The organism is Xenophilus azovorans DSM 13620 (assembly GCF_000745855.1).
In the GTDB taxonomy this organism is placed as follows: domain Bacteria; phylum Pseudomonadota; class Gammaproteobacteria; order Burkholderiales; family Burkholderiaceae_C; genus Xenophilus; species Xenophilus azovorans.
In genome coordinates this window covers 1-54,389 of the sequence record NZ_JQKD01000035.1, presented here as the reverse complement: position 1 = coordinate 54,389, position 54,389 = coordinate 1, and the positions used below count along the sequence as shown (strand labels likewise).

Here is a 54,389-nt window from a genome sequence, read left to right as displayed (position 1 = left end):
TTGCTGGCCTGCATGCAGCCGGTGCCGATGGTCCAGTAGCCCACCGCCGCGTTGTGCACCGAGTTGTGGAACTTGATCGGCGAGAGCTGCGTCGGCGTGGCGGCCAGCGTGCTGCACATGTAGTCGTTGATCGCCAGGTCGCCGTGCGCGGAGGCGAACACGCAGGGCAGGTCGGCCGCCTGCCGGCCGCTGGCGGCCACCGCCGCGCCGGCCACTTCCAGCGCCAGCGCGACCGAGTCGGGCGCGCGGCGGCGCTCGGCCGGCGCCAGCACCTGGGGCGAGGGCCGGCGCGCGGGCGGGTCGGCCGGCGCGCCTTCGCCGCGGAAGGCGGCGCGGGCGACGTCCCAGCCGGGCAGGGTGGGCGCCCAGAAGGCCAGGCCCTCGATGTACAGCGTTGGTGTCTTTGCGCTCATGCCGCGGCGCCCTTTCCGAAGATGAGCGCGCAGTTGTTGCCGCCGAAGCCGAAGGAATTGGAGAGCGCGTGCCGCACCTCGCCGTGCGCCGGCGCCAGGCGGATCTGCGGGCCGCATACCGGGTCCAGCGCGGTGCTGTTGACGGTGCCCGGCATCAGGCCGGTGTCCAGCGCCAGCAGGCTGATCACCGCCTCCACGATGCCGGCGGCGCCCAGGGTGTGGCCGGTGAAGCCCTTGGTCGAGCTGGCATGCGTGCGCGCCGGGAAGCGGCGCGCCACCAGCGCGGCCTCCACCTCGTCGTTCTTGGCGCTGGCGGTGCCGTGCAGGTTGATGTAGTCGATCGCGTCGGGCGCCAGGCCGGCGCGCGCCAGGGCGTCGTTCAGCGCCCGCTCGGCGCCGGCGCCCTCGGGGTGCGGAGTGGACATGTGGTGCGCGTCGCTGGCCTCGCCGTAGCCCAGCAGGCGCGGCGCGGCGGCGCTCGCGCCCGAGCCGCCGCCGGGCCGCCCCAAGGCGGCGAGCGTGGGGGCAGTGGAAACGCGCTCCAGCAAGGCGAAGCCGGCTGCCTCGCCCAGGCTGATGCCGCCGCGCGCCACGTCGAAGGGCCGGCAGGGCTGGTCGGACACCAGTTCCAGCGAGTTGAAGCCGAACAGCACGCTGCCGCACAGCGTGTCCACGCCGCCGACCACCGCCGCGTCGGCCAGGCCCAGGCGGATCAGCCGCTCGGCCGAGGCGAACACCTTGGCGCTGGAGGAGCAGGCGGTGGACAGCGTCTCGTTCGGCCCGGCCAGGCCCAGCGCCTTCTGCACGAACAGGCCCAGCGAGTGGGTGGTGTGGATCTCGCTCCTGCGCATGGGCGCGGGCATGCGGCCCTCGGCGTCGAGCAGCGTGTAGGCCAGTTCCGTGTCGCCGATGCTGGAGGTGGAGGTGCCCATGATCACAGCCACCCGGCCGGCGCCGTAGCGCTCGCGCGCGGCCAGTGCCGCCTCCAGGAAGCCGTCGGCCCCCAGGCCGAGCCAGGCCAGGCGGTTGTTGCGGCAGTCCAGGTCGGCCAGCGCGGCCGGCAGCTGCACCGCCTCCACGCCGTCGACGCGGCCGATCCAGGTGGCCAGGCGCTGGCCGGCGGGTTCGCCGAAGTCGTTGGCGCGCAGGCCGCTGCGCGAGGCTTCGAGGCCCGAGCGCAGCGCGGCCTTGCCGACGCCCAGGGCGGTGGTGGCCGTGTAGGCCGTGACGGAAAGCGGGGGAATGGGCTGGGGCACGGTCGGAGTCCAGGGGTGGCGCGCGGGCTGGGAAAGTGCGGGCGTCCAAGCGTACCAGCCCCCGGCAGGCATGGTTTCAGGGTGATTCGCCGCCGTCCGCCGGCCCGGTGCGGGCCTTCATCCGCGACGCCAGCGCCACCAGCACCAGCACCGGCACGCCCAGCGCGGCGGTGCTGGTGAAGAAGCTGCCGTAGCCGTGGGCGTCGACGAAGGCGCCCGAGTAGCCGGCCACGAACTTGGGCAGCAGCAGCATCATCGAGCTGAACAGGGCGTACTGCGTGGCCGAGTAGCTGATGTTGGTGAGGCTGGACAGGTAGGCGATGAAGGCCGCCGAGGCGATGCCGCCGGCCAGGTTGTCGGCCGAGACCACCGCCACCAGCGCCGTCAGGTCGTGCCCGCGGGTGCCCAGCCAGGCGAACAGCAGGTTGCTCGCGGCGCTGAGCACCGCGCCCAGCATCAGCACGCGCATCACGCCCAGGCGCATCGACAGCACGCCGCCGACGAAGGCGCCGGCCAGCGTCATCACCACGCCGTAGACCTTGCTCACGGTGGCGACCTCGTCCTTGGTGAAGCCCATGTCCACGTAGAAGGGGTTGGCCATGATGCCCATCACCACGTCGCTGATGCGGTAGACGGCGATCAGCGCCAGGATCAGCGCGGCCTGCCAGCGGTAGCGGCGGATGAAGTCGGCGAAGGGCTCGACGAGGGCGCTGCGCAGCCAGTCGGCCGGGCCCTTGGCGGGCGGCAGCGCGCGCCGCGCCGGCTCGGGCGAGAAGAGCACCGTCAGCACGCCCACTGCCATCGAGGCCGCCATCACCAGGTAGGCGGTGCGCCAGCCGATGTTCTGGTAGCTGCCGGTGGTGGCGCCCTCGGCCCAGGCCGCCACCCACAGCACGCCGGCGCCGGCCCAGATCATCGCCAGGCGGTAGCCCGTCTGGTAGGCCGCGGCCAGCGCCGCCTGCTTGCGCGCCTCGGCCGATTCGATGCGGAAGGCGTCCAGCGCGATGTCCTGCGTGGCCGAGCCGAAGGCGACCAGCAGCGCGCACCAGACCATGGGCTCGAGCCCGGCGCGCGGGTCGTTCACCGCCATGCCGGCCAGCCCGGCGATCACCATCGCCTGCGCCGCCAGCAGCCAGCCGCGCCGGCGGCCCAGCAGCGAGGTGAGCGGCGGCAGCGGGAGGCGGTCCACCAGCGGCGCCCAGACCCACTTGAAGCCGTAGGCCAGGCCGACCCAGCTCAGGTAGCCGATGGTGGCGCGGTCGATGCCGGCCTCGCGCAGGCGGAAGCTCAGCGTGCCCAGCACCAGCAGCAGCGGCAGGCCGGCCGAGAAGCCGAGCGCGAACATGCGCAGCGTCGCGGGTTCGAGGTAGACCTTCAGCGTTTCGCGCCAGGGCAGCGCGGCCGCCGCCGCATCCGGGTCGGCGCGGCGGTCGGCCGCCGTGTCGGCGGCAGGGCGGGAAGAAGCGGGCATGGGCGGCCATTCTCCCCGAGCGGGCGCCGGCCTTTGGCGGCCGCGCCTTGGGTTTTCGCATCCGCGGCCCTATCTTGCGCGCATGTGCCTGCGCTGTACCTCGTCCCGGGGCGCCTCTTCGCGCGCCGCCCCCGCCTCGCCCTGGCAGGCGCGGCGCGCCTTCCTGCTCGCCGCGGCGGCAGCGGCGGCCACGCCCGCGCTGGCGCAGGTGGATGTCGGCAAGCCCTCGGCGACGCGCACCCTGGTGCCGGCCGAGACGCTGGAGCAGGCGGCCGTGCAGCAGTATGGCCAGTTGCTGCAGCAGGCCCGGGCCAAGCGCGCCCTGGTGGCCGACAGCGACCCGCGGCTGCAGAAGCTGCGCGGCATCGCCAGGAAGATGATCCCCTTCGCCGGCAAGTGGAACGAGCGCGCCGCCGGCTGGACGTGGGAGGTCAACCTCATCGGCAGCCAGCAGGTCAACGCCTTCTGCATGCCGGGCGGCAAGATCGCCTTCTTCACCGGCATCCTCGACACGCTGAAACTCGGCGACGACGAGATCGCGATGGTCATGGGCCACGAGATGGCCCACGCCCTGCGCGAGCATGCGCGCGAGCGCCTCGCCAAGACGACCGGGACCAGCGCCGCGCTGCGCATCGGCGCCTCGCTGCTGGGGCTGGGCGACTGGGGCGACCTGGCCGCGCGCGGCGGCGCGCAGGCGCTGGCGCTCAAGTTCAGCCGCGACGACGAAAGGGAGGCCGACCTGGTCGGGCTGGAACTGGCCGCCCGCGCCGGCTATGACCCCAGGGCCTCCATCAGCCTGTGGACCAAGATGGGCCAGGTAGGCAACGCCCGCGGCACGCCCGGCGCGCTGAGCTTCCTGTCCACCCACCCCACGGGGCCGGACCGCATCAAGCGGCTCGAAGCCAACGTGCCCAAGGTCGAGGGCCTGTACCGCGCCGCCACGGGCCGCGGCTGACGAGCACCCGCGCGCGCCGCGGGATTGCCGCAGTGCCGTCATGCCCGGCGGCTAGGATGAGCTCCTTCTCCTGCGCTGCGGCCGTCGGGCACCATGGCCCGCGTGCGGCCCGCGGCGTGCCGATTGCAGTCGGCGCACCCTTGTTCGTCTTCCTGTCATGGCCGCCCTCATCCGCGAACAGACCCTCGGCGAAGAGATCGCCAACGCCATCAGCCACGGGCTGGGCTGCCTGCTGGCGATCGCGTCGCTGCCCATCCTGGTGCACCATGCCGCTCTGCGCGGCGACCCGACGCAGGTCGTGGCGGCCAGCGTGTTCGCGGGCACGGCCATCCTGCTGTACCTCGTCTCCACGCTGTACCACGCGCTGCCGGCCGGCCGCGCCAAGGTCTGGTTCAACCGGCTCGACCATGCGTCGATCTACCTCTTCATCGCCGGCAGCTACATGCCCTTCGTGCTGGGCGTGCTCAAGGGCGCCTGGGGCTGGTCGCTGTTCGCCGTCGTCTGGGCCGCCGCGGCGCTGGGCGTGGGCGCCAAGCTGCTCGACCGGCTGCAGCACCCGCTGTGGTCCACCGGCCTGTACGTGGCCATGGGCTGGGTGGCGGTGGTGGCGGCGGTGCCGCTGGTCGAGCGCATGTCCGCGGCGGGGCTGTGGTGGCTGCTGGCCGGCGGCATCGCCTACACGATCGGCGCGATCGTGTTCCTGCTCGATTCGCGGGTGCGCTACGCCCACTTCGTGTGGCACCTGTTCGTGCTGGGCGGGAGCACCTGCCACTTCTTCGCGGCGCTGTGGCATGCGGGGGCGTGAGGCGACCCGGCAGGCTTCTCAGCGCTGCTGCCCCCAGCGCCGCACCGTCAGCCGCTCCAGCGTCGCGAAGCCCAGGCTCTCGACCAGCAGGCCGATGATGACCACCAGCGCGAGACCGGCGAACACGCGGTCCGTGTAGAGCTCGTTGCGGTTCTGGAAGATGAACCAGCCCAGGCCGCCCTTGCCGGAGCTGGCGCCGAACACCAGCTCGGCCGCGATCAGGGTGCGCCAGGCGAAGGCCCAGCCGATCTTCAGCCCCGACAGGATGGCCGGCAGCGCCGCCGGCACCAGGATCTGCAGCACGTAGCGCAGGCCGGTCAGGCCGTAGTTGCGGCCGGCCATGCGCAGCGTCTCGGGCACCGCCTGGAAGCCGGCGTAGGTGTTCAGCGCCAGCGGCCACAGCACCGAGTGCACCAGCACGAAGACCAGGCTGCCCTGGCCCAGGCCGAACCACAGCAGTGCCAGCGGCAGCAGCGCGATGGCCGGCAGCGGGTTGAACATCGAGGTCAAGGTGCCCAGCAGGTCACGGCCGAGCTGCGTGGAGACGGCCAGCGAGGTGAGCCCGAAGGCCAGCGCCACGCCCAGCGCGTAGCCCTGCACCAGCACGCCGAGCGAGATGGCGGTCTTGGCGAGCAGCTCGCCGCTGGCCAGCCCCTCGGCCAGCGCCCGCGCGGTGGCGGCGAAGGTGGGCAGCAGCAGGTCGTTGTCCTGCCAGCGCGCCAGCAGCTCCCACAGCAGCGCCAGCACGGCCAGGATCAGGCCCTTGCGGAGCCACGCATGGCCCCACAGGCGGGTGAGCAGGAGTAGCGGGCGTTCCACCGCAGCGGCGGTGAAGGGTTCCAGCGGCCGTTCGTACTCGGCGCGCACGGGCGGCAGCGGCGGCAGCAGGCTGCTCATGCGGCGGTCTCCGTGGCCTGCGGCTCGTGCTCGAACAGCAGGCGGTGGATGCGCTGCGCCGCGGCCTGGAAGTCGGTGCCGCCCTGGCTGGCCAGGCCGAATGCGTGGCTGTTGATCTCGGCGCGCATGCGCCCGGGGTGCGGCGAGAGCAGGGCGATGCGGCTGCCGACCACCAGCGCCTCCTCGATCGAATGGGTGACGAACAGCAGCGTGAAGCGCACCTCCTCCCACAGCGCCAGCAGCTCTTCCTGCATGCGGCGGCGGGTCAGCGCGTCCAGCGCGGCGAAGGGCTCGTCCATCAGCAGCACGCGCGGCTGCATGGCCAGCGCGCGGGCGATGGCCACGCGCTGCTTCATGCCGCCCGAGAGCTGGTGCGGATGCACGCCGGCGAACTTGGCCAGGCCCACTCGGTCCAGCCAGTGCAGGGCGCGCGCCTCGGCCTCCTTGCGGCCCAGGCTGCGCGAGGCCAGCAGCGGAAACATCACGTTCTGCTTGACCGTCTTCCACGGCGGCAACTGGTCGAACTCCTGGAAGACGACGATGCGGTCCGGCCCCGGGCCGCGCACCGCCCGGCCGTCCAGGCGCACCTCGCCCTCCACCGGCGGGATGAAGCCGGCCACCGCCTTGAGCAGCGTGCTCTTGCCGCAGCCCGACGGGCCGAGCAGCACGAAGCGCTCGGCCGCATGCACGTCGAAGCTCACGCGATGGGTGGCGCGCACCACGCGCTCGGGCGTGCGGTATTCCAGGCTGACGCCCTCCACCTGCAGCAGCGGCGCGGGGCCGGCGGCCGCGACCGGTACGGCTGCGGCCGCCGATGCGGCAACGGACGCGAAGGGCGGAGCGGTGCGCAGGGCAGCGGTGGCGGCGGTCATGGGCTCAGTTGGCAGCGGCGCCCAGCACGTCGTCGAAGAAGTAGTCCTTGACCGATTGCGGCGCGTTCCTGATGGCGCCCACGCGGTGCATGAACCGGCCCAGCACCAGCGTGTTCTGCGGCTCGGTCTTGAATTGCACCTCGGGGTTCCTGATGATGTTCAGCAGCAGCGCGCGGTCGGTCTTCGCCCCCGTCACCTTCAGGTAGATGTCGGCGGCCTGCTCCGGCTGGGCTCGGATGAACGCCGCCGCCTCGTCCAGCGCGGCGACGAAGGCCTTGTAGGTCTTCGGGTTCTCGGCGCGGAACTTCTCGGTGGCGTACAGCACGGTGGCCGACGAGGGGCCGCCCAGCACGTCGTAGGACTTCAGCACGATGCGCGCGTTGGGGTTGCCCGCCAGTTCCTGCTCCTGGAAGGGCGGGTTGCCGAAGTGGGCCGTGATCTCGGTGCCGCCCTTGATGATGGCGGCCGCCGCGTCGGGGTGCGGCAGGGCCACGCTGATCCTGTCGAGCTTCGCGTATTCCTTGTCGCCCCAGAGCTTGGCCGAGGCCAGCTGCAGCACGCGCGACTGCACCGACACGCCCACGGCGGGCAGCGCGATGCGGTCCTTGTCGGTGAAGTCGGCGATGGACTTGACCTGCGGGTTGTTGGTGACGAGGTAGTAGGGGAAGTTGCCCAGCGAGGCCACGCCCTTGACGTTCTGGCGGCCCTTGGTGCGGTCCCACAGCGTGAACAGCGGCCCGACGCCGGCGCCGGCGATGTCGATGCTGCCCGACAGCAGCGCGTCGTTCACCGCGGCGCCGCCCGAGAGCTGCACGAACTCCACCTTGGCGTCCACGCCGGCGGCCCTGGCGTGCTTCTCGATCAGCTTCTGTTCCTGCGCCACGTTGAGCAGCAGGTAGACGATGCCGAACTGCTGGGCGATGCGGATCTGTCCTTCGGCATGGGCGGCGAGCGAGGCGGTGGCGAGGCCGAAGGTGGCGGCGAGGGCCGCGGCGCGGCGGGTGATGGATTTCATGGCGAAGGTCTTGGGGTGGAAATGAGAAGTGAAGGGCGCTTCATGCGGAGAGACGTTTGATCCTCAAACACCGTTCGGGCTGAGCTTGTCGAAGCCTCGCGCCGCGCTTCGGCAGGCTCAGCGTGAACGGGGCATCGCGGTGGAACGCACGGCCTTTTCAGAACGGCGCATCGCCCTCGATGGTCGTGCGGTACAGCTTGCGCGGCAGGTGGTCGGGCGTGCCGGCCGCCAGGTGCATCACCGAGCGGTTGTCCCAGAACACCAGGTCGTGCGGCTGCCATCGATGGCGATAGAGAAATTCCGGTCTCGTGCTCGCGGCGAACAGCTCGTCCAGCACCGCCCGGCTCTCGTCCTCGGGCAGGCCGACGATGCGCGTCGTGAAGTGCTCGCTGACGAACAGCGCCTTGCGGCCCGTCTCGGGGTGCGTGCGCACCACGGGATGCACGGTGGGCTTCACTTCCTCCAGCTGCGCCGGCGTGAGCGCGGGCCGCCACGGGCTGCGCGCGCGCAGCTCCTCGTACTTCGCCAGGTAGCTGTGCTCGGCGCGAAGCCCGGCGATCGCCGTCTTCAGCGCCTCGGGCAGCGCGTCGTAGGCGGCATGCTGGTCGGCGAACAGCGTGTCGCCGCCCTCGGCGGGCAGGGTCTGCGCATGCAGCAGCGAGCCGAGGCTGGGCCTGTCCTTGTACGAGAGGTCCGAGTGCCAGAAGTGGCCGGCATCGCCCAGGCCGATGGGCTCGCCGTTCTCCTTGATGTTCGAGACGATCAGCACCTCCGGGTGGCCGGCGAGCTGGAACTTCTTCTGCACGTGGATCTGCAGCGGGCCGAAGCGGCGGCTGAAGGCCACCTGCTGCGCGGGCGTGATGCGCTGGCCGCGGAACACGACGACGTGATGCGCCAGGTGCGCGCGGTGCAGGCGATCGATGTCTTGCTGCGCGAGCGGGCGGGACAGGTCCAGCCCCAACACCTCGGCCGCGAAGCTGCCGGGCAGGGGACGGATCTCGAAGTCCTGCGTGCCGGAGGGGGCGGCCGGGGCCGTGGGGAGAGCGGACATGCAGTGCGTGAATCGGGTCGAAGCATCGCACTCTAGGCAAGGCGCCGCGGCAAGGGAACGAACGATTCGTCGGGTGCAAACAACCAAATCATCTAAGGCGGCGAGCGCCGTTGCTCATGCGGATTCGTTCCAACGCGGCGGGCCGCGGCTGCCTAGCATCGGCCTGCCTTCTTTCCTTCATGCATCCCGAGGAGCCCGACGTGTCCGCCCCATTCCATCCCGACAGCATCGACACCCGTTTCGGCGAGCTGCGCATCCGCCGCGTCGCCGGGCACATCGGCGGCGAAGTGCTCGACCTGAAGCTCGGGCCGGACCTTTCGCCGGAGCTGTTCGCGCACCTGAACGCGGCGCTGCTGGCGCACAAGGTGCTGTTCTTCCGCGGCCAGTCGCAGCTGGACGACGCCGCCCACCAGGCTTTCGGCGAGCGCTTCGGCCGCATCGTCGCGCACCCCACGGTGCCGGCGCCCGGCGGCACCAAGCTGTTCGAGCTGGACGCCTCCAGGGGCGGCGGCCGTGCCGACTCCTGGCACACCGACGTGACCTTCGTCGATGCCTTTCCCAAGATATCGATCCTGCGCGGCGTGACCATCCCGGCCTACGGCGGCGACACCGTGTGGGCCAACACCGCCCGCGCCTACGAGCGCCTGCCCGAGCCGCTCAAGCGCCTGGCGGAGCAGCTGTGGGCGGTGCACAGCAACGACTACGACTACGGCGCCGACCGCACCGAGATCTCGAAGGAGCGCCTGCGCCACCACAACGAGGTGTTCGTCTCCGCCGTGTACGAGGCCGAGCACCCGCTGGTGCACGTGCATCCCGAGACGGGCGAGCGCGCGCTGCTGCTGGGCCACTTCATCCAGAAGATCGTCGGCCTGGCGAGCACCGAGTCGCAGCGCCTGTTCGAACTGCTGCAGGCGCGCGCCATCCGGCTGGAGAACACCGTGCGCTGGCAGTGGCGGCAGGACGACGTGGCGATCTGGGACAACCGCGCCACGCAGCACTACGCGGTGAACGACTACGGCGACCAGCCGCGCGTGGTGCGCCGCGTGACGGTGCACGGCGAGCCTGCCGTGTCGGTGGACGGCCGGCGCAGCCGCACGCGCCGCCGGCCCGAGGCCAGCAACGACGCGCAGATCGACGCGCTCATCGCCACCACGGCATGAGGACACCGCACGCCATGACTGCTTCCCAACCCACCCGCCGCCACCTGCTGGCCGCCGGCGCCGCCGTCGGCGCCTCCGCCCTGCTGCCGCGCCAGGCGCCCGCGCAGGGCGGCGCGAAGAAGTTCCAGGGCGTGACGCTGAACGTCTCCACCTTCAGCGCTGCCTACCCCAAGCTGTTGCAGCAGTGGCTGCCCGAGTTCGAGGCCGCCACCGGCGCCAGGGTGAACTACGACGCGCCCAGTTTCCCGGTCTACAACCAGCGCGCCGACCTGGAGCTGTCCACCCGCGGCGCCGCATACGACGTGGTCAACGTCACCTTCATCTACTCCAGCCGCTGGATCAACTCCGGCTGGCTCACGCCGCTGGACGACTACATCCGGAACCCCAACCTCACCGCCGCCGACTTCGACATCGACGACTTCCTGGCCGGCGCACGCGCGCCGGAGACCGGGCGCGACGGCAAGCTCTACGGCGTGCCGTGGACGGCCGAGGCGCTGCTTACCGCGTCGTCGCGCTTCGATCTCGTGCAGCAGGCCGGCCTTCAGTTTCCCGACACCACCGACGACCTGGTGAAGGTGCTGCGCGCCGTGAACAAGAAAGAGCGCGTGGCCGGCTTCGTGGCCGACAACCACTACGGCTGGACCTTCGTGCCCTACCTGCACGCCTTCGGCGGCGACGTCTTCCGCAAGGCGCCCGACGACTTGTTCCCCACGCTGGACACGCCCGAGGCGGTGGCCGCGGCCGACTACTACGCCCACCTGCTCAAGGAGTTCGGCCCCGACGGCGCCATCACCTACCAGCCCGACCAGGTGACGCAGGCGCTCAAGCAGGGCCGCGTGAACTTCACCGACTCGGGCCAGCTCCACCTGGCGCAGCTCGGCGACCCGGCCACCAGCAAGACGGTGAAGACCGTGAAGTTCGGCCTCGTGCCCAAGGGGCCGGCCGGGCGCTTCCCGGGCACGGCGGTGCACGGGCTGGGCATTCCCGCCGGGTCGAAGAACAAGGAGGCGGCCTGGGCCTTCATCCAGTGGGCGTTGTCGAAGCAGACCACCCGCCGTGCGGTGGCCGCGGGCTACGGCTCGCCGGCACGGCGCAGCGACATCGACTCCAGGGTCTTCCGCGACAAGCAGGTCATCAACGGCAGCGACCTGGCGCAGCTCGCGCTGGACTCGATCGAGCTGGCCTCGCGCACCGGGCACATGAAGTACCGCACCGTGGCCGTCTACCCGCAGGTGGACCAGCAGCTCAACAAGGCCATCGCCCTCATCGCCAGCGGGCAGGCCAGCGCGAAGCAGGCGATGCAGCAGGCGCAGGCCCAGTCCATCGCCGAGCTCAAGCGCGCCGGCCTGAGCCTGTAGCCCGATGGCATCCCTCATCGCCGCGCCGGCGGGCGGCTGGCAGGCCGAGCGGCGCCGCGCCTTCGCCCTCGGGCTGGCGCCGGCGCTGGCCGTGCTGCTGGTCATCACGCTGCTGCCGGCCGCCGCGCTGCTGGTGGGCAGCCTCACGCCGCTGTCGCTCACCGATCCGGCAGGCACCTTCCGCTTCGACGACCCGCTGGTCAACTACCGCCACCTGCTGGAGGACGAGCGCTTCCTCGGCTCCATCGGCACGCAGCTCCAACTGTCGGTGGCCAGCGTGGCGCTGCAGCTCGGCGTCGGCCTGGGCCTGGCGCTGCTGCTGGACGGCCGCTCGGCCGTGCTGCGCGCCACGCGCACCGCGTTCCTCATCCCGATGGTGCTGCCGCCCATCGTGGTGGCGCTGATCTGGAAGATCATCTACACGCCCGACGTCAGCCCCGTGCACCGCGCGCTCGAGGCCGCCGGCTGGCCGGTGCGCTCGCTCATCGCCAACCCCGACACGGCCCTGTGGGCCATCGCCTTCGCCGACACCTGGCAGTGGTTCCCCTTCACGCTGCTGATGGTGCTGGCCGCGCTGCAGACGCTGCCGGCCGACCCGGTGGAGGCGGCCAGCCTGGACGGCGCCAACCGCTGGCAGCTGTTCCGCTACATCGTCTTCCCGCACATCCGGCCGGTGCTGGTGGTGTGCGGCCTGTTCCGGCTGATCGACAGCTTCAAGGCCTTCCCGCTGATCTACGTGCTGACCGACGGCGGGCCGGGCAACGTGACCGAGGTCACCAACTACTACGGCTTCATCCAGGCCTTCAACTTCTCGTACTGGGGCTACGGCAGCGCGATCGCGATGGTGATCCTGGCCGGCGTGTTCCTGCTGAGCTGGGGCATCGGGAAGCTGGGATGGAACACCCATGAGCACCCTGACCGCTGAAGCCCCCGTCGTCCTGCCCGCGCCGGCGGAAGCCGTCGCCGAGCGCCGCCGGCGCCCGGGCTGGCTGCGCCGGCACGGCCGCGCGCTGGCGGCGCTGGCCGTGCTGGCGGGGGTGATGTTCCCCTTCCTCTGGCTGGTGCAGCTGGCCTTTCGCCCTGCGGCCGGGATCTTCGACGACGCGCTGCTGTTCACGCCCACGCTGGAGGGCTTCGCCAGCCTGCTCCAGGGCAACTTCCTGCGCTCGTTCTGGAACAGCCTGGCGGTGAGCACCCTGTCCACCGCGCTGTCGCTGGCCATCGGCGTACCGGCGGCCTACGCGCTCACGCGCTGGCGCTTCCGCGGCCGGCGCCAGGTGGCACTGTGGATCCTGGTCACACGCATGGCGCCGCCGATCGCCTTCACCATCCCCTTCTTCCTGGCCTTCCGCTGGCTCGGCCTGCAGGACACGCTCGTCGGCCTGGCGCTGGTGTACCTCACCTTCAACCTCGCCATCGTCATCTGGCTGATGCAGACCTTCTTCGAGGCGGTGCCGCCTGCCCTGGAAGAAGCGGCCTACATCGACGGCTGTGGCGTGTGGCAGGCCTTCTGGCGCATCGCGCTGCCGCTGACGGCGCCGGGCCTGGCGGCCACGGCGGTGCTGTGCTTCATCTTCTCCTGGAACGACTTCTTCTACGCCCTCATCCTCACCCGCACCCAGGCCGTCACCGCGCCGGTGGCGATCGTCAACTTCCTCCAGTACGAGGGCTGGGAGTGGGCCAAGATCGCCGCCGCCGGCACGCTGGTGGCGCTGCCGGTGGTGGTGTTCACGGTGCTGGTGCGCAGCTACCTCGTGCGCGGCCTGACGGCCGGCGGCGTGAAAGATTGAAATGAAGCACCCCCCAAGCCGCTTCGCGGCTCCCCCCTCTCTCGCCTCCGGCGGGAGGGGGGCGCACCCAGAGGCCTGGCCAAGCCAGTTCCTCGGGTGCCCTGGCATGGCCTGCTCCGCGGCCTTCGGATCAGGGAAGGCCGTTGTGTTTCATCGGCTGCGGGTGGCGCGCAACATCATGGATCACTGATATGTCTTCGTTGCAACTGCACCAGATCGTCAAGCACTACGGCGCCGCGCCGGTCATCCACGGCGTGGACATCGACATCGCCGACGGCGAGTTCGTCGCGCTGGTCGGGCCCTCGGGCTGCGGCAAGAGCACGCTGCTGCGCGCCATCGCCGGGCTGGAGGACATCAGCGGCGGCGAGATCCGCCTGGGCGGCCGCGTCATCAACGACGTGGCGCCGCGCGAGCGCAACATCGCGATGGTGTTCCAGAACTACGCGCTCTACCCGCACATGACGGTGCGCGACAACCTGGCCTTCGCCCTGAAACTGCAGGGCGTGGACAAGGCGCAGATCGCGCGCCGGGTGGAGGAGGCGGCCGAGGTGCTGGGCCTGGCCGCGCTGCTGGGGCGCCTGCCGCGCCAGCTCTCGGGCGGCCAGCGCCAGCGCGTGGCGATGGGCCGCGCCATCGTGCGCCGGCCCGAGGCCTTCCTGTTCGACGAGCCGCTGTCCAACCTGGACGCCAAGCTGCGCGTGCAGATGCGCACCGAGATCCGCGCGCTGCACCAGCGCCTGGGCACCACCACCGTCTACGTCACGCACGACCAGGTGGAGGCGATGACCATGGCCGACCGCATCGTGGTGCTCAAGGACGGGCACGTGGAGCAGGTCGGCACGCCGCTGGATCTGTACGACCGGCCGCGCAACGCCTTCGTCGCCGGCTTCATCGGCTCGCCGGCGATGAACTTCATCCCCGGCCGGCTGGCGCTGGCGGACGGCGCACGCGTGGTGCTGACCGACGACGGGCTGGCGCTCCCCCTGCCGCAGCCGCCGGCCGCGCCGGAGGGCACGCGCGTGCTCTACGGCGCGCGGCCCGAGCACTTCGCGCTCGACGGCGGCGAGGGCCTGCCGGCCGAGGTGGTGGTGGTCGAGCCCACCGGCGCCGAGACGCAGGTGGCGCTGCGGCTCGGGCACGCCGGCGGGCAGCCCATCGTGGCGGCGTTCCGCGAGCGCCTGGCGCTGCGCCCCGGCGAACGGCTGTCGCTGCGCCCGCAGGCGGCCCATGCGCACCTGTTCGACGCCGACAGCGGCGCCCGCCTGAACTGACGGGCGTCGCCTCGCTTCAGGCGATGGCGGCGTCCACTGCCTCGCGCGTGAGCGTAGGCGCGAAGGCCTCGATGAAGGCGTACACGTAGTTGCGCAGGAAGCTGCCGCGCCGCACCGCCAGCCGCGTGTGGTTGATGCCGAACAGCGCGCCGGCGTCCACGGCGCGCAGCCGCGTGTCGCGCTCGGCCTCGAAGGCCACGCCGGCGACGATGCCCACGCCCATGCCCAGCTCCACGTAGGTCTTGATGACGTCGGCGTCCATCGCCGCCAGCGCGATGTCGGCCGCCAGGCCGGCGCGGGCGAAGGCCTCGTCGATGCGGGTGCGGCCGGTGAAGCCGGCGTCGTAGGTGATGAGCGGGTGGCGCGCCAGCGCCTCCAGGCTCAGCGGGGCGCGCAGCACCGGATGGTCGGGCGGCGCGATCACCGCGTGCGTCCAGCGGTAGCAGGGCAGGGCCGCCAGCTGCGGGTAGTCGGCCAGCGCCTCGGTGGCGATGCCCACGTCGGCCTCGCCCTCGATCAGCATCTGCGCGACCTGCCGCGGCGAGCCCTGGTGCAGGTGCAGCCGCACGCCCGGGAACTGGCGGCGGAAGTCCTGCACCGCCTCGGGCAGCGCGTAGCGCGCCTGCGTGTGCGTGGCCGCGATGGACAGCCGCCCGCTGTGCTGCGCCGCGAACTCCTCGCCGGCCAGCCGCAGGTTGCGGCTTTCCATCAGCACCCGCTCGACGATGGGCAGCACGTGGCGGCCCGGCTCCGTCAGCCCGGTCAGCCGCTTGCCGGCGCGCACGAACAGCGCGATGCCCAGCTCGTCCTCCAGTTCGCGGATCTGCCGGCTCACGCCGGGCTGGGAGGTGTGCAGCACCTGGGCCGCCTCGGTGAGGTTGAAGCCGCAGCGCGCGGCCTCGCGCACCGAGCGAAGCTGTTGGAAATTCATGGGCGCGCCATTGTGCGGAGGCGCCCGGCGCAAGGGAACGATCGTTTCGTTGGTTCCTTATGAGCCGGACATCTTTGGCGCCGGCCGGCCCGGCGCCTCAGGTGCCGCCCACGTAGGGGTTGCCCTGCCGCTCCCGTCCGAAGGTGCTTTCCGGCCCGTGGCCGGGGATGAACACCGTCTCGCCGCCCATCGGCCACAGCCGCTGCACGATGCTGTCGATCAGCTGCTGGTGGTTGCCGCCGGGGAAGTCCGTGCGGCCGATGCTGCCGGCGAACAGCACGTCGCCGACGAAGGCGCGCTGCGCGCCGGGCGAGTGGAAGACCACGTGCCCCGGCGTGTGGCCCGGGCAGTGGCGCACCGCCAGCGTCTCCTCGCCCAGCGTGACGGTGTCGCCGTCGTGCAGCCAGCGCGCGGGCGTGAAGGGCTCGGCCGGCGCGAAGCCGAACATGCGGCTCTGCTCGGCGAGGCCGTCGATCCAGAACTGGTCGCCCGGGTGCGGGCCGACGATCGGCAGCGCCAGCCGCCGCGCCAGCTCGCCGGCACCGCCGGCGTGGTCGATGTGGGCATGGGTGAGCCAGATCGCCTCCAGCGTCACGCCCAGCACGCGGGCCGCCTCCACGATGCGGTCCAGCTCGCCGCCGGGATCGATCACCGCGCCCTTCATCGTCCGGTCGCACCAGACGATGGAGCAGTTCTGCTGGAAAGGGGTGACGGGCAGGGTGCGGTAGCGCAGCATGTCTTCAGGTGGTCGGAGGCATCGGGGATGCCTTGAAATGTATCTCATAGTGGACATTTCAGATGAAATGAACATAATGAGAAACACAATGCCTGCCCCCAGCCCGCCCCTGACGCCTGATTCGGCCCGCTCGCTGCAGCAGCTCGGCCATGCCTTGCGCAGCCGCCGCAAGGCCTTGCGGGTCAATGCCGTCTCGGCGGCCGAGGCCGCGCACCTGTCCCGCGTCACCCTGCACCGCATCGAAAAGGGCGAGGCTTCCGTCACCGCGGGGGCGTATGCGCAGGCCGGGTCGGCGCTCGGGCTGGCGCTGGCCTGGGTGCCGGCCGCCGGCGAGGCGGCCGCTGCGCCGGCACCCCGGCGCAAGGGCTGGCTGCCCGCCCGCGTGTCGCTGGCCGACTATCCGGTTCTGCGGCAGCTCGCGTGGCACGTCACGGGCGACCGACCGTTGACGCCGCGCGAGGCCCTGGCCATCTACGAACGCCATGCGCACCATCCGTGGCCCGAAGACATGACGCCCGAGGAGCAGGACCTCCTCGACGCCCTGCGCCTGGCCCTGGCCGATCCTTCCTCGGCCCTCGATGTTTGAGCGGCCCCACCACCGGCGCATCGGCCGCGTGCTGCAGTCGCTGGATGGCGCCGTGCTCCGCGCGCATGCCTGCCTGTTCGGCGGCGGCACCGCCATCGCGCTGCGCTTCGGCGAGTACCGGGAATCGGTCGACATGGACTTCCTCGTTTCCGACCTCGCGGCCTACCAGCAACTGCGGCTGGCGCTCACCGGCGCCCACGGGCTGGCGGTCCTCCAGCGGTCGGGCGCCACGCCCCTCGAGCGCGCCGGCGACATCCGTGCCGACCGGTACGGCATCCGCGCGCGCATCCTGGTGGACGGCCAGCCCATCAAGTTCGAGATCGTCCACGAAGGGCGCATCCTCCTGGCGCCGCCGGGCGCCGCGGACGACCTGTGCGGCGTGCCCATGCTCACCGTGCTCGACATGGCGGCGAGCAAGCTGCTGGCCAACTCCGACCGCTGGGCCGACGACGGCGTGTTCAGCCGCGACCTGATCGACCTCGCCATGATGCAGCCGCCCCTGCGCCTGCTGCGGCAGGCGCTGGCCAAGGCCGAGGCCGCCTATGGCGAGGCCGTGCCGCGCGACCTCGCGCGCGCCATCGACGGCATGCGCCAGCGTCCGGGCTGGCTGGTCCGCTGCATGCAGATGATGGACGTGCGCCGTACGCCGTCCGAGCTGTGGCAGCGCATCCGCGCGCTGCGCCGCGTCCTCGTCAGACCGTGAAGTCGTAGTCCACCGTGATCGGCGCGTGGTCGCTGAACTTGATGGTCTTGAAGATGTGCTCGCTGCGCGCCAGCTCGGCCAGCGCCGGGGTGGCCAGGTGGTAGTCCAGGCGCCAGCCCACGTTCTTGGCGTAGGCCTGGCCGCGGTTGCTCCACCACGTGTAGCAGGCGTCGGTGGTGTCGGGCTGCAGCCGGCGGTACACATCCACCAGGCCCGCGCCCTCGGCGCCGGCGTCGAGCAGGCGCGTCATCCAGGCGCGCTCCTCGGGCAGGAAGCCGCTGTTCTTCTGGTTGCTCTTCCAGTTCTTCAGGTCCGCTTCCCTGTGGGCGATGTTGATGTCGCCGCACAGGATGAACTCGCGCTCCTTCTTCAGCTGCACCAGGTGCGGGAAGAAGCCCGCCAGGAAGCGGTACTTGGCCGCCTGCCGCTCCTCGCCCGAGCTGCCGCTGGGGAAGTAGCAGCTGATGATCGAGAGCTTGCGCGCCGGCGTGTCGAAGCGCAGCTCCAGGTAGCGGCCCTCGGCGTCGAACTCCCGGTCGCCCCAGCCCACCACCACCTCGCTGGGCGCGTGCCGCGTGTAGACGGCGGTGCCGGCGTAGCCCTTCTTCTCGGCGAAGTGGAAATGGCCCGTGAGGCCCGCCATCTCCTCGAAGCGGCCCTGCACGTCGCTGGCCGAGACGCGGATCTCCTGCATGCAAATACAATCCGGCGCCGTTTCGGCGACCCAGTCGGCCACCCCCTTGGTGGCCGCCGAGCGCAGGCCGTTGAGATTGAGGCTGGTGAGTTTGAACACGTGCGAGGAATTCCGATGGCTGGTGCGGTGACGACAGGCGAGAACGGCGGCGGCGCGCTGGCCCAGGACTTCGTGCAGTTCGCGATCGAGTCGGGCGTTCTGCGCTTCGGCCAGTTCAAGACCAAGGCCGGCCGCATGAGCCCGTATTTCTTCAATGCCGGGCTGTTCGACGACGGCGCGCGCATCGCGCGGCTGGCGGAATTCTATGCAGCGCGCATCCTCGCCTCGGGCGTCGAGTTCGACATGATCTTCGGCCCCGCGTACAAGGGCATCCCGCTGGGCGCCACCGTGGCGGCCGAGCTGGCGCGGCGCGGCCGCAACGTGCCCTTCGCCTACAACCGCAAGGAGGCGAAAGACCACGGCGAGGGCGGCTCGCTGGTCGGCGCGCCGCTGAAGGGCCGGGTGCTGATCGTGGACGACGTGATGTCCGCCGGCACCGCGGTGCGCGAGTCCATCGCCCTCATCCGCGCGGCCGGTGCCACGCCGCATGCCGTCGCCATCGCGCTGGACCGGCAGGAGAAGGCCACCGAGAACGGCGCCGACGTGCCCTACAGCGCCGTGCAGTACGTGCGCAGCCAGCTCGGCATGGAGGTTGTCGCCATTGCCACCCTGGCCGACTTGCTGGACTATCTGGGCCAGCGTGCCAGCGACGAGCTGCGCACGCACCGCGAGGGAGTCCTGGCCTACCGCGCGCGCTACGGCGCCGGCTGAGGCCCGCCGAAGGCATCGAAGGAGTCGATACGCCGTGCTGTCACCTGCCGTCATCCATCATGTGCGCCCGCTGGCCAGGCTGCTGGCCGCGGCGGCCTGCCTCGCCGCCTCCGGCGCGGCGCTTGCGCAGTCCGACGGCAAGGGCGGCGTGTCCAACACCGGCAGCATCTTCAGCTGCGTCGACGCCGGCGGCCGCACCATCACCTCCGACCGGCCCATCCCGGCCTGCTTCGACCGCGAGCAGGTCGAGCTGAACTCGTCCGGCACGGTCAAGCGCCGCATCGAGCCGCGCTACACCGCCAGGGAGCGCGCCGAGATCGAGGCGCGCGCGCGCGAGGCCGAACAGGCCGCGCTGCGCCAGCGCGAGGAGCGCCGCCGCGAGCGCGCGCTGCTGGTGCGCTACCCCAGCGCCGCCACCCACGACCGCGAGCGCGCCGAGGCCCTCAAGCAGGTGGACGCCGTCATCGAGGCGGCCCGCAAGCGCCTGTCGGAACTGGGCGAGGAGCGCCGCCGCATCGACGGCGAGATGGAGTTCTACGCCGGCGACCCGGGCAAGGCCCCCGCCTCGCTGCGCCGGCAGGTCGAGGACAACGACCAGGCTGTGAAGGTGCAGAAGCGCTTCATCGGCGAGCAGGAAGAGGAAAAGCGCCGCATCGCCAGCCGCTTCGACGAGGAGCGGACCCGGCTGGTGCAGCTCTGGTCGCCCGAGAACGGCGGCCGGGCGCGGCGGCCCGCGCCCTAGCCCAGCTTCGCCTTCAGCAGTGCATTGACCTGCGCCGGGTTGGCCTTGCCCTGGCTGGCCTTCATCACCTGGCCGACCAGCGCGTTGAAGGCCTTGTCCTTGCCGGCGCGGTACTCGGCGATGTTCTTCTCGTTCTTCGCCAGCACCTCGTCGACGATCTTTTCCAGCGCGCCGGCGTCGCTCATCTGCTTGAGGCCCTTGGCCTCGATGAGCGCGTCCACGTCGCTGCCTTCGCCACTCCACAGCGCCTCGAACACCTGGCGCGCGGCGGCGTTGGAGATCGTGCCGTCGCCGATGCGGCCGATGAGCTGCGCGAGCTGGGCCGGCTTCACCGGCGCGGCCTCGATGCCGATCTCCTGCGCGTTCAGCCGCTTGGAGATCTCGCCCTGCAGCCAGTTGCTGGCGAGCTTGGGCGCGGCGCCTGCCCCCACCACCGCGTCGAAGTACGCGGCGTGGGCGGGGCTCTGCGTGAGCTGCGTGGCGTCGTAGTCCGTCAGGCCGTGCTCGCGCACGTAGCGCTCGGCCATGGCGCGCGGCAGCTCGGGCATCTCGCCCTTCACGCGCTCGATCCATTCGGCGGCGATGGCCAGCGGCGGCAGGTCCGGGTCGGGGAAGTAGCGGTAGTCGGCCGCATCCTCCTTGGTGCGCATGGCGCGCGTCTCGCCGGTGTCGGGATCGAACAGCACGGTGGCCTGCTGGATCGCGTGGCCGTCCTCCAACTGCTCGATCTGCCAGCGGATCTCGTAGTCGATCGCCTGCTGCATGAAGCGGAAGCTGTTGAGGTTCTTGATCTCGCGCCGCGTGCCGAGCGGCTGGCCCGGCCGGCGCACCGACACGTTGGCGTCGCAGCGGAAGCTGCCCTCCTGCATGTTGCCGTCGCAGATGCCGATCCAGGTGACGATCTTGTGCAGCTCCTTGGCATAGGCCACCGCCTCGGCGGTGGAGCGCATGTCGGGCTCGGTCACGATCTCCAGCAGCGGCGTGCCGGCGCGGTTGAGGTCGATGCCGCTCATGCCGACGAAGTCCTCGTGCAGCGACTTGCCGGCGTCTTCCTCCAGGTGCGCGCGCACCAGGCGCACCGTCTTCAGCTCGCCGTCGAGGTAGAAGCTCACCGAGCCGCCCTGCACCACCGGGATCTCGTACTGGCTGATCTGGTAGCCCTTGGGCAGGTCGGGGTAGAAGTAGTTCTTGCGCGCGAAGACGCTGCGCGGCGCGATGGTGCTGCCCAGCGCCAGGCCCAGCCGGATCGCGCGCTCGACGGCGCCCCTGTTCATCACCGGCAGCGTGCCGGGCAGGGCCAGGTCCACCGCGCAGGCCTGGGTGTTCGGCTCGGCGCCGAAGGCCGTGCTGGCGCGGCTGAAGATCTTGCTGGCGGTGGACAGCTGCGCGTGGGTCTCGAAGCCGATGATGACTTCGTAGCCCTGCACCAGCGGGCCGGTGGGGCGGCCCTGCTGCTGCGCCTCGAAGGTGTTCACGGTGTCGTTCATGTCAGAAGCCCTCCGGCGTCTTCCGGTGCCAGTCGGTCGCCTGCTGGAAGCGGTGCGCGGCGTTCAGCAGCTTCGCCTCGCCGAAGTAGTTGCCGATCAGCTGCAGGCCCACGGGCATGCTGCCGTCGAAGCCGCAGGGCACGCTCATGCCCGGCAGGCCGGCCAGCGAGGCCGGCAGGGTGAACACGTCGGCCAGGTAGTCGGCCACCGGGTCGCCGCCGTGCTCGCCGATCTTCCAGGCCACGGTGGGCGCGGCGGGGCCGGCGATGACGTCGCAGTCCCTGAAGGCCTGCTGGAAGTCGTCGGCGATCATGCGGCGCACCTTCTGCGCCTGCAGGTAGTAGGCGTCGTAGTAGCCGTGCGAGAGGACGTAGGTGCCGATCATGATGCGGCGCTTGACCTCGTCGCCGAAGCCCTCGGCGCGCGTCTTCGCGTACATCTCGGCCAGGTCCTTGTACTGCGCGGCGCGGTGGCCGAACTTCACGCCGTCGAAGCGGCTGAGGTTGGAGCTGGCCTCGGCCGCGGCCAGGATGTAGTAGACGGGGATCGACAGCTCGGTGCGCGGCAGGCTCACCTCCACGCGCCTGGCGCCCAGCTTCTCGTACTCGGCCAGCGCCGCCTCGATGGCGGCGCGCACGCCGGGCGCCACGCCCTCGCCGACGAACTCCTTCGGCACACCGATGCGCAGGCCCTCCAGCGAGGCATGGAGCTGGCGCGAGAAGTCCTCGGCCGGCACGTCCAGCGAGGTGGAGTCGCGGTCCGGGTCGGGCCCGCACATCGCGGACAGCAGCAGGGCGCAGTCCTCGGCCGAGCGGGCCATCGGGCCGGCCTGATCCAGGCTGGACGCGAAGGCGATCATCCCGTAGCGCGAGGCGCGGCCGTAGGTCGGCTTGATGCCGGTGATGCCGCAGAAGGAGGCCGGCTGGCGGATCGAGCCGCCCGTGTCGGTGCCGGTGGCGGCCGGCGCCAGGGCGGCGGCCACGGCCACCGCGCTGCCGCCGGAGGAGCCGCCGGGCACGCGCTCGCGGTCCCAGGGGTTGCGCACGGGCGAGACGGCGTCCAGGCCGGCCGCCGGCACGGCGACGTTCTCGTTGGCCGAGCCCATCGCGAACTCGTCGCAGCTCAGCTTGCCCAGCGTGACCATGCCGGCCCCGGCCAGCTTGCGCACCACCGTGGCGTCGAAGGGCGAGCGGTAGTCCGCCAGCATGCGCGAGCCGGCGGTGCTGGGCCAGCCGGTGGTGACGAAGATGTCCTTGTGGGCGATCGGCACGCCCGCCAGCGGACCCGCCTTGCCGGCGGCCAGGGCGGCGTCGGCGGCCCGGGCCTGGGCCAGGGTGGCCTCTTCGTCGACGGACACGAAGGCGGCCAGGTCCTGGTGCGCCTTCATGCGGCCCAGGAAGTGGCGCGCCGCTTCCTCGGCCGAGACCTCGCGCGCCGCCAGCGCACGGGCCAGGGCCGCCACACCCCGGTGGTGCAGGGGCGCACTCATTCGATCACCTTCGGCACGAGGAACAGGCCGTTCTCCACCGCCGGCGCGCTGCGCTGGTTGGCGGCGCGGTCGTCCGGCCCGCTGACCGCGTCCTCGCGCAGGCGCAGCGTCACGTCCTGGAAGGCGGCCACGGGGTGGGCCAGGGGCTCGGTGCCGGCGGTGTCCACCGCCTGCATGCGCTCGACCAGGCCGAAGAAGCCGTTGATCTGAGTGAGCATGCGCTCGCTTTCGTCGGAATTCAGTTGCAGCTTCGCCAGCGAGGCGATGCGCGCGATATCGGAGGAGTTCAGGGCCATCGGGATGGGCGCGTCGTCGGGGACGCCGAAAAGTGCCGCTCCGGCGCGTCGAACGGGGGGCGCCGATGGCCGGGAGCAAGGGGGAATCAGGTATTATCCGGCCTTTGCCGCAACATGCGCGAACTGGTGCCCTGACTGGCCCTGTCTTGCCGCAAGCGCAGTCAACTTCCCCCATCCAACAACAAGGGGCGACGCCCGGCCGAAGCGCCTGCCGTGCCCCCAAGGATCTGTCGCCATGTTTGGAGCCTTCCGTCGGTACTTCTCGACCGACCTCGCGATCGACCTCGGCACCGCCAACACCCTCATCTTCGCCCGCAACAAGGGCATCGTGCTCGACGAGCCCTCGGTCGTCGCCATCCGCCACGAGGGCGGCCCGCACGGCAAGAAGGTGATCCAGGCCGTGGGCCACGAGGCCAAGGCCATGCTGGGCAAGGTGCCCGGCAACATCGAGGCGATCCGCCCGATGAAGGACGGCGTGATCGCCGACTTCGTGATCACCGAGCAGATGATCAAGCAGTTCATCAAGATGGTGCACCCGCGCTCGCTGTTCACGCCCAGCCCGCGCATCATCATCTGCGTGCCCTGCGGCTCCACCCAGGTCGAGCGCCGCGCCATCAAGGACGCGGCCGAGGCGGCGGGCGCCACGTCGGTGTACCTGATCGAGGAGCCCATGGCCGCGGCCATCGGTGCCGGCCTGCCGGTCAGCGAGGCCAGCGGCTCGATGGTGGTGGACATCGGCGGCGGCACCACCGAGGTGGGCATCATCTCGCTCGGCGGCATGGTCTACAAGGGCAGCGTGCGCGTCGGCGGCGACCGCTTCGACGACTCCATCATCAACTACATCCGCCGCAACTACGGCATGCTGATCGGCGAGCCCACCGCCGAGATCATCAAGAAGAGCATCGGCTCGGCCTTCCCCGGCTCCGAGGTCAAGGAGATGGAGGTCAAGGGCCGCAACCTCAGCGAAGGCGTGCCGCGCAGCTTCACCATCAGCTCCAACGAGGTGCTGGAGGCGCTGACCGACCCGCTCAACCACATCGTCTCGGCCGTCAAGAACGCGCTGGAGCAGACCCCGCCCGAGCTGGGCGCCGACATCGCCGAGCGCGGCATGATGCTCACCGGCGGCGGCGCGCTGCTGCGCGACCTGGACCGCCTGCTGGCCGAGGAGACCGGCCTGCCCGTGCTGGTGGCCGAAGACCCGCTGCAGTGCGTGGTCAAGGGCTGCGGCATGGCGCTCGAGCGCATGGACCGGCTGGGCAGCATCTTCACGAGCGAGTAAATTTGCGCGCTGTCGCGAGCAGGCCGGACTGTGGTGGCACAGGCCGGCTTTTTGTCATCTGACTGAGCCTCTGGCGCTGCACCTCTTCTTCATCCGTCCATGCCGCTCGGCACGCTCGACAGAACCGCCCCGCCCCTGTTCAACCAGGGTCCCTCGGCCCTGTCGCGGCTGGTCTTCTTCAGCGCGCTGGCGCTGCTGCTGATGGTGGCGGACGCCCGCTTCGACATGGTCAGCCCCGTGCGCAAGGCGGTGGGCGCGGTGCTCTACCCGCTGCAGTGGCTGGCGCTCAAGCCGGTGCAGGGCGTGGTGGCGGCGGGACGCTACTTCGAGGACCTGCAGGGCGCCCAGCGCGGCGAGGCCGAGGCGCGCCGCGCCATGGTGCTGCAGGCCGAGCGCGCCAGCCAGGCCGACGCGCTGGCCGCCGACAACGCCCGGCTGCGCGCCCTGCTGGAGCTGCGCCAGAACACGACGGTGCCGGGCCGCGCCGCCGAGGTGCTGTACGACGCGGCCGACCCCTACACCCGCAAGATCGTCATCGACCAGGGGCTCACCCAGGGCATCCAGCCCGGCTCCCCGGTGATCGACGAGCAGGGCGTGCTCGGCCAGGTGACCCTGGTGCAGCCCTTCGGCAGCGAGGTGACGCTGGTGGTGGACCGCAACCTGTCCATCCCCGTGCAGAACGCGCGCACCGGCGTGCGCAGCGTGGCCTTCGGCGACGCCTCGGCCGGCGGCGCCGGGATGGAACTGCGCTTCACCTCCGCCAATGCCGACGTGCAGGAGGGCGACCTGCTCGTCACCAGCGGCGTGGACGGCGTCTACCCCGCCGGCCTGCCCGTGGCCCGGGTGGAGCGCATCGAGAAGCGCGCCGACACCCCCTTCGCCCGCATCCACTGCGTGCCGATGGCGCGCGTGGGCGCGGTGCGCTACGTGATGGTGCTCGCGCCGGTGGGCGCGGCGGCGGCCCCGGCCCCGGCCTCCGAGCCGGCGGCGCCGGAGGCCGCCTCGTCCAAGAAGCAGCCCGAAGGCCGCGCCGCCGCCCGCAAGCCCGGCCCGGGCCGCCCCGGCGAAGGGCAGTCCCCGGCCGCGGGAGGCCGCCGATGATCATGCGCCCTGGCCAGGAGCAGCTGCTGCTGCCCGTGCGGCCCACCTTCATCTGGAGCAGCCTGGCGGTGGCGCTGCTGCTGAACCTGCTGCCGCTGGGCCGCCTGGCCTGGATGCCCGACCTGCTGGCGCTGGCGCTCGTGTTCTGGAGCGTGCACCAGCCCGCGCGCATCGGCCTGGGCGCGGCCTTCGTCTTCGGGCTGGTGATGGATGTGCACCAGTCTGCGCTGCTGGGGCAGCACGCGCTGTCCTATGCCACGTTGTGCTTCTTCGCCATCACGCTGCACCGGCGGCTGCTGTGGTATCCGGTGCTGTCGCAGGCGCTGCAGCTCGTGCCGCTGTTCGCGGTGTCGCACCTGATCGAGTTGGGCATCCGCATGGTCGGCAGCGGGTTCTTCCCCGGCTGGCAGGTGATGATCGCGCCGGTGGTGGAGGCCGCGCTGTGGCCGCTGGCCACCTGGCTGCTGCTGGCGCCGCAGCGCCGCGCGCCCGAGCCCGACGACAACCGCCCCCTGTAGCAGCGCCGCGTGCATGACCGAGATCCGCAACGTCGCCGCCGACCTCGCCCGCTTCCGGCGGCGCGTGCTGGTCATCTCGCTGGCGGTGCTGGCGGCGTTCTCGCTGCTGGGGATGCGCCTGTTCTACCTGCAGGTCACCCGCCACGACGACCTGGCCGCGCAGGCCGAAAGCAACCGCACGGCGGTGGTGCCGGTGGTGCCCAACCGCGGCCTCATCCTCGACCGCAACGGCATCGTGCTGGCCTCCAACTATTCGGCCTACACCCTGGAGATCACGCCGTCGAAGGTGGGAGACCTGGAGGACACCCTCGACGAGCTGGCGCAGATCGTCGACATCCAGCCGCGCGACCGGCGCCGCTTCAAGCGCCTGCGCGAGGACTCGCGCAGCTTCGACTCCATCCCCATCCGCACCCGCCTGACCGACGAGGAGGTGGCCCGCTTCGCCGCCCAGCGCTACCGCTTCCCCGGCGTGGAGATCAAGGCGCGCCTGTTCCGCAACTACCCGAACGGCGAGCTGGCCAGCCACGTGCTGGGCTACATCGGCCGCATCAACCAGCGCGAGAAGGCCGCCATGGAGGACTGGCCCGAGGAGGACCAGGCCAACTACAAGGGCACCGACTACATCGGCAAGCTGGGCGTCGAGCAGAGCTACGAGAAGGTGCTGCACGGCCAGACCGGGGTGGAGCAGATGGAGACCTCCGCCGGCGGGCGCGCCGTGCGCCGCCTCGCCAGCCACCCCGCCACGCCCGGCGACACCGTCATGCTCACGCTCGACATCAAGCTGCAGAAGCTGGTGGAGGACATGTTCGGCGAGCGCCGTGGCGCGCTGGTGGCGCTGGACCCGCGCACGGGCGAGGTGCTGGCCTTCGTCTCCAAGCCCACCTTCGACCCCAACCTCTTCGTCGAGGGCATCGACACCGAGAGCTGGCAGGCGCTCAACGAGTCGATCGACAAGCCGCTGCTCAACCGCGCGCTGCGCGGCACCTACCCGCCCGGCTCCACCTACAAGCCCTTCATGGCGCTGGCCGCGCTGCAGCTGGGCAAGCGCGCGCCCAACGTGGTGGTGAACGACCCCGGCTACTTCACCTACGGCGGCCACACCTTCCGCAGCCACGAGGGCGGGCTGGGCGGCGTGGACATGGTCCGCGCCATCCAGTATTCGAGCAACACCTACTTCTATTCGCTGGCGGTGGAGATGGGCGTGGACGCGATCCACGACTTCATGAAGCCGCTGGGCTTCGGGCAGGTCACCGGCATCGACCTGGGCGGCGAGGTGCGCGGCGTGCTGCCCAGCACCGAGTGGAAGCGCAACAACTACAAGCGCCCCGAGCTGAAGAAGTGGTACGCGGGCGAGACCGTGTCGCTGGGCATCGGCCAGGGCTACAACAACTTCACCATGCTGCAGCTCGCGCTGGCCGAGGCCACGCTGGCCAACGGCGGCACCCGCTACCGGCCGCACCTGGTGCGGGCCATCAAGAACACCGTCACCGGCCAGGTCGACCTGGTGCCGCAGCCGCCCGGCGAGGACCTGGGCTACCAGAAGAAGAACGTGGATGTCGTGCGCGCCGGCCTGGTGGCGGTGAACAAGGGCGGCACCGGCACGCGCGTGTTCGCCGGCGCCGCCTACACCTCGGCCGGCAAGACCGGCACGGCGCAGGCCGTCTCGCTGGGCCAGGGCGTGAGGTACAACGCCAAGGCGCTGGAGGAGCACCAGCGCGACCACTCGCTGTTCGCCGCCTTCGCGCCGGCCGAGGACCCGCGCATCGCCGTCGCGGTGATCGTGGAGAACGCCGGCTTCGGCGCCGCCCATGCGGCGCCCATCGTGCGGCGGGTGTTCGACTACTGGCTGGCCGACCAGTACCCCAATGAGCAGGACATGGCTGCCGTGCGCATCGGCAAGGCCTCCGCGCCCATCGGCAAGCCGCTGGTGGCCAGCCAGATGCCCTGGCCGCCGACCGCCGGCGGCGCCAGCACCGCGCCCTGACAGGCCCTAGCCGCGCAGGAAGGCGTCGTAGCCGGTGCGCAGGATCAGCGCGCCCACCACCCCGATGAACACCTTGCGCACGAAGCCCGCGCCGTGGCGCAGCGCGACCCGCGCGCCCAGGATGCTGCCGGCCACGTTGGCCACGGCCATCAGCAGGCCGTAGTGCCACCACACGTGCCCCTTCAGGGCGAACAGCAGCAGCGCGCCGGCGTTGGTGGTCGTGTTCAGCAGCTTGGCCGAGGCCGAGGCGTTCAGGAAGTCGTAGCCCAGCCAGCGCACGAACAGGAAGATGAAGAAGCTGCCGGTGCCGGGGCCGAAGAAGCCGTCGTAGAAGCCGATCAGCGCGCCGATGGCGGCGGTGGCCCCGATCTCCGCCCGGCCGGCCAGGCGCGGCGCATGCTCGCGCCCCAGGTCCTTGCGCGCCAGCGTGTACAGCAGCAGCCCCAGCAGGATGAAGGGCAGCAGCTTGCGCAGCGCCGCCGGCGAGACCAGCGACACCGTCCAGGCTCCGGCCAGCGCGCCGGCGAAGGCGGCCCCGATGCCCGCCCCCAGCGCCGGCCAGCGCAGGTGCACGCGCCGCGCGAACTGGGCGCCGGCCGCCGCCGTGCCCCAGACCGAGGCGCTCTTGTTGGTGCCCAGCAGGGTCGCTGCCGGTGCACCCGGAAAGGTGGCGAACAGCACCGGCACCAGCACGAGGCCGCCGCCGCCCACGATCGAATCCACGAAGCCCGCGAACAGCGAGGCCAGCCCCAGCCACCATCCTTCCATCCGGGCATTGTCTCCGGCGGTGCATCCCGTTGCGGGTGCGGAAAAAAGAAAAGCGCCGACCGGCGGCGCTTTGAAAAACGATGGGTGCCTCATGGGCGGGCACCTTGAATGATCTTGTTCTGGGGTCGGGCGGTTTGTCTCCTCGGTCCCTCGCAGAGCAACGAGGCAGGGCCCGTTGGCGAGTGCGGCGACTTTAGGGGGTGCACCGTCCCAGTGCATCGGGAATAACCCGCTGCAGAAATGTGACCGGATGTGAGCGGCCCTCCCCGGAAGGGTGCGAGTCAGCCGCCGGCGGCGTCGGCCCGTACCCAGGCGGCGGCCTTCTCGGCCATCATCAGCGTGGGGCTGTTGGTGTTGCCGCTGGTGATGGTGGGCATGGCGCTGGCGTCCACCACGCGCAGGCCCTGCACGCCGCGCACGCGCAGGCGGGCGTCGAGCACGGCCATCGGGTCGTCGGCCGCACCCATCTTCGCCGTGCCCACCGGATGGAAGATGGTGGTGGCGATGTCGCCGGCCAGGCGCGCCAGGTCCTCGTCGCTCTCGTACTGCGGGCCGGGCTTCCACTCCTGCGGCCGGTATTTCGCCAGCGCGGGCTGGGCCGCGATGCGGCGCGTCACGCGCAGCGAGTCGGCCGCCACCTTGCGGTCCGCGTCGGTGGAGAGATAGCACGGCGCGATGGCCGGGGCGTCCTCGAAGCGCGGGCTCTTGATGCGCACCGAGCCGCGGCTGGTCGGGTTGAGGTTGCACACGCTGGCGGTGAAGGCCGGGAAGCTGTGCAGCGGGTCGCCGAAGGCATCGAGCGAGAGCGGCTGCACGTGGTACTGGATGTTGGGCCAGGCGTGCCCGGGCGCGCTGCGGGTGAAGGCGCCGAGCTGCGAGGGCGCCATGCTCATCGGCCCGCTGCGGCGCAGGACGTACTCCAGCCCGATGCGCGCCTTGCCGAAGAGCGAGGAAGCCAGCACGTTGAGCGTGGGCGCGCCGTCGATCTTGAACACGGCGCGGATCTGCAGGTGGTCCTGCAGGTTGGCGCCCACGCCGGGCAGGTCGGCCACCACCGGGATGCCGTGCTGCTGCAGCAGATCGCCCGGCCCGATGCCCGAGAGCTGCAGCAGCTGCGGCGAGCCGATGCTGCCTGCGCACAGCAGCACCTCGCGCGTGGCGCTGGCCGTGACCAGCTCGCTGCCGTTCCACACCTGCACGCCGGTGCAGCGCGGCGGGCCGTCGGGCTGCGCCTCGACCACCAGCCGTGTGACCTGCGCGCCCGTCCACAGCTCGAAGTTCGGCCGTCCGTAGCAGATGGGCCGCAGGAAGGCCTTGGCCGTGTTCCAGCGCCAGCCGGCCTTCTGGTTGACCTGGAAGTAGCCCACGCCCTCGTTGCTGCCGCGGTTGAAGTCGGCGGTGTGCGGGATGCCGGCCTGCACCGCCGCCTCGGCGAAGGCGTCGAGGATGTCCCAGCGCAGCCGCTGGCGCTCCACGCGCCACTCGCCGCCGTGGCCGTGGAAGCGATCGAAGTCCGCGTCGCGCCGCGCGGCCTCGGCGGCGTCGCCCAGGTAGTGGTCCTCGTGCTGCCTGAAGGCGGGCAGCACGTTCTCCCAGCGCCAGGCGTCGTCGCCGGTGAGTTGCGCCCAGCCGTCGTAGTCGCGCGACTGGCCGCGCATGTAGATCATGCCGTTGATGCTGGAGCAGCCGCCCAGCGTCTTGCCGCGCGGGTAGCGCAGCACGCGGCCGTTCAGGCCGGCGTCGGGCTCGGTCTGGTAGAGCCAGTCGGTGCGCGGGTTGCCGATGCAGTAGAGGTACCCCACCGGGATGTGGATCCAGTGGTAGTCGTCCTTGCGCCCGGCCTCGATGAGCAGCACGCGCCGCCTCTTGTCCGCGCTCAGCCGGTTGGCCATCAGCGCGCCCGCCGTGCCGGCGCCGATGACGATGTAGTCGAAGGTGGTGTCGCTCATGGTGTCGTCTCCGGCGCCTCTTTGCGGGCTCTCTGTTCAGATGTCGTCGTCGTGGTAGCCCGATTCACGCTGGTGACGGATGGCGAGGACTTCGACATCCGACAGGTCCGCGTTCACCCGGTAAAGCGCCAGGTAGCCGGTGCTGCCGCGCTGGATCACCAGTTCGCGCAGACGCCCCGGCGCGGGCCGGCCGACGCGCGGCTGGTGTGTGAGGATGTCCAGCGCCTGGCGAATCACGTTCACGGTATCGGCGGCTGCGATGGGGTCGGTGGGAAGGAGGAAGTCGACCAGCCGCCGCAGGTCCTGGCGCGCCCGCGGACTCAGAACGAGCCGGCTCATGCGGCTTTCTTACGCCTTGTGCCCGGCTTGGCTCCCCGGCCACGCACCGGCGCAGGCTCTGGAATGACCTCGTCCGTGCCGTGCGCGCGGATGCGCGCGTGCAGCCATTCAAAGACATCTTCGGCGGCGTAGACAGGCCCACCCGCGTCGATGTCCGCCGCCGCAGCTTGCGCATCGCTGAGGAACTCCGCACGCTGCCGTCTGCGGCGCACTTCGTCTTCCAGGGCTCGCAACATGAAGGCATGCGCGGAAACGCGGTCCTCTTCGGCGAAGTGCTGGATTGTCTGCTTCAGTTCGTCGGACAGCTTGAGCGAGGTGGTGGACATGGCAACTCCTTGCGGTAACACCATGGTAGCACCCGCCTCGCGCCGCGTCACTTCGCCGTCGGCATCACGAATTCGGCCCCCTTGCCGATGCTCTCGGGCCAGCGCTGCATGATCGACTTCTGCTTGGTGTAGAAGCGCACGCCTTCCTCGCCGTAGGCGTGCATGTCGCCGAACAGGCTGCGCTTCCAGCCGCCGAAGCCGTGCCAGGCCATCGGCACCGGGATCGGCACGTTGATGCCGACCATGCCCACCTGGATGCGGCGGCCGAACTCGCGCGCCACGTTGCCGTCGCGGGTGAAGCAGGCCACGCCGTTGCCGAACTCGTGGGCGTTGATGAGGTCTACAGCCTCCTTCAGGTCCTTCACGCGCACGCAGCCGAGCACGGGGCCGAAGATCTCTTCCTTGTAGATGCGCATCTCGGGCGTGACGTGGTCGAACAGCGTGCCGCCCATCCAGAAGCCCCCGTCGCAGCCCTCGCCGGCGCGGCTGCCGTCGAAGCCGCGGCCGTCGACCAGCAGCTTCGCGCCTTCCTGCTCGCCCAGCGCGATGTAGCCGCCGATGCGCTCGTGCGCGGCCTTCGTCACGATCGGGCCCATCTCCGCCGCCAGGTTCTCGCCGTCGAGCACCTTCAGCGTCTTCGCGCGCTCGACCAGCTTGGGAATGATCCGGTCGGCCGCGTCGCCCACCAGCACCGCCACGCTGATCGCCATGCAGCGCTCGCCGGCCGAGCCGTAGCCGGCGCCGATCAGCGCATCGACCGCCTGGTCGATGTCGGCGTCGGGCATCACCACCATGTGGTTCTTGGCGCCGCCCAGGGCCTGCACCCGCTTGCCGTGGCGCGCGCCCGTCTCGTAGATGTAGTTGGCGATGGGCGTGGAGCCGACGAAGCTGACGGCCTTCACGTCGGGGTGCTCCAGCAGCGCGTCGACGGCCGCCTTGTCGCCCTGCACCACGTTGAACACGCCGTCGGGCAGGCCGGCCTCCTTCAGCAGCTCGGCGATGCGCAGCGAGGGGCTGGGGTCGATCGGGCTGGGCTTGAGCACGAAGGTGTTGCCCGCGGCGATGGCCACCGGGAACATCCACATCGGCACCATCACCGGGAAGTTGAAGGGCGTGATACCCGCCACCACGCCCAGCGGCTGGCGGATTGTCCAGTTGTCGATGCCGGTGGAGACCTGCTCGGTGTGGTCGCCCTTCAGCAGTTGCGGGATGCCGCAGGCGAACTCCACCACCTCGATGCCGCGCGTGACCTCGCCCTGCGCGTCGGTGAACACCTTGCCGTGTTCGGCGGTGATCAGGTGGGCCAGCTCGTCGCGGTGCCGGTTCAGCAGCTCGAGGAACCGGAACATCACCCGCGCGCGGCGCACCGGCGGCGTGTCGGCCCAGGCCGGGAAGGCGGCCTGCGCGGCGGCCACGGCGGCGCCCACCTGGTCGGCGCCGGCCAGCCCGGCGCGGCCGGTGACGGCGCCGGTGGCGGGGTTGGTCACGTCCTGTGCGCGGCCCGAGGCGTTGGCCACGAGGCGGCCCTGGATGTAGTGGTCGATGGCGGCGATGCTGTTCTTCACGCGCGGTCTCCGGAAAAGGGGAAGAGGGGGGTCGCGGCCAGTCTAGGACCGCCTCCGGAGCCTGCCTAGCCGCCTGCGCTTGAACTGATTGTTTGCTGTAGTGAACAATCATTCAATGGAATACCAAAAGATCGAGAGCCTGTGGACCCACCTGCACTGGCTGACGGTGCTGGCGCAGCAGGGCAGCTTCACCGCGGCCGCGCGCCGGCTCGGCGTGAGCAAGGCCGGCATGAGCCAGCGCATCGCCGAGCTGGAGCGCGAGGCCGGCGTGCCGCTGGTGCTGCGCACCACCCGCAGCGTGCGGCTCACCGAAGCCGGCCAGCGGCTGGTGGACGGCACGCGCGCCTCCTTCGACGCCATCGCCCAGAGCTTCGCCGGCGTGCGCGACCTGGCCGAGCTGCCGCGCGGCCTGCTGCGGGTGAGCGCGCCGGTGGCCCTGGCGCGCCAGCAACTGGTGCCGCGGCTGCCGGACTTCCTGCGCGCGCACCCCGAGGTGCGGCTGGAGCTGGAGCTGTCGGACCGCCTCGTCTCGCTTGCCACCGAGGGTTTCGACCTGGCCGTGCGCCACACCGCCGCGCCGCCGGACACGCACGTCGCCTGGACGCTGTGCGCCACGCGCAGCGTGCTGGTGGCCAGCCGCGCCTACCTGCGCCGGCGCGGCGCGCCGCAGCGCCCGCAGGAACTGCCGTCGCACGACTGCCTGCACTACCCGCGCGCCCGCGAGACGCCGGCCTGGCATTTCCGCCAGCGCGCCGCGCCGCGCGGGCGCGAAAGGGCCGAGCCGCCGCGCATCACCGTGCCGGTGGCCGGCCCCTTCGCCGCCAACAACAGCGAGGCGCTGCGCGACGCGGCGCTGCGCGGGCTGGGCATCGCACTGCTGCCCGACTTCAGCGCCCAGGCGGCGCTGCAGTCCGGCCGGCTGGTGGAGGTGCTGCCCGGCTGGGAGCCGGTGGGCGCCTTCGGCGAGCACCTGTTCGCCATCCGGCCCTACACGCCGCACGTGCCGCGGGCGGTGAGCGTCTTCGTCGCCTGGCTGCGCGAGGCCTTCGCCGGCGGTTTCGGGCCGCGGGCCGAAGGCGTGCGTCAGTGAAGGGCGCGGCCGCCTGTCGCCCGGCGCCGCGCCCGGCGCGGGCGGCAGGAACCAGCGGTTAGCATCACCGGCTGTTCAGCCTCAGGTCAGACAGCCCGATCCGCGTCCATGTCTTCCACCGCGCTCCGGCGATCTCCCGACGACGCGTCCCCGCGCGTCGAACGCGCCCAGGCCGGAGGCCCGGGCCCGTGGATGCCGCGCGGGCGCTGGACGGCGCTGGCCTTCTCCTCGCGGCGGCAGTGGGAGGCGCTGGAGCGCCAGCTCGACGACGCCGGCGCCGGCGGCGCCTGGGACCTGCGCGGCATCGAGCAGCTCGACCACATCGGCGCCCAGCTGCTGTGGAACCACTGGGGCCGCGCCTGGCCGGCGCAGATCGAACTCACCGAATCGCAGAAGGCGGTGCTCGACCAGGTGGAGCGCTTCGGCGCGCGGCCGCCGGAGGAGCCGGCGCCCGGCTTCTGGGACAGCCTGCGCCGCCACCTGGCCAAGGGGCCGGTGCTGTGGCGCGTGGGCAAGGAAGGCACCGCGCTGCTGGGCCAGCTCGCGCTGGACCTGCTGACGCTGCTGCGCGCGCCGCACCGCGCGCCCTGGCGCGACATCTCCGGCCACCTCTACCAGACCGGCGCCACCGCGCTGCCCATCACCGCGCTGGTGGGAGCGCTCATCGGCGTCGTGCTGGCCTACCTGATCTCCAACCAGCTGCGCAGCTACGGCGCGGAGTCCTTCGTCGTCAACATCCTCGGCCTGTCGCTGATCCGCGAGCTGGGGCCGGTGCTGGCGGCGGTGCTGATCGCAGGGCGGTCGGGCTCGGCCATCACCGCGCAGATCGGCGTGATGCGCGTGACGGAGGAGCTGGACGCCATGCGCGTCATGGGCATCCCGCACGGCTTCCGCCTGGTGATGCCGCGGGTGATCGCGCTGGCCATCGCCATGCCGCTGATCAGCCTGTGGACCTCGATCGCGGCGCTGGCCGGCGGCATGCTGGCGGCGCAGATGTCGCTGGACATCTCGCCCGAGTTCTTCTTCCGGCAACTGCCGCGCGCGGTGCCCTTCAGCAACATCGTGCTGGCCTGCGCCAAGTCGGTGGTGTTCGGCGTGCTCATCGCGCTCATCGCCTGCTACTACGGCATGCGCGTCAAGCCCAACACCGAGAGCCTGGGTCGCGGCACCACCTCCTCCGTCGTCAGCTCGATCACCATGGTGATCCTGGTCGACGCCCTGTTCGCCGTGCTGTTCCGCGGCATCGGCTTCCGTTTCTAGGGCCGGCGATGAGCGTCTCTGCCTGGCAATCCCTCGGCAACGACCATGCCGGCGTGGTCGAGATCCACGGGCTGTGGACGGTGTTCCAGAACGACGGCGGCGAGCAGGTGGTGCACCAGGACCTCGAGCTCACCATCGAGCGCGGCGAGATCCTCTCGCTGGTCGGCGGCTCCGGCACCGGCAAGACGGTGCTGCTGCGCCAGATCCTGGGCCTGCAGAAGCCCACGCGCGGCGAGGTGCGCGTGCTGGGCCGCGCGCCGGCCGAGCTCAGCGCCAAGGGCGCGGCGGTGGTGGGCATGCTGTTCCAGCACGGCGCGCTGTTCTCCGCCTTCAACGTGCTGGACAACATCGCCCTGCCGCTGCGCGAGCTGAAGCTGCTGCCCGAGGAACTGATCCGCGACGCCGCGCTGGTCAAGCTGCAGATGGTGGGCCTGGCGCCCGAGCACGCGAACAAGATGCCCTCGGACCTTTCGGGCGGCATGATCAAGCGCGTGGCCCTGGCGCGCGCCCTCATCATGGACCCGCCCCTCTTGCTGCTGGACGAGCCCACCGCCGGCCTGGACCCGGCCGCCTCGGACAGCTTCTGCGACCTGCTGCGCGGCCTGCACCGCGAGCTGGGCCTGACGGTGGTGATGGTCACGCACGACCTGGACACGCTGCTCGACCTGTCGACCCGCATCGCCGTGCTGGCCGACCGCAAGGTCATCGTCGCCGGCACCGCGCAGGAAGTGATCGCCTTCGACCATCCCTTCATCCACGATTACTTTCTCGGCGGCCGCGGCCGGCGCGCACTGCTCGCGCTGCAGGACCACACCACCGAGACGCCCTGAAAGGAAGCCAAGCCCATGGAAAACAAGTCCCATGCCCTGGCCGCCGGCGCCTTCGTGCTCGGCCTGGTGGCCGTGCTCGTCGCGCTGGTGCTCTGGTTCACGCGCGACGACACCGTGCGCAACACCTACGAGCTGTCCACGCGCGACGCGGTGAGCGGCCTGCAGCCGCAAGCGGCGGTTCGCTACCGCGGCATCGCGGTGGGCAAGGTCACCAGCATCGACTTCGACCCGGAGCACAAGGGCAACGTGCGCGTGCGCATGGCCATCGACGAGCGCGTGCCGCTCACCAAGTCCACCTTCGCCACCCTGAGCTATCAGGGCGTCACCGGCCTGGCCTTCATCGCGCTGGACGACAAGGGCGAATCGCAGGAGCCGCTGGCGCCCGACGAGGACGACCCGCCGCGCATCCCGCTCAAGCCCTCGGTGCTGGCGCAGCTGCAGGACCGCGGCGAAGCGATCCTGGGCCAGGTCGAGGAGGTCTCGCGCCGTGCCAACGCGCTGCTGAACGACCAGAACCAGCAGCGCATCGCCCAGGCGCTGGAGAGCATCGCCCAGGTGGCTGCCAGCGCCAACGAAGTCACGCGCGCCTTCGACCACACGCTGAAGAACCGCATCGACCCGGCCCTGGCCGCCATCCCGCCGCTGGCGCAGAGCGTGCGCGGCACGGCTCAGGACTTCGCGCGCGCGGCGCAGACGCTCAACACCTCGCTGACGCGCCTCAACGCGCAGGGCGGCCCGCTGGAGCGGCTGGGCAGCGGCACGGCGGCGCTGCAGCAGACGCTGGAATCCATCAACGCCACCACGCTGCCGCGCCTGAACCGCGCGGCGGACGACACCTCGCTGGCCGCGCGCCGCGTCGGCCGCATGGCCGACGCCATCGCCGACAGCCCGCAGTCGCTGATCTACGGCAACGGCGTCGCCGCGCCGGGCCCGGGCGAGGCGGGCTTCGTCGCGCCGGCCCCGCGGCAGCCCTGAACGGAGAAAAGGAAGACCATGCCATCGATGTTCCTCGACAGGAAGGTGCGCGTCGCCGCCGGCCTGGCGCTCCTGCTGCTGGCCGGCTGCGGCGCACTGCCCGACAAGCCGGCCCACATCGCGCTGTACGACTTCGGGCCGGGTCCGCTGGCCCCGGCCGCCCCTGCCGTGCAGCCGCTGCCGCCCATCACCCTGGCCGACCTGGACACCAGCGCCTCGCGCCTGGAAGGCACGGCGCTGAACTACCGGCTGGGCTACGACGACCCGCAGATGCTGCGTCCCTACGCGGGCTCGCGCTGGACGCAGCCGCCCCTGCAACTGCTGCGCCAGCGGCTGCGCGATGCGCTCGGGACCCAGCGCACCGTGCTCGGGACGCTGGAAGCAGGCAACCTCGCGCGCGAAGGCCGCGGCATCGACGTGCTGCGCATCTCGCTCGACGAGTTCAGCCACTACTTCGAGTCGCCCGCCGCCAGCACGGGCCTGGTGCGCGTGCGTGCCACGCTCGTGCGCGGCTCGCCCTCCGGTGAACAGGTGCTCGGCCAGCGCGTGTTCGCCGTGCAGCGCCCGGCGCCCAGCGCCGATGCCGCCGGGGGCGCGCGCGCGCTGGCCGCGGCCAGCGAGGCGGCGATCGGCGAGATCGTGCAGTGGGTGAATCAGCAGGGACGTTGACGCTGGCCGACGGCGTTCTCCGAGAGGCCTCGCCGGGCGATGCCGAAGCCCTGGCCCGGCTCTGGCAGCGCGCCTGGCGATCGGCCAATCCGCAGGTGCACGAGGACGCCGTCGCGCCGCATGCGCATTGGCTTGAACGCGCGCGGCATGAGTTCTTCGGCGCCGCGGAATGCTGGATGGCAGGCTGTTCGGATCTGCGCGGCTTCCTGGTGATCGAGCCGGCGACACGCTATGTAGCCCAGTTGCATGTGGACCCCGCCTGGCAAGGCTGCGGCATCGGCCGCCGCCTGTTGGCGCAGGCGTGCGACCGGATGCCGCACGGGTGGAGCCTGCATGCGGCCGAAAACAACCGCAAGGCGCAGCGCTTCTATGCGGCAGCGGGTCTGCGGCCGGCCGGCCGGAGCATCCACCCCGACACCGGCCGCCACCGTGTCGAGTGGCACTGGGCACCGGCGTAACCGCCCGCTCAGCCCGCCCGCTCCAGGATCGGAAACAGCTTGCCCAGCCCGGTGGCCATCACCTCCACGGCCAGCGCGGCGAGGATCAGGCCCATCAGCCGCGTCATGACGTTGATGCCGGTCTTGCCGAGCACGCGCGAGATCGGGTCGGCCAGCGAGAAGGTGAGGGCGCTGATGACGGCGACCACCACGCCGTAGCCGACCAGCAGGCCCAGCTCCCACCAGTGGCGCGACTGGGTGGCGTAGATCACCATGGTCGAGATGGTGGCGGGCCCGGTCAGCAGCGGGATGGTCAGCGGCACCACCGCGATGGAGGCGCCCATCGCCGCCTTGGCCTCGGTGGCGCGCACCTCCTCCGCGCTGCCCTTGGCCTCGGCCGGCTGCGCGTTGAGCATCGACAGCGAGCTGATGAGCAGCAGCAGCCCGCCGCCCACCTGGAAGCTGGCGATGGAGATGCCGAAGAAGTTCAGCAGCTGCTGGCCCAGCAGCGCGCTCAGGCTGATGACCAGGAAGGCGCTGAGGGCCGACACCCGCGCGGTGCGCTGGCGCTGGGCGTGGCTGTAGCCCTGCGTGTAGTGGATGAAGAAGGGCACGATGCCCAGCGGGTTGACGATCGCCACCAGCGTGACCAGCGGCTTGATGAGGTCCATCGAGGTGGCCATCGGGTGCCTTTCAACGGCCGCCAGCCACGTCCAGCAGGGTACCGGTGGTGTAGCCGGCCTCGGGCGAGAGCAGCCACACGATGGCCGCCGCCACCTCCTCGGCCGTGCCCACGCGCTGCATCGGCACCGTCGGCGCCAGGTCGAAGGCGCGCCGCGGCAGGCCGCCGCTGGCGTGGATCTCGGTGTCGATCAGGCCCGGCCGCACCGCGTTGACGCGGATGCCCTCGGCCGCCACCTCCTTGGCCAGGCCGATGGTGAAGGTGTCGACGGCGCCCTTGCTGGCCGCGTAGTCCACGTACTGGCCGGGCGAGCCCAGCCGCGCGGCGGCGCTGCTCAGGTTGACGATGGCGCCGCCCGTCCCGCCGTGCCGGGTGCTCATGCGGCGCACCGCCTCGCGGGCGCACAGGAAGCTGCCGATCACGTTGATGCGCAGCATGCGCTCCAGCCGCTTCGCGTCCATCTCGTCCACGCGGGCGGTCGCGTCCACCACGCCGGCGTTGTTGACCAGCGCCGTCAGGCGGCCCAACTTGGCATCCACCTTGCGGAACATCGCCTCGACCTGCGCCTCGTCGCCCACGTCGGCCTGCACGGTGATCGCGCTGCCGCCCTCGGCGCGGATGCGGCGCACCACCTCGTCGGCCGCCAGCGAATGGCTGGCGTAGTTGACCGCCACCGCACAGCCCTGCCGGGCCGCCATCAGCGCCGTGGCCGCGCCGATGCCGCGGCTGCCGCCGGTGATCAAGAGCACCTGTGGTGAGTCCAAGCCTGCTTCTCCTGCACGGGTTGCGCGCCTCGGGTACAACCGAGGGCCGCCGGCATTACACCAAACCCGCGCCATGGAGACCCGCTTGAGCCGCACCGTCGACTACTACCTCGCCCCGCACAGCCCGTGGACCTACCTGGGCCACGCCCGCTTCGTGCAGATCGCCCGCGAGACGGGCGCCCAGGTGAACGTCAAGCCCATCGACCTGGCGCGCGTGTTCCCCGTCTCCGGCGGGCTGCCGCTGGCCAAGCGCCCGCCGCAGCGGCAGGCCTACCGGCTGGTGGAACTGAAGCGCTTCTCGCAGCACCTGGGCGTGCCGCTGAACCCGCAGCCGCGCCACTTCCCGGTGGCTTCGGACGACGCGGCGCGGCTGATCGCCGAGACGGCCGACGCCAAGGGCGCCGGCGCGGCCCTGCGCCTGGCCGGCGCCATCCTGGCGGCCGTCTGGGCCGAGGAGCGCGACATCGCCGACACCGCCGTGCTGGCCGACCTGCTGGCCGCGCAGGGCCTGCCCGCCGCGCTGCTGGAGGCCTCGCGCAAGCCCGGCGTGCAGGCGCGCTACGACGCCTTCACGCAGGAGGCCATCGACCTGGGCGTCTTCGGCGCGCCGACCTACGTCATCGACGGCGAGCTGTTCTGGGGGCAGGACCGGCTGGATTTCGTCGAGCGCAGGCTGCGCGGCTGAACCCCTCTTTTTTCTTCACCCTTTTCAGGAGCCAGACATGGGCCAGTTCATCGATCTCACCGCCGCCGACGGCTTCACCTTCCCTGCCTACGTGGCCGAGCCCTCGGGCGCCCCGCGCGGCGCGGTGGTGGTGCTGCAGGAGATCTTCGGCGTCAACTCGCACATCCGCAGCGTGGCCGACGGCTACGCGGCCGCGGGCTGGCTGGCCGTCGCGCCTGCCACCTTCCACCGCGTCCAGCCGGGCGTGGACCTGGGCTACGCGGAGGCCGACGTCAAGGCCGGCTCGGCGCTGAAGGCGGCCGCCGAGGCGCTGCCCTGGCCGGGCGTGCTGCAGGACGTGCAGGCCGCCATCGAATACGCGGCGCGCGCCGGCAAGGTCGGCATCGTGGGCTACTGCTGGGGCGGCCTGCTGACCTGGCGCGCGGCCTGCGAACTGAACGGCCTGGCCGCCGCGGCGCCCTACTACGGCGGCGGCATGACCGGGCCCGCGGAGGTGGCGCGCACGCCCCGGGTGCCGGTGCTGGCCCACTTCGGCCGCAAGGACCACTGGATCCCGGTGCCGGCGGTCGAGGCCTTCCAGCAGGCGCATCCGGACGCCGAGGTGCACCTCTACGACGCCGACCACGGCTTCAACTGCGACCAGCGCGGCTCCTATGACGCCGCCGCGGCGACGCTGGCGCGCGAGCGCACGCTGGCCTTCTTCGACAAGCACCTGGGCTGAGGCGCAGCGCCATGAACGCGCCGGGGCTCATGGCGGCAGCGGTCCTCGCCGTCCTGGCCGCGGCGGCCTGGCCCGCGCGCGCGGCGGACCATGCCGGCCCGGTGTTCGACACCCACCTGCATTACAACGAGGAGGCGTGGAACGGCGCGGCCGGCCCCTTCCCGCCGGCCGACGCGCTCGCGCGCATGCGGCGCAACGGCGTGCGCGCCATCGTCGGCAACTCGCGGCCCAACGAGGGCACGCGCATCGTCGCCGCGGCGCGCGAGACGGCCGCGGCCGGCGTCACCGTGGTGCCCTTCGTGCGCCTGTACCGCAACCGCGCCGACTACACCAACTGGTTCCGCGACGAGAGCATCCACGAGATGGTGCTGGCCGAACTGGCGCGCGGCACGGCCAGCGGGCCGTACCGCGGCATCGGCGAGTTCCACCTCTACGACAGCGCCAACGCCGACGGCCCGGTGGCGAAGAAGCTGATGGTGCTGGCCGAGCAGCGCGAGCTGGCCGTGCTGGCGCACGTGGACGACGTCGCGGTCGACCGGCTCATGGCGCACACGCCCTCGCAGGGGCGGGCGGTGCGCTTCATCTGGGCGCACACCGGCATCGGCGGTGCGCCCGTGGCGCGCGTGCGGCAATTGCTGGAGCGCTATCCGCGCCTGGTCGGCGAGCTGTCGTACCGGCCCGGCCTGACCTGCGCCGACGGCCAGCTGTGCCCCGAGTGGCGCACGCTCATCCTCGACTTCCCCGAGCGCTTCGTCATCGGCTCCGACACCTGGATCAACCAGCGCTGGAGCGGCTACGACGAGATCATGCAGGCCTACCGCCGCTGGCTGGGCGGCCTGCCGCCCGAGGTCGCGCAGCGCGTGGCCTGGGGCAACGCGGCGGCGCTGTTCAGCGTGCCTGCGCCGCGGCCTTGACGGCGCTGGCCGTCGCGCGCAGCGGCTTGCCGGCATAGCGGCCGCGCTGGCCGATGCGCGATTCCAGGTAGTCCAGCAGCGCGCGCTGGGCCGCGCTGTTGTGGCGCCGCTCCAGGTAGGCGGCCGAGAGCCACATGTCCGTGCGGCCGTAACCCTGCAGCACCGGCACCAGCTCGCCGTGGTCCACCTGCGGCTGCACCGCCAGCGAGGGCACGTAGATCACGCCGAACCCGTGCATCGCCACCTGGATCAGCGGCGGCCCTTCCGACGCCTCCATCCGGCTCTTCACCGGCACGTCGAGCGGCTGGCCCTCGTCCTCGAAGCGCCACACCGGATGCGCGCCGCTGCGTGTGAGCGTCAGCGCGTCGTGCTCGCGCAGGTCGTCGGGGTGGCGCGGCTTGCCGTGCTTCTTCCAGTACAGCGGCGAGGCGCACACCATCATCGGGATGCGCAGCAGCCGGCGCACGATCAGGTTCTCGTTCTCGATCGGGCCGAAGCGCAGGTGCACGTCGATGCCGTTCTCGGCCAGGTCCACCTCGTTGGACAGCTGCAGCGACACCGTCACCTCGGGGTAGAAGCCCATGAACTCCGCCAGCATGTTGGGCAGGTCGCCGCTGGCCATCGCATAGGGCGCCGCGATGCGCAGCCGCCCACGCGGCGTGCTGGCGCGCTCGGCCAGCTCGGCCTGCGTCAGCTCGACCATCTCCAGCATCGGCGCGCTGCGCGCCAGCAGCAGCTCGCCCGCGTCGGTCAGGCTCACGGAGCGGGTGGAGCGGTTGAGCAGGCGCACGTCGAAGCGCGTCTCCAGCTCCGCCACGTACTTGCTCACCGTGGCCTTCGACATGCCCAGCCGCTTGGCGGCGGCGGAGAAGCTGCCGAGCGCCGCGACCTCGCGGAAGGCGCGGATCAGATCGAGGCTGTCCATGCCTTCGGTCCTTTCAAGTTCATTGTTTCCGTTTCATGAACACGGTGGTTCGGATTGTGAGGGTTTCTACCGATCTTCGCGTCCCACAATTCTTCTCACGGGCCAGCGCTTGAACGCAGACCCGAAGCGAAGCGGGCAGGTGCCTGCATCGCTCTTGTTCAAACGCCAACCATGCCAACAAGGAGTAAGAAATGAAGACCTCGAAGATCATCGCCGCTGCCGCCGTGTCGCTGCTGGCCGCCGTGGGCGCCGCGCAGGCGGAGGAATACCAGGGCGTGCTGAGCATCGACTCGACGTACAGCCGTGCCGAAGTGCAGCAGCAGGCCATCGCGGCTGCGCGTCAGGGCGACGTGTATGGCGAAGCGGCCGGTGGTGCGCTGAGCGCGCCGGTGGTGGGGCAGAAGGACCGCGCGACGGTGCGAGCCGAGGCGGTGGCCGCGGCGCACAACCCGACGTCGAACCTGGACGCCAAGGCGTTCGTGAACAGCCAGATCCCCGAGCAGTACACGAACGGCAGCCTGGCCCAGCGCCGCGCCGCCGAGCGCAGCGCCGCGCTCTGATCTTCCGACCTTCCTTTCTTCCACTGGAGAACATCACCATGACCCGCCAACGTCTCGTCGCCGCCCTGGCCCTGTCGCTCGTCGCCGCTGCCGGCGCCCATGCGGAAACCTATGAGGGCGTGCAGGCCCCGGTGTCGGCCCTGAGCCGCGCCGACGTGCAGGCCGAAGCCGTCCGTGCCGCGCACGCGCCGAACCAGAACGTGCCCTCCGGCTCGGTGGTGCTGGCGCCGCTGGCCAGCCCGCGCGACCGCGCGCTGGTGCAGGCCGAGGCCGTCCGCGCTGCCGCCGCGCCCGACCAGAACGTCTCGTCCGGCTCGCGTGTCGACAGCAAGGTGATCTCCACCCTGGAGAACCCGGTCGACGTGCGCGCCCGCGCCCAGGCCGACGGCGCCCGCAAGCTGTAATCGGCTTCCGGCCCGACCGCCCGGCGGCGCCTCGTGCGCCGCCGGGCTTTTTCATCGCCGGGCCGCCCCAAGATGAAAAAGCATCCCCTCGGGGGATCGGACAAGCGCGAAGCGGTTGTCCGAGGGGCCATTTTTCATGTCCGGCCTACTTCGCGGTGCGCGCCAGGTAGCGCTTGCGCCAGAAGACGGCCGTGAGCACCACCGCGATCAGCAGCATCGACCCCATCGCGATCCAGAAGCCGTCGGCCTTGTGCACCAGCGGGATGAACTCGAAGTTCATGCCGAAGATGCCGGCGATCAGGTTCAGCGGCAGGAACACCGCGGTGAGCACCGTCAGCACCCGCATGATGTCGTTGGTGCGGTGGCTCTGCACGCTGAAGTGCAGTTGCACGGCGGTCTCGGCGTTCTGCTCCAGCCGGCGCACGTGGTGCACCACGCGCTGGATGTGCTCCAGCACGTCGCGGCTGCGCACCAGCAGCAGCTCGCGCTCGCGCGCCGCGGCCGGCGTGTCCGGCGCGGGCAGGGCGTCGAGTGCCTCCAGCCAGTCCTGCATGGCGCTGCGCTGGTCCTCGCAGATCTCGTCCAGGTGGCGCAGCGCCTGGCGCGACTGCATCAGCGCGCCCCAGTTCGAGAAGCGCGTCCTCGGGTCGATCAGCTCGGCCTGCCAGTGGTCGAGCTGGCGCGTCAGGTCGCGCCGCAAGGCCAGGTAGCTGTCGACGATCTGATTGACCACGCGCAGCATCAGGTCGGCCGGGCTGGCGGGCAGTCGCGCGGAGGTGGCGCGCACGTCCAGCGCCGGCCCCTGCGCGGCGGGCGCGCCCAGCCGCGCCGCCACGGCGTCGCGCACCGCGCCGTCCTCCGGGTGGACCGAGAGCAGCACGCGGTCGAACACGGCGAAGCCGACCGGGCGCGTGTCGATGCGCCGCAGTGCCGGCGGTCCCGCGTTGCGCAGGGCCGGCCCGGCGGCCGCCGCGTCGGCGCCGGCGGCCAGGCGGCGGATCACCAGCACGTCGTACTGCGAGGTGGCGTCGTAGTGGGAAGGAAGCTGGTCGTTGAGCAGGTCGCTCACGTGCAGGTCGACCAGCGGCGTGCCGCCCAGGCGCTGCAGCGCGCGCTGCACGTCGGCGAGCGATTCGCGCAGTTCGGTGCGCGTGAGCGACAGCCAGAGATAGCCGTCGGCCGGTGCGCCCGCGGCGGGGCAGGCGTGCAGCCCGGGCAGCTCGCGCGCCTCGGCGGGGGTGATCTCGAAGATACGCATGGTGGGCTGCCGTTATACGCCGGCGCCCGCCGCACGGGCAGGTGAAGCTACTGTTTCTGTAGCAGCCGCGCCGCATCGAGCGCGAAGTAGGTGAGGATGCCGTCCGCCCCGGCGCGCTTGAACGCCAGCAGCGATTCGAGCACCACGCCGTCATGGTCCAGCCAGCCGTTGCCGGCGGCCGCCTTGAGCATCGCGTATTCGCCGCTGACCTGGTAGGCGAAGGTGGGCACGCGGAATTCGTCCTTCACGCGGCGCACGATGTCCAGGTACGGCATGCCCGGCTTGACCATCACCATGTCCGCGCCCTCGGCGATGTCGATCGCCACCTCGCGCAGCGCCTCGTCGCTGTTGCCCGGGTCCATCTGGTAGACCTTCTTGTTGCTCCGGCCGAGGTTGGCGGCCGAGCCGACCGCGTCGCGGAAGGGGCCGTAGAAACTGCTGGCGTACTTGGCGCTGTAGGCCATGATGCGGGTGTGCACGTCGCCGCGCGCCTCCAGCGCCTGGCGCACCGCGCCGATGCGCCCGTCCATCATGTCGCTGGGCGCCACGATGTCCACGCCGGCGGCCGACTGCGCCAGCGCCTGCTTCACCAGCACCTCGACCGTCGGGTCGTTGAGGATGTAGCCGGTGTCGTCCAGCAGGCCGTCCTGGCCGTGGCTGGTGTAGGGGTCCAGCGCCACGTCGGTCATGATGCCCAGTGCGGGGAACGCCTTCTTCAGCGCCGCCACCACCCGCGGGATCAGCCCGTCGGGGTTGAAGGCCTCGGCGCCGTCCGGCGTCTTCAGCGCCGGATCGATCACCGGGAACAGCGCCATCACCGGGATGCCCAGCGCCACGCATTGCTCGGCCACCGGCAGCAGCAGGTCCAGGCTCAGCCGCTCGACGCCCGGCATGGAGGGCACGGCCTGGCGCTGCCCCTGGCCCTCCTGCACGAACACCGGATAGATCAGATCATGAGGAGTGAGCGCATGCTCACGGACCAGGTTGCGTGTGAATTCATCGCGGCGCAGGCGGCGCGGGCGGCCGGCGGGAAAGGGGGCGAGCACGGTCATGGTGAAAATTGTGCCCCAAGCCCTCCTGCCCGTCCCGCCGGCGCCGGCCTTGCTGCGGCCCGGCGGATTTGGTGATGAGGGGAAACCATCTCGTGGTGCGAAAACGTCAAAAAAAAGTTACCCCCGTGCTTGATAGGCTTTGCCGCCTTTGTTAAATTCTGTCTCGGACGGCTTGCCGTCCCCCGCTTTTCCTCCCTGAGCGGGTGCCTTGATGTGTGACAGCAAAAGGGCTTCGCAGCCCGGCGTTCAAGAACGCCGGGCTTTTTTTTGCCGAACCGCGGCGGCGCGCGGGCCGCCCCGCGGGGCGGTGACCGGTTTCTTACACTGCCGCCGATGCTCTGGATCAAGTCCTTCCACATCGTCTTCGTGGTGAGCTGGTTCGCCGGCCTGTTCTACCTGCCGCGCATCTTCGTCAACCTGGCGATGGTGCCGCCCGAATCGGTGGCCGAGCGCCAGCGCCTGCTGCTGATGGCGCGCAAGCTGATGCGCTTCACCACCCTGCTGGCGCTGCCGGCGGTGGGCTTCGGCCTGTGGCTGTGGCTGGGCTATGGCATCGGCCGCGGTCCGGGCAGCGGATGGATGCATGCCAAGCTGGCGCTGGTGCTGCTGGTGCTGGGCTATCACCACGGCTGCGGGGTGCTGCTGCGGCGCTTCGAGCAGGGCGCCGACCGGCGCAGCCACCGCTGGTACCGCTGGTTCAACGAACTGCCGGTGCTGCTGCTGCTGGGCATCGTGGTGCTGGTGGTGGTCAAGCCCTTCTGAAGCCCAGCCCCGCCTGCGCGTGACCGCGTCGCCCTCGCACAAGACCACGGCCCTGCCGCTGGCGCTCGCCTATGCGGCGCTCGTGGTCTATGCGAGCCTGTATCCCTTCGCCGACTGGCGCGACCAGGGCATCGTGCCCTGGGCCTACCTGGCGGCGCCCTGGCCGCGCTACTGGACCGGCTTCGACTTCGGCATCAACGTGGCGGGCTACGTGCCGCTGGGCTTCCTGTGCGCCCTGGCCGTGCTGCGCACCCGGCCGCAGGCCGGCGCCTGGCAGGCGGTGCTGCGCGCCACCGTGGCGGGCGCGGTGCTGGCCTTCGCGATGGAGACGCTGCAGAGCTACCTGCCGGCGCGCATCCCGTCCAACGTGGACTTGGGCCTGAACGCCCTGGGCACGCTGGTCGGGGCCGTGCTGGCGGCGGTGCTGGAGCGGCTGGGCGCGCTGGCGCGCTGGAGCCGGCTGCGCTCGGGCTGGTTCGTGCAGGACGCGCGCGGCGCGCTGCTGCTGCTGGCGCTGTGGCCGGCGGCGCTGCTTTTCCCGGCGGCGGTGCCGTTCGGGCTGGGCCAGGTCTTCGAGCGGCTGGAGTCGGCGATCGCCGGCTGGCTGGCCGACACGCCTTTCCTCGACTGGCTGCCGGTGCGGCAGTTCGAGCTGCAGCCGCTGGTGCCGGCGGTGGAGATGCTGTGCGTGATGCTCGGCGCCCTGGTGCCCTGCCTGCTGGCCTACGGCGTGGCGCGCGCCTGGCCGCGGCGCGTGGTGCTGGCCGCGCTGATGCTGGGCCTGGGGCTGGCGGCCAGCGCGCTGTCGGCGGCGCTGAGCTACGGCCCGGAGCACGCCTGGACGTGGATGGGGCCGCCGGTGCAGGTCGGCATCGTGGCGGCGGCCGTGCTGGCGCTGCTGCTGCTGCCGCTGCCGCGCCGGCTGTGCACCGCGCTGCTGCTGCTGGCGCTGTGCGTGCACCTGGGGCTGTTAAACCAGGCGCCCGAGAGCGCCTACTTCGCCCAGACCCTGGCCACCTGGGAGCAGGGGCGCTTCATCCGCTTCCACGGGCTGGCGCAGTGGCTGGGCTGGGCGTGGCCCTTCGCCGCCATCGTCTACGCCCTGGCCGCGCTGGCGCGGCGGCCCGCCCGCACGGGCATCGGGTGAATGCGGCACTCCTGGGGATGCTCTTCACGAATGCTCGCGTCGCATGCATCTGCGGGCTCGGGCGGTCTGCTTCGTTGCAAATGCTCGCAATAGCTCTGCTATTGCTGCGCTTTGCGCCTCGCAGCCCATCCCGATCCGCAGCGCATGCTTTCCGCTCGATTCATGAAGAGCATCCCTAGAATCCGACGGATGTCCCTGTCGCCCCCGCGTGACGGCGGTTACTACGCCCGCCACATCTTCTTCTGCCTCAACGAACGCAAGCCCGGCGAGGATTCGTGCGCCCGGCACAACGCGCAGGCCGGCTTCGCGCACTGCAAGGCGCGCGTCAAGGCCGAGGGCCTGGCCGGTCCGGGCCGGGTGCGCGTGAACAAGGCCGGCTGCCTGGACCGCTGCGCCGGCGGGCCGGTGGCGGTGGTCTACCCCGAGGCCGTCTGGTACAGCTTCGTCGACGAGGCCGACATCGACGAGATCGTCGAATCGCACCTCAAGAAGGGCGAGGTGGTCGAACGGCTGCTGCTGCCGCCCGACGTGGGCAGATGAGATGAACGTCCATACGGAAAAGCTGCGCCTCGAAGGCGCCGCCGGCATCGTCGAGGCGCTGCGCGACGCGCCCGCCCGGGGCGTCGCGCCGGCGGGCGTCGCGGTCATCGCCCATCCCCATCCGCTCTTCGGCGGCACCATGGACAACAAGGTGGTGCAGACGCTGGCGCGCGCCTTCGTGTCCTGCGGCTGGACCGCGCTACGCTTCAATTTCCGCGGCGTCGGCGCCAGCGAAGGCGTGCACGACGAGGGCCGCGGCGAGACGGAGGATTTCCTCGCCGTCGTGCGGCAGGCCGCGCCCGAGGGGCCGCTGGCCATCGCCGGCTTCTCCTTCGGCGCCTTCGTCGCCAGCCGTGCCATCGAGGCGCTGTGGCCGGCGCGCGGGCTGCGGGAGATCGTGCTGGTGGGCACGGCGGCGGCCCGCTTCGCGGTCGCGCCCGTGCCGGCCGACGCGCACGAGCGCACGCTGGTCGTGCACGGCGAGCAGGACGACACCGTGCCCCTGGCCGCCGTGCTGGACTGGGCCCGGCCGCAGTCACTTCCTGTCACGGTCGTCCCCGGGGGCGGGCATTTCTTTCACGGACAATTGCCGCTCCTCAAGGGGCTGGTGACCCGCCACCTGCGCGCCGGGACGCCCGACCGGGCGCACCCGTGACGCCGCCTCCCCTCCATTCCTTTCGCCGCTTCGCTTCCATGATCCGTCTGCCTGACGTGCTGCGCACGTTCGTTCTCGCGCTGGCCTGCATGGCCGCCTCCATCGCCGCCGCCCAGGCGCCCGCCGCCCCCGAGGTGGCCGCGCGCAGCTACCTGCTGATGGACATCACCTCCAACCAGCTGCTGGCGAGCAAGGACATCGACACGCCGGTCGAGCCGGCCTCGCTGACCAAGCTGATGACCCAGTACCTGGTCTTCGACGCCCTGCGTGCCCGCAAGATCAGCCTGACCCAGACGCTGCCGGTGAGCACGCGCGCCTGGAAGATGCCCGGCTCGCGCATGTTCATCGACCCCAAGATGCAGGTGCCGGTGGACGACCTCATCAAGGGCATGATCGTCCAGTCCGGCAACGACGCCACCATGGCGCTGGCCGAGGGCGTGGGCGGCACGGCCGAGCGCTTCGTCGAGCTCATGAACGAGCAGGCCAAGGCGCTGGGCATGAAGAACACCACCTACAAGAACCCCGAGGGCCTGACGGCGCCGGGCCACACGACCACGGCGCGCGACCTGAGCATCCTGGCCACGCGGCTGATGCGCGACTTCCCGGAATACCTGCACTACTACGCGATCAAGAAGTACCGCTACCCCGGCACGCCGGCCGCCAACGACACCAACCGCAACCTGCTGCTGTTCCGCGACCCGACGGTGGACGGCCTGAAGACCGGCCACACCGAGGCCGCCGGCTACTGCCTGATCGCCACGGCCAAGCGCGACTTCCCCAACCTGCCGGGCGGCCGGCGCCTGCTGAGCATCGTGCTCGGCGCCGCCAGTGACAACGCGCGCGCCAACGAATCGCAGAAGCTGCTGAACTGGGGCTACACCGCCTACGACGCGGTTCGCCTGTTCGACGCCGGCCAGCCGGTGGCGACGCCGCAGGTGTGGAAGGGCAAGGCCAACACCGTCAAGCTCGGCCGCGCCGAGCCGATCGTGGTCTCCGTGCCCTCGGGCCAGGCCTCGAAGATCAAGACCCACGTGGAGCGGCCCGACCCGCTGGTGGCGCCCTTCGGCAAGAACCAGCCGCTGGGCACCCTGAAGATCACGCTGGCCGACCAGCCCCTGGCCGAGGTGCCGCTGGTGGCGCTGGAGCCCGTCGAGCAGGCGGGCATCCTGGGCCGGGCCTGGGACGCCGTGCGGCTGTGGATCAAGTGAGCGGCGAGGCCGGCGGCCGCTTCCGCGCCCCGGGCCATGCCCCTGGCGCCGGCTCGGGGGCCTGATCCCGGGCCATTTGCCGTCCGGCGCACGGCGCGCTAGAATCGCGGGCTTTTCGGAATTTTCCGAAGGGTTTCACGTTTTCGTCATTTCCCCGGTGGATCTTCGGGTCCCCGCCGTCTTTTCGGGTTCGGCCGGTCCGGGGGTGTTTTTCGGAACTTATTCATTCATGCCAACCATCAACCAACTGGTGCGCCAGGGTCGCGAGGTCGAGACGACCAAGTCGAAGAGCCCTGCCATGCAGAACTCGCCGCAGCGCCGCGGCGTCTGCACCCGGGTCTACACCACGACCCCCAAGAAGCCGAACTCGGCACTTCGCAAGGTGGCCAAGGTCCGTCTGACCAACGGCTTCGAAGTGATTTCCTACATCGGCGGCGAAGGCCACAACCTGCAGGAGCACAGCGTCGTGCTGGTGCGCGGCGGCCGTGTGAAGGATCTTCCCGGCGTGCGCTACCACATCGTCCGCGGTTCCCTGGACCTGCAGGGCGTCAAGGACCGCAAGCAGGCCCGTTCCAAGTACGGCGCCAAGCGTCCCAAGAAGGCCTGACCGGCTTTCGTTTCCATCGGTGTTCGGCTGCCTGGCGGTTGGTTCGAACGTAGTGACCCGAAGCGCCATGGTGGCGCGGGTCGAGTAAGTGAGGGTCCTGATGGCTCTCGCGGTGCAGCCGGAAGGCGGCGCCAACTGAAGCAAAGAGGTTCAGAAAAATGCCACGTCGTCGCGAAGTTCCCAAACGTGAAATCCTGCCGGACCCGAAGTACGGCAATGTCGAGCTGTCCAAGTTCATGAACGTGATCATGGAAGGCGGCAAGAAGGCGGTCGCCGAGCGCATCATCTACGGCGCGCTCGACTTCATCGAGAAGAAGAACCCGGGCAAGGACCCGCTGGAAGCCTTCGTCATCGCCATCAACAACGTCAAGCCGATGGTCGAGGTGAAGTCCCGCCGCGTCGGCGGCGCCAACTACCAGGTGCCGGTCGAAGTGCGCCCGGTGCGCCGCCTGGCGCTGTCGATGCGCTGGATCAAGGAAGCCGCCCGCAAGCGCGGCGAGAAGTCGATGGCCCTGCGCCTGGCCAACGAACTTATGGAAGCCACGGAAGGCCGTGGCGGCGCGATGAAGAGGCGCGACGAGGTGCACCGCATGGCCGAGGCCAACAAGGCCTTCAGCCACTTCCGCTTCTGAGCCGCGTCCCGTAGTAAACCTTCGGCTGGAGGCCCGTCCCACCCTGTGGTGGCCGGGCTTTCATCCGTTCTCCAAGACACGAAAGCCCACCATGGCCCGCAAGACCCCCATTGAGCGCTACCGCAACATCGGTATCTCGGCGCACATCGACGCCGGCAAGACGACCACCACCGAGCGCATCCTGTTCTACACGGGCGTGACCCACAAGCTGGGCGAAGTGCACGACGGCGCTGCCACGACCGACTGGATGGAGCAGGAGCAGGAGCGCGGCATCACCATCACCTCGGCGGCCGTGACCTGCTTCTGGAAGGGCATGGACATGTCCTACCCCGAGCACCGCTTCAACATCATCGACACCCCGGGCCACGTGGACTTCACCATCGAGGTGGAGCGTTCCATGCGCGTGCTCGACGGTGCCTGCATGGTGTACTGCGCCGTGGGCGGCGTGCAGCCCCAATCGGAAACCGTCTGGCGCCAGGCCAACAAGTACAAGGTGCCGCGCCTGGCCTTCGTCAACAAGATGGACCGCACCGGCGCCAACTTCTTCAAGGTCTACGACCAGATGAAGCTGCGCCTGAAGGCCAACCCCGTGCCGGTGGTGATCCCGATCGGCGCCGAGGACAACTTCAAGGGCGTGGTCGACCTGCTCAAGATGAAGGCCATCATCTGGGACGAGGCCTCGCAGGGCATGAAGTTCGACTACCAGGACATCCCGGCCGACCTGCTGGAAACCGCCAAGGAATGGCGCGAGAAGATGGTCGAGGCTGCTGCTGAGTCGAGCGAAGAGCTGATGAACAAGTACCTCGAGGAGGGCGACCTGCCCGAGGACGACATCAAGGCGGGTCTGCGCCAGCGCACGATCGCCACCGAGATCCAGCCGATGCTGTGCGGCACCGCCTTCAAGAACAAGGGCGTGCAGCGCATGCTCGACGCGGTGATCGACTACCTGCCCTCGCCGGTGGACATCCCTGACGTGGAAGGCTCCGACCCGGACAACGAGGAAAAGCACCTCGCCCGCAAGGCCGACGACAGCGAGAAGTTCTCGTCGCTGGCCTTCAAGCTGATGACCGACCCGTTCGTGGGCCAGCTGACCTTCGTGCGCGTGTACTCGGGCGTCCTGAGCAAGGGCGACACCGTGTTCAACTCGGTCAAGGGCAAGAAGGAGCGCATCGGCCGCATCGTGCAGATGCACGCCAACGAGCGTATCGAGGTGGACGAGATCCGTGCCGGCGACATCGCCGCCTGCGTGGGCCTGAAGGAAGTGACCACCGGCGAGACGCTGTGCGACGTGGCGTCGCCGATCGTGCTCGAGCGCATGTCCTTCCCCGAGCCCGTGATCGCGCAGGCCGTGGAGCCGAAGTCCAAGGCCGACCAGGAAAAGATGGGCATCGCCCTGTCGCGCCTGGCCGCCGAGGATCCGTCCTTCCGCGTGCGCACCGACGAGGAATCCGGCCAGACCATCATCGCCGGCATGGGCGAGCTGCACCTGGAAATCATCGTGGACCGCATGAAGCGCGAGTTCAACGTGGAAGCCAACGTGGGCAAGCCCCAGGTGGCCTACCGCGAAACCGTGCGCAAGACGGTCACCGACGTCGAAGGCAAGTTCGTGCGCCAGTCCGGCGGCAAGGGCCAGTACGGCCACGTGGTGTTCACGCTGGAGCCGCAGGAAGCCGGCAAGGGCTTCGAGTTCGTCGACGCCATCAAGGGCGGCGTGGTGCCGCGCGAGTACATCCCGGCGGTGGAAAAGGGCGTGATCGAGGCCCTGAACACCGGCGTGCTGGCCGGCTACCCGGTGGTCGACGTGAAGGTCACGCTGACCTTCGGTTCGTACCACGACGTGGACTCGTCCGAGCAGGCGTTCAAGATGGCCGCCATCTTCGGCTTCAAGGAAGCCGCGCGGAAGGCGAGCCCCGTCATCCTCGAGCCCATGATGGCCGTGGAAGTCGAGACGCCCGAGGACTACGCCGGCACGGTGATGGGCGACCTGTCGTCCCGCCGCGGCATGGTGCAGGGCATGGACGACATGGTCGGCGGCGGCAAGGCCATCAAGGCCGAGGTGCCGCTGTCGGAGATGTTCGGCTACGCCACCACGCTGCGTTCGATGACGCAGGGCCGCGCCACCTACACGATGGAGTTCAAGCACTACGCGGAAGCCCCGCGCAACGTGTCGGAAGCCATCGTCGCCGCGCGCGCCAAGTAAACCCGTTCTGTCTGCGATCGCGTGCCCTTCGTTGCCCGTGGCGAAGGATCGAGCAACGCGGTGCAGACGTAAAACCAACACACGGGCATTGCTCTTTGTTTGGAGTTGAGAAATGGCAAAAGGTAAGTTCGAGCGCACCAAGCCGCACGTGAACGTGGGCACGATCGGTCACGTGGACCATGGCAAGACGACGCTGACGGCGGCGATCGCCACGGTGCTGTCGGCCAAGTTCGGCGGCGAGGCCAAGAAGTACGACGAGATCGACGCGGCTCCGGAAGAAAAGGCGCGCGGCATCACCATCAACACCGCGCACGTGGAGTACGAGACGGAAAACCGCCACTACGCCCACGTGGACTGCCCGGGCCACGCCGACTACGTCAAGAACATGATCACCGGCGCTGCCCAGATGGACGGCGCCATCCTGGTGTGCTCGGCCGCCGACGGCCCGATGCCCCAGACGCGCGAGCACATCCTGCTGGCCCGCCAGGTGGGCGTGCCCTACATCATCGTGTTCCTGAACAAGTGCGACATGGTCGACGACAAGGAGCTGCTGGAGCTGGTGGAAATGGAGGTGCGCGAGCTGCTGGACAAGTACGAGTTCCCTGGCGACGACACCCCGATCATCCACGGCTCGGCCAAGCTGGCGCTCGAAGGCGACAAGGGCGAGCTGGGCGAGCAGGCCATCCTGAAGCTGGCCGAGGCGCTGGACACCTACATCCCCACGCCCGAGCGCGCGGTGGACGGTGCGTTCCTGATGCCGGTGGAAGACGTGTTCTCCATCTCGGGCCGCGGCAC

General features: G+C 70.9%; 58 protein-coding genes (1 of these 58 running past the window's edge). 35 read left to right on the top strand and 23 right to left on the bottom strand.

What is annotated here, in order from left to right; genetic code table 11:
* The 3 genes from Q392_RS18335 to Q392_RS18325 form a co-directional block, all read right to left on the bottom strand.
* Nucleotides 1-413 carry the 5' portion of a beta-ketoacyl synthase chain length factor gene (locus Q392_RS18335; RefSeq protein WP_038210785.1) on the bottom strand. Its footprint begins 403 nt before the window's first position, so 413 of the gene's 816 nt are visible here — the first part of the coding sequence; its start codon is at nt 411-413; the stop codon falls past the left edge of the window.
* Complete coding sequence (locus tag Q392_RS18330) at nt 410-1,669, bottom strand: beta-ketoacyl-[acyl-carrier-protein] synthase family protein (RefSeq protein ID WP_211260253.1); 1,260 nt, start codon at nt 1,667-1,669, stop codon at nt 410-412. Before Q392_RS18330 ends, Q392_RS18335 begins: the two co-directional genes overlap by 4 nt.
* Nucleotides 1,670-1,745: 76 nt before the next feature.
* The gene (locus tag Q392_RS18325) at nt 1,746-3,140 is read right to left on the bottom strand and encodes an AmpG family muropeptide MFS transporter (protein ID WP_051953696.1); all 1,395 of its coding nucleotides are present in this window, start codon (nt 3,138-3,140) and stop codon (nt 1,746-1,748) included.
* An 82-nt stretch (nt 3,141-3,222) separates the two neighbouring features.
* On the opposite strand from Q392_RS18325, the gene Q392_RS18320 reads away from it, so the two are divergent.
* Nucleotides 3,223-4,095, top strand: coding sequence for a M48 family metallopeptidase (locus tag Q392_RS18320; protein WP_038210784.1), 873 nt, complete (start codon nt 3,223-3,225; stop codon nt 4,093-4,095).
* 157 nt (nt 4,096-4,252) lie between these two features.
* The gene (trhA, locus tag Q392_RS18315) at nt 4,253-4,900 is read left to right on the top strand and encodes a PAQR family membrane homeostasis protein TrhA (protein ID WP_038210782.1); all 648 of its coding nucleotides are present in this window, start codon (nt 4,253-4,255) and stop codon (nt 4,898-4,900) included.
* Nucleotides 4,901-4,918: 18 nt separating this feature from the next.
* Here the strand turns inward: trhA and Q392_RS18310 are convergent, their stop codons facing one another.
* The 4 genes from Q392_RS18310 to Q392_RS18295 all read right to left on the bottom strand — a co-directional run bounded on the left by Q392_RS18310 (nt 4,919) and on the right by Q392_RS18295 (nt 8,735).
* Entirely contained in the window at nt 4,919-5,797 is an 879-nt protein-coding gene (locus Q392_RS18310; RefSeq protein ID WP_038210780.1) for an ABC transporter permease, read from the bottom strand.
* On the bottom strand, nt 5,794-6,669 hold the full coding sequence (locus tag Q392_RS18305) for an ABC transporter ATP-binding protein (protein ID WP_038210778.1): 876 nt from the start codon (nt 6,667-6,669) through the stop codon (nt 5,794-5,796). The genes Q392_RS18310 and Q392_RS18305 overlap by 4 nt, the downstream gene beginning before the upstream one ends.
* Before the next feature lie 4 nt (nt 6,670-6,673).
* On the bottom strand, nt 6,674-7,684 hold the full coding sequence (locus Q392_RS18300) for an ABC transporter substrate-binding protein (protein WP_038210776.1): 1,011 nt from the start codon (nt 7,682-7,684) through the stop codon (nt 6,674-6,676).
* Between the two features lie 157 nt (nt 7,685-7,841).
* Nucleotides 7,842-8,735 (bottom strand): TauD/TfdA dioxygenase family protein, encoded by an 894-nt coding sequence (locus Q392_RS18295; RefSeq protein ID WP_038210771.1) that lies wholly within the window; start codon nt 8,733-8,735, stop codon nt 7,842-7,844.
* 179 nt (nt 8,736-8,914) lie between these two features.
* Here Q392_RS18295 and Q392_RS18290 point away from each other — a divergent pair, with 179 nt between their 5' ends.
* The 5 genes from Q392_RS18290 (at nt 8,915) to Q392_RS18270 (ending at nt 14,314) form a co-directional block, all read left to right on the top strand.
* Complete coding sequence (locus tag Q392_RS18290) at nt 8,915-9,895, top strand: TauD/TfdA dioxygenase family protein (protein ID WP_051953694.1); 981 nt, start codon at nt 8,915-8,917, stop codon at nt 9,893-9,895.
* A 14-nt stretch (nt 9,896-9,909) separates the two neighbouring features.
* Nucleotides 9,910-11,253, top strand: coding sequence for an ABC transporter substrate-binding protein (locus Q392_RS18285; RefSeq protein ID WP_038210769.1), 1,344 nt, complete (start codon nt 9,910-9,912; stop codon nt 11,251-11,253).
* 4 nt (nt 11,254-11,257) lie between these two features.
* A complete protein-coding gene (locus tag Q392_RS18280) occupies nt 11,258-12,178 on the top strand; it encodes a carbohydrate ABC transporter permease (RefSeq protein ID WP_038210766.1) in 921 nt (306 codons plus the stop codon).
* The gene (locus tag Q392_RS18275) at nt 12,159-13,043 is read left to right on the top strand and encodes a carbohydrate ABC transporter permease (protein ID WP_038210763.1); all 885 of its coding nucleotides are present in this window, start codon (nt 12,159-12,161) and stop codon (nt 13,041-13,043) included. Before Q392_RS18280 ends, Q392_RS18275 begins: the two co-directional genes overlap by 20 nt.
* A gap of 191 nt (nt 13,044-13,234) precedes the next feature.
* Nucleotides 13,235-14,314, top strand: a complete 1,080-nt coding sequence (locus Q392_RS18270) for an ABC transporter ATP-binding protein (protein ID WP_038210760.1) — start codon at nt 13,235-13,237, stop codon at nt 14,312-14,314.
* A gap of 16 nt (nt 14,315-14,330) precedes the next feature.
* Here the strand turns inward: Q392_RS18270 and Q392_RS18265 are convergent, their stop codons facing one another.
* Both Q392_RS18265 and Q392_RS18260 read right to left on the bottom strand, forming a co-directional pair.
* On the bottom strand, nt 14,331-15,245 hold the full coding sequence (locus Q392_RS18265) for a CysB family HTH-type transcriptional regulator (RefSeq protein WP_038210759.1): 915 nt from the start codon (nt 15,243-15,245) through the stop codon (nt 14,331-14,333).
* Between the two features lie 97 nt (nt 15,246-15,342).
* Entirely contained in the window at nt 15,343-15,981 is a 639-nt protein-coding gene (locus Q392_RS18260; RefSeq protein WP_038210756.1) for an MBL fold metallo-hydrolase, read from the bottom strand.
* An 88-nt stretch (nt 15,982-16,069) separates the two neighbouring features.
* On the opposite strand from Q392_RS18260, the gene Q392_RS18255 reads away from it, so the two are divergent.
* Nucleotides 16,070-16,567: a helix-turn-helix domain-containing protein gene (locus Q392_RS18255; RefSeq protein WP_038210752.1), complete on the top strand. Its 498-nt coding sequence runs from the start codon at nt 16,070-16,072 to the stop codon at nt 16,565-16,567.
* Nucleotides 16,560-17,270, top strand: coding sequence for a nucleotidyl transferase AbiEii/AbiGii toxin family protein (locus Q392_RS18250; RefSeq protein ID WP_038210748.1), 711 nt, complete (start codon nt 16,560-16,562; stop codon nt 17,268-17,270). Before Q392_RS18255 ends, Q392_RS18250 begins: the two co-directional genes overlap by 8 nt.
* On the opposite strand, the gene Q392_RS18245 is transcribed toward Q392_RS18250, so the two are convergent.
* Complete coding sequence (locus tag Q392_RS18245; protein ID WP_038210746.1) at nt 17,260-18,063, bottom strand: exodeoxyribonuclease III; 804 nt, start codon at nt 18,061-18,063, stop codon at nt 17,260-17,262. The genes Q392_RS18250 and Q392_RS18245 overlap by 11 nt on opposite strands.
* A gap of 15 nt (nt 18,064-18,078) precedes the next feature.
* Between Q392_RS18245 and pyrE the strand changes: the two genes are divergently transcribed.
* On the top strand, nt 18,079-18,774 hold the full coding sequence (gene pyrE, locus Q392_RS18240) for an orotate phosphoribosyltransferase (protein ID WP_051953689.1): 696 nt from the start codon (nt 18,079-18,081) through the stop codon (nt 18,772-18,774).
* A gap of 34 nt (nt 18,775-18,808) precedes the next feature.
* Nucleotides 18,809-19,516 (top strand): DUF4124 domain-containing protein, encoded by a 708-nt coding sequence (locus Q392_RS18235; protein WP_245610748.1) that lies wholly within the window; start codon nt 18,809-18,811, stop codon nt 19,514-19,516.
* Here the strand turns inward: Q392_RS18235 and gatB are convergent.
* From gatB to gatC, 3 genes are read right to left on the bottom strand one after another with little or no spacing between them, the layout of a single operon-like run.
* A complete protein-coding gene (gene gatB, locus Q392_RS18230; protein WP_051953686.1) occupies nt 19,513-21,003 on the bottom strand; it encodes an Asp-tRNA(Asn)/Glu-tRNA(Gln) amidotransferase subunit GatB in 1,491 nt (496 codons plus the stop codon). The genes Q392_RS18235 and gatB overlap by 4 nt on opposite strands.
* Before the next feature lies 1 nt (nt 21,004).
* Nucleotides 21,005-22,492, bottom strand: coding sequence for an Asp-tRNA(Asn)/Glu-tRNA(Gln) amidotransferase subunit GatA (gene gatA / locus Q392_RS18225; protein WP_038210743.1), 1,488 nt, complete (start codon nt 22,490-22,492; stop codon nt 21,005-21,007).
* Nucleotides 22,489-22,788 (bottom strand): Asp-tRNA(Asn)/Glu-tRNA(Gln) amidotransferase subunit GatC, encoded by a 300-nt coding sequence (gatC, locus tag Q392_RS18220; RefSeq protein WP_038210742.1) that lies wholly within the window; start codon nt 22,786-22,788, stop codon nt 22,489-22,491. Before gatC ends, gatA begins: the two co-directional genes overlap by 4 nt.
* A 235-nt stretch (nt 22,789-23,023) precedes the next feature.
* Here gatC and Q392_RS18215 point away from each other — a divergent pair, with 235 nt between their 5' ends.
* The 4 genes from Q392_RS18215 (at nt 23,024) to mrdA (ending at nt 27,670) form a co-directional block, all read left to right on the top strand.
* Nucleotides 23,024-24,067: a rod shape-determining protein gene (locus Q392_RS18215; RefSeq protein ID WP_038210740.1), complete on the top strand. Its 1,044-nt coding sequence runs from the start codon at nt 23,024-23,026 to the stop codon at nt 24,065-24,067.
* A 99-nt stretch (nt 24,068-24,166) separates the two neighbouring features.
* Nucleotides 24,167-25,168: a rod shape-determining protein MreC gene (gene mreC / locus Q392_RS18210; RefSeq protein ID WP_038210739.1), complete on the top strand. Its 1,002-nt coding sequence runs from the start codon at nt 24,167-24,169 to the stop codon at nt 25,166-25,168.
* Nucleotides 25,165-25,686, top strand: coding sequence for a rod shape-determining protein MreD (gene mreD / locus Q392_RS18205; protein ID WP_038210737.1), 522 nt, complete (start codon nt 25,165-25,167; stop codon nt 25,684-25,686). The genes mreC and mreD overlap by 4 nt, the downstream gene beginning before the upstream one ends.
* A gap of 13 nt (nt 25,687-25,699) precedes the next feature.
* Nucleotides 25,700-27,670 (top strand): penicillin-binding protein 2, encoded by a 1,971-nt coding sequence (gene mrdA, locus Q392_RS18200; RefSeq protein ID WP_038210734.1) that lies wholly within the window; start codon nt 25,700-25,702, stop codon nt 27,668-27,670.
* Nucleotides 27,671-27,676: 6 nt separating this feature from the next.
* Here mrdA and Q392_RS18195 read toward each other — a convergent pair whose 3' ends face one another.
* From Q392_RS18195 to Q392_RS18175, 5 genes are all read right to left on the bottom strand, one after another.
* Nucleotides 27,677-28,438 carry a sulfite exporter TauE/SafE family protein gene (locus Q392_RS18195; RefSeq protein ID WP_038210732.1) on the bottom strand — a complete coding sequence of 254 codons (762 nt, stop codon included), beginning with the start codon at nt 28,436-28,438 and terminating at the stop codon, nt 27,677-27,679.
* A gap of 281 nt (nt 28,439-28,719) precedes the next feature.
* Entirely contained in the window at nt 28,720-30,387 is a 1,668-nt protein-coding gene (locus Q392_RS18190) for a GMC family oxidoreductase (RefSeq protein ID WP_038210731.1), read from the bottom strand.
* Nucleotides 30,388-30,423: 36 nt separating this feature from the next.
* On the bottom strand, nt 30,424-30,726 hold the full coding sequence (locus Q392_RS18185) for a type II toxin-antitoxin system RelE/ParE family toxin (protein ID WP_038210730.1): 303 nt from the start codon (nt 30,724-30,726) through the stop codon (nt 30,424-30,426).
* Nucleotides 30,723-31,052 carry a hypothetical protein gene (locus tag Q392_RS18180; RefSeq protein WP_051953684.1) on the bottom strand — a complete coding sequence of 110 codons (330 nt, stop codon included), beginning with the start codon at nt 31,050-31,052 and terminating at the stop codon, nt 30,723-30,725. The genes Q392_RS18185 and Q392_RS18180 overlap by 4 nt, the downstream gene beginning before the upstream one ends.
* A 47-nt stretch (nt 31,053-31,099) precedes the next feature.
* Nucleotides 31,100-32,617 (bottom strand): CoA-acylating methylmalonate-semialdehyde dehydrogenase, encoded by a 1,518-nt coding sequence (locus Q392_RS18175; protein ID WP_038210728.1) that lies wholly within the window; start codon nt 32,615-32,617, stop codon nt 31,100-31,102.
* A 115-nt stretch (nt 32,618-32,732) separates the two neighbouring features.
* On the opposite strand from Q392_RS18175, the gene Q392_RS18170 reads away from it, so the two are divergent.
* The 6 genes from Q392_RS18170 (at nt 32,733) to Q392_RS18145 (ending at nt 37,899) form a co-directional block, all read left to right on the top strand.
* On the top strand, nt 32,733-33,707 hold the full coding sequence (locus tag Q392_RS18170; RefSeq protein ID WP_038210727.1) for a LysR family transcriptional regulator: 975 nt from the start codon (nt 32,733-32,735) through the stop codon (nt 33,705-33,707).
* Between the two features lie 108 nt (nt 33,708-33,815).
* Complete coding sequence (locus Q392_RS18165; RefSeq protein WP_038210726.1) at nt 33,816-34,967, top strand: MlaE family ABC transporter permease; 1,152 nt, start codon at nt 33,816-33,818, stop codon at nt 34,965-34,967.
* An 8-nt stretch (nt 34,968-34,975) separates the two neighbouring features.
* Nucleotides 34,976-35,797: an ABC transporter ATP-binding protein gene (locus Q392_RS18160; RefSeq protein WP_038210725.1), complete on the top strand. Its 822-nt coding sequence runs from the start codon at nt 34,976-34,978 to the stop codon at nt 35,795-35,797.
* A gap of 15 nt (nt 35,798-35,812) precedes the next feature.
* On the top strand, nt 35,813-36,772 hold the full coding sequence (locus Q392_RS18155) for an MlaD family protein (protein WP_038210724.1): 960 nt from the start codon (nt 35,813-35,815) through the stop codon (nt 36,770-36,772).
* Nucleotides 36,773-36,790: 18 nt separating this feature from the next.
* Nucleotides 36,791-37,441 (top strand): ABC-type transport auxiliary lipoprotein family protein, encoded by a 651-nt coding sequence (locus Q392_RS18150; protein ID WP_051953682.1) that lies wholly within the window; start codon nt 36,791-36,793, stop codon nt 37,439-37,441.
* The gene (locus Q392_RS18145; protein ID WP_038210720.1) at nt 37,438-37,899 is read left to right on the top strand and encodes a GNAT family N-acetyltransferase; all 462 of its coding nucleotides are present in this window, start codon (nt 37,438-37,440) and stop codon (nt 37,897-37,899) included. The genes Q392_RS18150 and Q392_RS18145 overlap by 4 nt, the downstream gene beginning before the upstream one ends.
* A gap of 8 nt (nt 37,900-37,907) precedes the next feature.
* Here Q392_RS18145 and Q392_RS18140 read toward each other — a convergent pair whose 3' ends face one another.
* Entirely contained in the window at nt 37,908-38,561 is a 654-nt protein-coding gene (locus tag Q392_RS18140) for a MarC family protein (protein ID WP_038210718.1), read from the bottom strand.
* A 10-nt stretch (nt 38,562-38,571) separates the two neighbouring features.
* Entirely contained in the window at nt 38,572-39,324 is a 753-nt protein-coding gene (locus Q392_RS18135) for an SDR family oxidoreductase (protein ID WP_038210716.1), read from the bottom strand.
* Nucleotides 39,325-39,409: 85 nt separating this feature from the next.
* Between Q392_RS18135 and Q392_RS18130 the strand changes: the two genes are divergently transcribed.
* Genes Q392_RS18130 through Q392_RS18120 form a run of 3 tightly spaced genes read left to right on the top strand, consistent with a single transcriptional unit; the run spans nt 39,410 to nt 41,644 of the window.
* On the top strand, nt 39,410-40,009 hold the full coding sequence (locus Q392_RS18130) for a 2-hydroxychromene-2-carboxylate isomerase (RefSeq protein ID WP_038210715.1): 600 nt from the start codon (nt 39,410-39,412) through the stop codon (nt 40,007-40,009).
* 37 nt (nt 40,010-40,046) lie between these two features.
* Entirely contained in the window at nt 40,047-40,730 is a 684-nt protein-coding gene (locus tag Q392_RS18125; protein ID WP_038210713.1) for a dienelactone hydrolase family protein, read from the top strand.
* Between the two features lie 11 nt (nt 40,731-40,741).
* Nucleotides 40,742-41,644, top strand: a complete 903-nt coding sequence (locus Q392_RS18120; RefSeq protein ID WP_051953678.1) for an amidohydrolase family protein — start codon at nt 40,742-40,744, stop codon at nt 41,642-41,644.
* On the opposite strand, the gene Q392_RS18115 is transcribed toward Q392_RS18120, so the two are convergent.
* Nucleotides 41,619-42,569, bottom strand: a complete 951-nt coding sequence (locus Q392_RS18115) for a LysR family transcriptional regulator (protein WP_051953676.1) — start codon at nt 42,567-42,569, stop codon at nt 41,619-41,621. The two genes, Q392_RS18120 and Q392_RS18115, sit on opposite strands and share 26 nt — an antisense overlap.
* Before the next feature lie 191 nt (nt 42,570-42,760).
* On the opposite strand from Q392_RS18115, the gene Q392_RS18110 reads away from it, so the two are divergent.
* Nucleotides 42,761-43,129, top strand: coding sequence for a hypothetical protein (locus Q392_RS18110; RefSeq protein ID WP_038210711.1), 369 nt, complete (start codon nt 42,761-42,763; stop codon nt 43,127-43,129).
* A 38-nt stretch (nt 43,130-43,167) separates the two neighbouring features.
* Nucleotides 43,168-43,533: a hypothetical protein gene (locus tag Q392_RS18105; RefSeq protein ID WP_038210710.1), complete on the top strand. Its 366-nt coding sequence runs from the start codon at nt 43,168-43,170 to the stop codon at nt 43,531-43,533.
* 145 nt (nt 43,534-43,678) lie between these two features.
* Here the strand turns inward: Q392_RS18105 and Q392_RS18100 are convergent, their stop codons facing one another.
* Both Q392_RS18100 and hemB read right to left on the bottom strand, forming a co-directional pair.
* Nucleotides 43,679-44,791 carry a magnesium transporter CorA family protein gene (locus Q392_RS18100; protein WP_038210708.1) on the bottom strand — a complete coding sequence of 371 codons (1,113 nt, stop codon included), beginning with the start codon at nt 44,789-44,791 and terminating at the stop codon, nt 43,679-43,681.
* Nucleotides 44,792-44,838: 47 nt separating this feature from the next.
* Nucleotides 44,839-45,843, bottom strand: a complete 1,005-nt coding sequence (gene hemB, locus Q392_RS18095) for a porphobilinogen synthase (protein ID WP_038210707.1) — start codon at nt 45,841-45,843, stop codon at nt 44,839-44,841.
* A 333-nt stretch (nt 45,844-46,176) separates the two neighbouring features.
* Between hemB and Q392_RS18090 the strand changes: the two genes are divergently transcribed.
* The 9 genes from Q392_RS18090 to Q392_RS18050 all read left to right on the top strand — a co-directional run.
* On the top strand, nt 46,177-46,605 hold the full coding sequence (locus Q392_RS18090; protein ID WP_038210706.1) for a CopD family protein: 429 nt from the start codon (nt 46,177-46,179) through the stop codon (nt 46,603-46,605).
* A 19-nt stretch (nt 46,606-46,624) separates the two neighbouring features.
* On the top strand, nt 46,625-47,752 hold the full coding sequence (locus tag Q392_RS18085; RefSeq protein ID WP_038210704.1) for a VanZ family protein: 1,128 nt from the start codon (nt 46,625-46,627) through the stop codon (nt 47,750-47,752).
* A gap of 189 nt (nt 47,753-47,941) precedes the next feature.
* Entirely contained in the window at nt 47,942-48,292 is a 351-nt protein-coding gene (locus Q392_RS18080) for a (2Fe-2S) ferredoxin domain-containing protein (protein ID WP_038210702.1), read from the top strand.
* Nucleotide 48,293: 1 nt separating this feature from the next.
* Nucleotides 48,294-48,947, top strand: a complete 654-nt coding sequence (locus Q392_RS18075; protein WP_038210700.1) for an alpha/beta hydrolase — start codon at nt 48,294-48,296, stop codon at nt 48,945-48,947.
* Nucleotides 48,948-48,985: 38 nt separating this feature from the next.
* Nucleotides 48,986-50,155 carry a D-alanyl-D-alanine carboxypeptidase family protein gene (locus Q392_RS18070; RefSeq protein WP_038210698.1) on the top strand — a complete coding sequence of 390 codons (1,170 nt, stop codon included), beginning with the start codon at nt 48,986-48,988 and terminating at the stop codon, nt 50,153-50,155.
* Between the two features lie 229 nt (nt 50,156-50,384).
* Nucleotides 50,385-50,762, top strand: coding sequence for a 30S ribosomal protein S12 (gene rpsL, locus Q392_RS18065; RefSeq protein ID WP_006297701.1), 378 nt, complete (start codon nt 50,385-50,387; stop codon nt 50,760-50,762).
* A gap of 158 nt (nt 50,763-50,920) precedes the next feature.
* Nucleotides 50,921-51,394 (top strand): 30S ribosomal protein S7, encoded by a 474-nt coding sequence (gene rpsG / locus Q392_RS18060; RefSeq protein WP_038210695.1) that lies wholly within the window; start codon nt 50,921-50,923, stop codon nt 51,392-51,394.
* Between the two features lie 91 nt (nt 51,395-51,485).
* A complete protein-coding gene (gene fusA, locus Q392_RS18055) occupies nt 51,486-53,594 on the top strand; it encodes an elongation factor G (protein ID WP_038210694.1) in 2,109 nt (702 codons plus the stop codon).
* A 112-nt stretch (nt 53,595-53,706) separates the two neighbouring features.
* The coding region (locus Q392_RS18050; protein WP_038210693.1) for a GTP-binding protein at nt 53,707-54,389 on the top strand (683 nt) is incomplete at its 3' end.

Coding starts and splice junctions, on each gene's coding strand:
- Q392_RS18325 (WP_051953696.1), bottom strand. CDS start 3,140: ATGCCCGCTTCTTCCCGCCCTGCCGCCGACACGGCGGCCGACCGCCGC.
- Q392_RS18320 (WP_038210784.1), top strand. CDS start 3,223: ATGTGCCTGCGCTGTACCTCGTCCCGGGGCGCCTCTTCGCGCGCCGCC.
- trhA (WP_038210782.1), top strand. CDS start 4,253: ATGGCCGCCCTCATCCGCGAACAGACCCTCGGCGAAGAGATCGCCAAC.
- Q392_RS18310 (WP_038210780.1), bottom strand. CDS start 5,797: ATGAGCAGCCTGCTGCCGCCGCTGCCGCCCGTGCGCGCCGAGTACGAA.
- Q392_RS18305 (WP_038210778.1), bottom strand. CDS start 6,669: ATGACCGCCGCCACCGCTGCCCTGCGCACCGCTCCGCCCTTCGCGTCC.
- Q392_RS18300 (WP_038210776.1), bottom strand. CDS start 7,684: ATGAAATCCATCACCCGCCGCGCCGCGGCCCTCGCCGCCACCTTCGGC.
- Q392_RS18295 (WP_038210771.1), bottom strand. CDS start 8,735: ATGTCCGCTCTCCCCACGGCCCCGGCCGCCCCCTCCGGCACGCAGGAC.
- Q392_RS18290 (WP_051953694.1), top strand. CDS start 8,915: ATGCATCCCGAGGAGCCCGACGTGTCCGCCCCATTCCATCCCGACAGC.
- Q392_RS18285 (WP_038210769.1), top strand. CDS start 9,910: ATGACTGCTTCCCAACCCACCCGCCGCCACCTGCTGGCCGCCGGCGCC.
- Q392_RS18280 (WP_038210766.1), top strand. CDS start 11,258: ATGGCATCCCTCATCGCCGCGCCGGCGGGCGGCTGGCAGGCCGAGCGG.
- Q392_RS18275 (WP_038210763.1), top strand. CDS start 12,159: ATGAGCACCCTGACCGCTGAAGCCCCCGTCGTCCTGCCCGCGCCGGCG.
- Q392_RS18270 (WP_038210760.1), top strand. CDS start 13,235: ATGTCTTCGTTGCAACTGCACCAGATCGTCAAGCACTACGGCGCCGCG.
- Q392_RS18265 (WP_038210759.1), bottom strand. CDS start 15,245: ATGAATTTCCAACAGCTTCGCTCGGTGCGCGAGGCCGCGCGCTGCGGC.
- Q392_RS18260 (WP_038210756.1), bottom strand. CDS start 15,981: ATGCTGCGCTACCGCACCCTGCCCGTCACCCCTTTCCAGCAGAACTGC.
- Q392_RS18255 (WP_038210752.1), top strand. CDS start 16,070: ATGCCTGCCCCCAGCCCGCCCCTGACGCCTGATTCGGCCCGCTCGCTG.
- Q392_RS18250 (WP_038210748.1), top strand. CDS start 16,560: ATGTTTGAGCGGCCCCACCACCGGCGCATCGGCCGCGTGCTGCAGTCG.
- pyrE (WP_051953689.1), top strand. CDS start 18,079: ATGGCTGGTGCGGTGACGACAGGCGAGAACGGCGGCGGCGCGCTGGCC.
- gatB (WP_051953686.1), bottom strand. CDS start 21,003: ATGAACGACACCGTGAACACCTTCGAGGCGCAGCAGCAGGGCCGCCCC.
- gatA (WP_038210743.1), bottom strand. CDS start 22,492: ATGAGTGCGCCCCTGCACCACCGGGGTGTGGCGGCCCTGGCCCGTGCG.
- gatC (WP_038210742.1), bottom strand. CDS start 22,788: ATGGCCCTGAACTCCTCCGATATCGCGCGCATCGCCTCGCTGGCGAAG.
- Q392_RS18215 (WP_038210740.1), top strand. CDS start 23,024: ATGTTTGGAGCCTTCCGTCGGTACTTCTCGACCGACCTCGCGATCGAC.
- mreC (WP_038210739.1), top strand. CDS start 24,167: ATGCCGCTCGGCACGCTCGACAGAACCGCCCCGCCCCTGTTCAACCAG.
- mreD (WP_038210737.1), top strand. CDS start 25,165: ATGATCATGCGCCCTGGCCAGGAGCAGCTGCTGCTGCCCGTGCGGCCC.
- mrdA (WP_038210734.1), top strand. CDS start 25,700: ATGACCGAGATCCGCAACGTCGCCGCCGACCTCGCCCGCTTCCGGCGG.
- Q392_RS18195 (WP_038210732.1), bottom strand. CDS start 28,438: ATGGAAGGATGGTGGCTGGGGCTGGCCTCGCTGTTCGCGGGCTTCGTG.
- Q392_RS18190 (WP_038210731.1), bottom strand. CDS start 30,387: ATGAGCGACACCACCTTCGACTACATCGTCATCGGCGCCGGCACGGCG.
- Q392_RS18185 (WP_038210730.1), bottom strand. CDS start 30,726: ATGAGCCGGCTCGTTCTGAGTCCGCGGGCGCGCCAGGACCTGCGGCGG.
- Q392_RS18180 (WP_051953684.1), bottom strand. CDS start 31,052: ATGTCCACCACCTCGCTCAAGCTGTCCGACGAACTGAAGCAGACAATC.
- Q392_RS18170 (WP_038210727.1), top strand. CDS start 32,733: ATGGAATACCAAAAGATCGAGAGCCTGTGGACCCACCTGCACTGGCTG.
- Q392_RS18165 (WP_038210726.1), top strand. CDS start 33,816: ATGTCTTCCACCGCGCTCCGGCGATCTCCCGACGACGCGTCCCCGCGC.
- Q392_RS18160 (WP_038210725.1), top strand. CDS start 34,976: ATGAGCGTCTCTGCCTGGCAATCCCTCGGCAACGACCATGCCGGCGTG.
- Q392_RS18155 (WP_038210724.1), top strand. CDS start 35,813: ATGGAAAACAAGTCCCATGCCCTGGCCGCCGGCGCCTTCGTGCTCGGC.
- Q392_RS18150 (WP_051953682.1), top strand. CDS start 36,791: ATGCCATCGATGTTCCTCGACAGGAAGGTGCGCGTCGCCGCCGGCCTG.
- Q392_RS18140 (WP_038210718.1), bottom strand. CDS start 38,561: ATGGCCACCTCGATGGACCTCATCAAGCCGCTGGTCACGCTGGTGGCG.
- Q392_RS18125 (WP_038210713.1), top strand. CDS start 40,047: ATGGGCCAGTTCATCGATCTCACCGCCGCCGACGGCTTCACCTTCCCT.
- Q392_RS18120 (WP_051953678.1), top strand. CDS start 40,742: ATGAACGCGCCGGGGCTCATGGCGGCAGCGGTCCTCGCCGTCCTGGCC.
- Q392_RS18115 (WP_051953676.1), bottom strand. CDS start 42,569: ATGGACAGCCTCGATCTGATCCGCGCCTTCCGCGAGGTCGCGGCGCTC.
- Q392_RS18110 (WP_038210711.1), top strand. CDS start 42,761: ATGAAGACCTCGAAGATCATCGCCGCTGCCGCCGTGTCGCTGCTGGCC.
- Q392_RS18105 (WP_038210710.1), top strand. CDS start 43,168: ATGACCCGCCAACGTCTCGTCGCCGCCCTGGCCCTGTCGCTCGTCGCC.
- Q392_RS18100 (WP_038210708.1), bottom strand. CDS start 44,791: ATGCGTATCTTCGAGATCACCCCCGCCGAGGCGCGCGAGCTGCCCGGG.
- hemB (WP_038210707.1), bottom strand. CDS start 45,843: ATGACCGTGCTCGCCCCCTTTCCCGCCGGCCGCCCGCGCCGCCTGCGC.
- Q392_RS18090 (WP_038210706.1), top strand. CDS start 46,177: ATGCTCTGGATCAAGTCCTTCCACATCGTCTTCGTGGTGAGCTGGTTC.
- Q392_RS18080 (WP_038210702.1), top strand. CDS start 47,942: ATGTCCCTGTCGCCCCCGCGTGACGGCGGTTACTACGCCCGCCACATC.
- Q392_RS18075 (WP_038210700.1), top strand. CDS start 48,294: ATGAACGTCCATACGGAAAAGCTGCGCCTCGAAGGCGCCGCCGGCATC.
- Q392_RS18070 (WP_038210698.1), top strand. CDS start 48,986: ATGATCCGTCTGCCTGACGTGCTGCGCACGTTCGTTCTCGCGCTGGCC.
- rpsL (WP_006297701.1), top strand. CDS start 50,385: ATGCCAACCATCAACCAACTGGTGCGCCAGGGTCGCGAGGTCGAGACG.
- rpsG (WP_038210695.1), top strand. CDS start 50,921: ATGCCACGTCGTCGCGAAGTTCCCAAACGTGAAATCCTGCCGGACCCG.
- fusA (WP_038210694.1), top strand. CDS start 51,486: ATGGCCCGCAAGACCCCCATTGAGCGCTACCGCAACATCGGTATCTCG.